The organism is Pedobacter sandarakinus (assembly GCF_026240095.1).
GTDB lineage: Bacteria > Bacteroidota > Bacteroidia > Sphingobacteriales > Sphingobacteriaceae > Pedobacter > Pedobacter sandarakinus.
Genome location: NZ_JAPIVG010000001.1, coordinates 1268771 through 1326441 on the forward strand (window position 1 = coordinate 1268771; position 57671 = coordinate 1326441).

Consider the following 57671-nt stretch of genomic DNA (forward strand, 5'->3'; position numbering starts at 1 on the left):
TCCAATTCCATAATCAAATATAAAAAAGTATTATTAAAACTTTCAAAAATTATTGAAACTTTATTTACTTAATTTGGGTTGGATGAATAGATGTAGTGACTTGGTTTTTTATAGCTATGCCATCAGATGGTAATTCCATTGCAAAAACAAAAGCATCGGTTTGCACGACATTTACCTAAATCTAATTTTTATTCTCCTCACATTTAATTAATTCCTTTTTTATACCGCCCAATTTTTTATTTTTGACGTTCGTTTAAACTTAAACAAACCTTAATGAATAACTGGTTTAACAGAAATGGCATTCATTTAGCCATTATAGCAATTTTTGTAGTCATTACTTTTGCCTACTTCAGTCCTGTTTTACAGGGTAAAGCGCCTGCGCAAAGCGACGTAATCCAATCGCAGGCCATGCAAAAGGAGATTATGGATTTTAAAGAGAAAGATGGCAAAGCTCCACTTTGGACAAACCAAATGTTTGGTGGTATGCCAGCTTATCAGATTTGGGTACCGTATGCATATAGTGGAGCAACCTATGGTATTGCGTTAATCACCAAAGCTTTCCCTAATCCAACAGGTACTGTACTGTTGTTGTTATTCGGTGCTTACTTTCTATTTATTGTACTTAAGGTTAATCCCTGGCTTGCCGCTGCAGGTGCAATAGCCTTTACTTTTACCACCTATAATTTTGTGTTAATAGCAAGCGGCCACAGCAGTAAGGCTTTGGCAATAGGCTTTTTTGCGCCTATAATCGCCAGTATCTTGCTTACCATGCGTGGGAAATATTGGTACGGAGCCAGTTTAACGGCCTTATTTCTAGCCTTAGAAATTAGAACCAACCACGTACAAATGACTTACTATTTGATGTTAGCCATTTTAATTTTCGTTGTTGTAGAACTTTATCAAGCCGTTAAATTGAAAACGGTTTCTCATCTGGCAAAATCATTTGGCTTTTTAGCCTTATCAGTTGTTTTGGCAGTTATGATTAATGCAAGTTTACTTTGGTCTACCGCAGAATATGCAAAGGAAACTAACCGCGGCAAGTCTAACTTGACTGTAGCATCTACAGACAAAGATGCCGGTATGTCTAAAGAATACGCTTATCAATGGAGCCAGGGGGTTGGCGAAAGCTTTACATTTTTTATTCCGGATTTATATGGTGGCGCTTCTGGTGTTGAAGAATTGGTAAAGCCAGATGGAAATATGTACAAAGCCGTCTCAGAACTTACTGGTGGCGATCAGGCACAAACCACCCAAGCCATTCAACAATTGGGCGGCCAATTAAACATGCAGCAATACTGGGGTGAAAAGCCTTTTACTCAGGGTGGTTACTATTTTGGGGCAATCATCTGTTTCTTGTTTGTGTTTGGCTTGTTCATCGTTCGCAACCCAATAAAATGGTGGATATTGTCTACCACGATTTTATTCATTCTGCTTTCATTCGGTCGCCATTTTCCTTTTGTAAGTAACCTGTTCTTTGATTATTTCCCGCTTTACAATAAATTCAGGGCAGTTGAATCGATCTTAGCTGTGGTAGGTTTAATGGTTCCGATACTGGCATTGTTAGCTGTTAAAGAAGTACAGGATGGTCAAATAGATGAAAAAGTTTTGGTTAAAAAATTGACTTGGTCTGCGGGTATTATTGGAGGTCTTTCCTTAATTATTGCCATCGCACCAACTTTATTCTTCAGCTTCAAAGCTTCAAATCATCAGCAGATTGTGCAAGCATTAACGCAGAGTTTGCAAAACAACGCAAGCATTGCGCAAAAAATTGCCAATGGTTTAGTAGAAGACAGGATTGCCATCGGCCGTGCTGACGCTTTTAGGTCATTTTTCTTTGTACTGGTTGGTTTCGGAATCATTTGGGCGCTTATCAAGAAAAAGTTAAATGCTCAAGTCGCATTTGGATTGCTTGCATTAGCTGTTTTGGTAGATATGTGGCAGGTAGATCGCCGGTATTTGAATAATAAAAACTTCGAACCTAAAACTACTGTTGCCAATTATTTCCAACCTAGAGATGTTGATAATTTTATCAGTGCGGATAAAGATCCAAATTTTAGGGTTTTCGATCTTTCCATTAACACTTTTAGCGATGCAAGTACTTCAGCCTTCCATAAAACTGTTGGTGGATATCATGCTGCGAAATTGAAGAGATTCGATGAGTTAATTCAGAATCAATTTAGCAAGAGCATCAATCACGATGTATTGGATATGTTAAATACCAAATACATCATTACACAAGACCAACAAAACGGTGCGTTCAAGATGGAGCGTAATGCTACAGCGGCTGGTAATGCGTGGTTTGTACAAAGTGTCCAATTCGTTAAAAATGCTGATGAGGAAATGAAAGCCATCAGTAGTTTTGATGCAAAAAAGGAGGCTATCGTAGATCAAAGCTTTAAAAGCTTAATGGATGATAAGCGTTTAGGTACGGGTCAGGAAGGTTTCATCAAATTAACAGATTACCACCCAGATCATTTAACTTATGAGTATTCGTCGGCCAAAGATGTGATCGCTGTTTTCTCAGAAATCTATTACAACAAAGGTTGGAAGATGTATATAGATGGGGTAGAGAAACCATATTTTAGGGCAGATTATGTTTTACGTGCTGCACAGCTAGAAGGAGGGAACCATAAATTGGAATTTATCTTCCATCCAACATCTTACTATGCTGGCGAAAACATTTCCCTCGCCGGATCTATTTTACTAGTTGTAGGCCTCGCATTCGGCATCTATGTTGAGCAAAAGAAAAAAAAGAAAGCCTTAACAACATAATCATTTAGCAAATTGATATTAAACCCACAAGGAAGTTTTCTTGTGGGTTTTTTATTTTCGGCGTTTTAACACACTTTAGCTTTTGCGATGATAATTTAACAAAGACGTAACATTTGTTTGACCGACAGCATCTTAACTTTGTTTTGTAAAACAACATTTATGTTAGAATCGTTTTTCGCTGTATGCCTATTAATTATTGTAGTCTACTTTTTCAGTCCGTTCGAGGTGAAAACTGATGAGGAAGAAGAGTGGTAAGTTCTCTTTGAAACAACTTTTTTTAAGTTGGTTAAAAATCCTTTCGCATTAGCTGCCAAAATATATGGAAAAGAGAAATGTAGAAGTCGTTGTAATTTCTGATGTGCACTTGGGCACCTACGGCTGCCACGCCAAAGAGCTTTTAAAATACCTGAAAAGCATCAAGCCTAAAACCTTAATCCTAAACGGCGATGTCATCGATATCTGGCAATTTAGTAAACGCTATTGGCCCGAATCGCACATGAAAGTCATCCGCAAACTCATGAAATTTGTTTCAGAAGGTGTAGACGTGTACTATCTAACAGGCAACCATGATGAGATGCTTAGGAAGTTTGATGGAATGAGCATGGGTTCTTTTCATCTACAGAATAAATTAATTATGGAATTAGATGGTAAGAAAGCTTGGTTCTTCCACGGCGATATATTTGATGTGACCATGCAACATTCCAAGTGGCTTGCAAAAATGGGTGCTATTGGTTACGATACCTTAATCCTCATTAATAGTTTTGTGAACTGGGTGTTGGTTTCTTTTGGTAAGGAAAAGATGAGTTTCTCCAAAAAAATTAAAGCAAAATTTAAAGATGCGGTGAAATTTATCAACAGTTTTGAGCAAACCGCGGCAGAACTTGCAATAGAGCAGGGTTATCATTATGTGGTGTGTGGGCATATCCATCAGGCAGAAAATAGAAATATTATAATCGATGGGAAAAGTGTATGTTACCTAAATAGTGGCGATTGGGTCGAAAGTTTAACCGCTTTGGAGTATCAAAACCAAAACTGGACAATCTTTAAATACGATCAAATCAACTTTGAAAAGGATGTTGTGGATGAAGGAATTCTATCAGACGGCGAAGATTTAAACCTTAAATTAGATGTAAATATGCTTTTAAAGCATATAAAATATGAAATTGCTCAATAATTTTGAGATATTCGAGCATAAATGAAGATACTTTACGCAATACAAGGTACTGGAAACGGACACATTAGCCGGGCAAGAGAGATTATTCCATTGCTTGAAAAATATGGTGAACTTGATATTTTGGTAAGTGGAACCCAAGCAGATGTAAAACTTAGTCAGCCTATTAAGTACCAGTTGCACGGTTTTAGTTTTATTTTCGGGAAGAAAGGAGGAGTCGATCACTTCAAAACATGGTTGAGCATGAATCTCTTCCGTTTTCGCAAGGATATGAAACAACTCCAATTGAAAGACTATAACCTAATTGTAAACGACTTTGAACCTGTTAGCGCCTGGGCTTGCAAACTTCAGGGCATTGAATGTGTATCGTTAAGTCACCAGGCAGCCTTCAAATCCAAAAAAGTACCGCGACCTAAAACGCTAGATTGGGGCAAGCTCATCTTGAGCAGGTATGCACCGACGAACCACCACATCGGCTTTCACTTTGATCGATACGATAGTTTTATCCATACCCCGGTAATCCGAAGTGAAATCAGGCAAATGAAGCCTGAAAACCTTGGGCATTATACTGTGTATCTCCCAGCGGTTGATGATAAGCGCCTGCTAAAGTTGTTTATGCAGATTCCAGATGTGCAATGGCAGGTATTTTCAAAACATAGTAATTCAGCTTACCGGGAGGCAAATGTATCTGTGGAGCCGGTTAACAATGAACGGTTTAATAAAAGTTTAGCCACTTGCACAGGTTTATTTACTGGCGGGGGCTTCGAGGGGCCGGCTGAGGCACTTTTCTTAAAGAAAAAATTATTGGTTGCCCCTATGCGCTTTCAATTTGAACAGCAATGTAATGCTTATGCTTTAAAACAGTTTGGTTTGCCTGTGGTATGGGGCAGCGATCGTAATTGGTTACCCATTGTCAAAAAATGGGTAGATCAGCCGCAAGCGAATGATTTTCACTTTCCAGATGAAACTGCCCAGATTATCGATGATATGGTTAAAAAGTATGCCCGCATGTAGGTTCCTAAAGTATGGGCTAGCTGCTGTTGCATAGAGGTGTTAGCGTCATAATCAAAATGCGCATCTCACAATTAAAAAGGCAAACCTTTTAGCTTCCCGCAGAATATCGAAAAGGTAAGCGAAAGCATCGCTATCGGTTCGTGCACAATAGTCTGAAATTATTTTCTTTACTTTGTTGCACTCAAAAATGGCATGATTAATCAATTTAGAAACCTAAATCCAATTAACCTGATATATCTTTTAGCTTACACATTTATTATGCGTATTGCTATCTATACTCAGATGCCCAATCAACTCCAGTTTGATTTTCTTGAGCCTTTTGCCAAAACACTTTTCGATACTGATTTACTCGATGTACAATCGCCATCAGCCAATATTTTTCTTGCCGCGATAATTGTTTTTGTTCAGGCGCTGGTTTTTAATCGTGTGGTTAATAATCATAATCTCTTGGCTAAACCAAGCTTTTTACCAGGGCTTATGTATATTTCAGGTGCTAGTTTGTTCATGCCTTTTATGGTTTTAAGTCAGGCACTATTGGCCAACTTTCTATTAATCTGGATTATTGATAAATTCTTAAAACTGGGTAAAACATCCAATTCCATCACCACCGTGTTCGATATTGGGATGATAATTGGCCTGGGAACATTAATTTACTTTCCGTTTATGGCCATGCTGCTTATGATTTTCCTGGCGCTATTGCTCTTTAGGTCGTTTAACTGGCGAGAATGGGTAGCCGGTTTGGTTGGGTTTATAACCGTTTTCTTTTTCTTAGCCGTCTGTTACTATTGGAACGATAATATCAGCTCGTTTTATCAAATCTGGAAGCCACTTGGCAGTAAGTTTCCATCTTCTTTCAAAATCAATTACAATGATTACCTGGTGCTAATTCCGGTGTTTATCATTATCGTATTGGCTTCATTACAGCTCAGAGAGAACTTTTTCAGAAGTTTCATCAGCACCAGAAAAGGTTTCCAATTGTTGTTTTTTATGTTCATCATCGCGGCAGCAAGCTTTTATTTAAAACCTGGTTTTCGTACCTGGCATTTCCTGCTTTGTGTACCTCCGGGAGCGGTTCTGTTGGCCTATTATTTTAGCAATGCGAAGAAGCGTTGGTTCTATGAAACCCTGTTCGTAATGTTTATCTTATCTGTACAATACTTTCTTTTTGTTTAACCTTTTTTAACAAAAAACTAGAACAAAACTTAACAAAGATTAATAGCTTTGTGGCATGAAGTTTCAGTTTACGGCTTGTTTAGATTCCAAACTTTTTGGCAAAGGCCTATTTTCTAGGCGAAGCCCGAATTCATAAGGTTAATGGAATGAATAGGTTAGCGATTGATATTGGAAATTCATCAGCAAAGATTGCTGTTTTCGCTGGTCGGGAGATTATTCATCACCATCGGTTATTGAAGGTTGGAATTATTGATTTAGCGCACATCATTGATAAGTTCTCGCCTAAGCAAGCAATTATCAGTAGTGTAAATCAAGAGATCGGTCAGCTAGAAGAATTTCTGAAGAGGCGTACCGAATATACCCGTTTTACTACCTCACTTACTAATGGGGTGATAAATTACTATAAAACACCTACCTCATTAGGTTTAGACCGATGGGCAGCAATGCTTGGAGCATTTGGAACTTACAAAAAGTCGCCATGCCTTGTAGTTGATGCCGGCACTTGCATCACCTATGATTTGCTTAATGGAAAAAGTGAGTATTTCGGTGGAAGTATAAGCCCGGGGATAAAGATGCGGTTTAAGGCTGTACACGAATTTACAGGGAGATTGCCGCTTGTTGAATGGGATGTGAAGGAAGAAATTCCCGAAGGTTTAGATACTATTTCTGCTATAAAAAATGGCGTTTTGCGGGGAATACTAAACGAAATTGAAGGGTATATTGCCCTAAATAAGATAAATGAAAGCACTTTAAAGGTGATTATTACAGGTGGTGATGCTAATTTTTTGTTTAAGCAATTACAAAACAGCATCTTTGCCCCTCAAATTATTAGTGATCCCTATTTGGTATTAAAAGGATTAAATGAAGCTATTGCAGATTAAAATGTATAAAAAGATAAATTATATTGCGGCCATACTCGTTCTTGTTTGTGGTGTTGGTGTTAAAGCACAGGTCACCACCTCATCACCATATTCCAGGTATGGATTAGGTAATATAAAAGGATCGCTGCTTCCCCAGTTGCGGGCAATGGGCGGAATTTCTACCGCTGTTGGTAAGGTTACAGGGTTTAATTACATCAACATGCAAAATCCATCATCATATGCTGGTGTTACCCTAACAACTATTGATATTGGCATGACTGCAGACTTAACTAGCTTAAGTCGGAACAATTTAACTGAAACCAGTTTTAATGGTACCTTCAGTCATTTAGCCTTTGCCGTTCCTGTAAGTAGGAAATCGGCTATTAGTTTTGGAATTCTACCCTATTCAGATTTGGGTTATGCTTATCGGAATACCGTAAAAATAGATACTCTTTCTGTAGATCAGCTCTATTCTGGTGAAGGCGGATTATCAAAGGCTTATTTTGGTTATGGACACCGTTTTGGAGACCATTTAAGAATTGGTGGAAACGTAGAATACATATTCGGAAATCTATTAACCACCCGTGCTACAGAATATGCAGTAACTGGCGCTATTAACGCTAAACTGCAAAACAAAAATAGTGTTGGCGGATTGAACTATTCATACGGTATCCAATACGATTTTAATATAGGGAAGAATACTTTGTTTACATTAGGATACTCGGGTAGTACTGCAGGTAAAATCAATTCTACACAGAGTTTCTTTGCCACGCAATATACGAGGGCACAGGATGGTACTGAAAGCACTGCAATTGATACCCTAAGCGCAATAAATGGAAGCAAATCTAACCTTACGTTGCCACTTACGCATAACTTCGGTATCGCTATTCAGCAGAACGATAAGTGGATGATTGGCGCTGATTTTAGAATGAGCAAGTGGGCCAACACCAGTATTAATAATGTTAATTCTGGGCTTCAGGATAGTTGGGGAGTATCTTTAGGTGGGCAATGGACACCAGATTATACCTCATACAATAATTATCTGAAACGGATGGATTACCGCTTAGGGGTGAATTATGATAAGACCTATATTAAAATTGGCAATGAGGATATTAAAGAAATGGGCGCCTCTTTAGGTTTTGGTTTTCCGCTTCCTACAGCTAACGGCGGATCTGCTTTTTATAAAATTAACTTCACTACCGAGTTTGGACAAAGGGGAACTTTGAATAATAACCTGGTAAAAGAACAGTTTATAAACTTTCATTTAGGTTTTACGCTCAACGATACTTGGTTCCGCAGATATAGGGTAGATTAATGAGGTTGCAAACATTCTTATATGGCCTATTCGGTTCGATGTTGCTCGTTGTTGCGGCATGTGGTACGGACGACCTTAAGAAAGCTAATGCAATCTCTGCAAAAAAGATTACTTTCACCCGCGACAGAACCATCGGTTTCGAAGCCATCTACAGCGACTCTGCAAGGGTGAAGGCCCGTGGATGGGCACCAATTATGGATAAGGTAACACCATCCAATGGCAGCGTTTATGAAGAAATGCCTAAAGGTGTTAACATCGATTTCTATAACCCAAATGGCACCATAGATGGAAACCTGGTTTGTGATTATGCCATTCGCAAGGAACAATTACAAGAAACGGAGTTTAGAAAGAATGTCGTTGTAAAAAATAGTAAGGGCGATACGTTTTCTTCGGAAGAATTGATTTGGGATGAAGCAAAAAAAATCTTCTACTCCAATCAAAGGGTCTATGTAAAAGGTGCAGATGGGAGTCTGGGAGATGGCATTAACTTTAAAGCACCACAGGATTTTAGCTCTTACGAAATGGAAACAGGGAGCGGACAGCTTAATATGAAAGAAGGCGTTGCACCGTAAACTTAAGGGCAAAGCTTTGGCGGGGCGGTTTAGGCGTTTAACTTAAGCGTGAAACTATATCTACAATAACTGCCAGGCGTATTGTTATCAATTGAATCTCAATACATAGGCCGCTTTTTCATTCAACCAATCAATCTCCAAAAGTTGTTTCGTTATTTGAGGCTCAAATTGGATTAATGACTTCACTTATTGTCATTTTCCTCAAGCTATTTGCTTAAAAATTAAACACTTGATAAATAAAATTTTGTGTTTTCTTTTTTAAGGCAAATTTGTATCTTGCGCCCTCTTAAAAAAAACTAAATAAATTTATAAAGTACAATATGGGATTAATGACATTTTTGCGTAACCGTGCGGGCTATATCTTAGTCTTTGCCATTGGTTTTGCAATTGTTGCATTTTTAGTAGGCGATGCAATTAACGTGGGTAAGCCTTTTTGGTCAGCCAATCAAAAGGTAGTGGGTTCTGTAGATGGTAATGAAATCAATATCGATGATTTTCAACCTAAGGTGGATCAAAGCCTTAATCAATTTAAACAACAATATGGCGGTAGCTTAAATCCGCAGATGACTTCAATGGCTGTAGATCAGGCTTGGAATGCAGAGTTGGCTAAGGTGTTGTTATCAAAAGAATACGATCGTTTAGGATTAACCGTTTCTGAAGACGAATTGTTGGATTTATTGCAAGGTCAAAATCCGAGCCCTTTAATTAAGCAATATTTTTCAAACCCGCAGACCGGTCAGCTAGATCGTGCTACGCTAATGAACTTTTTAAAGTCTAAAGAGCCACAAGCTTTGCAACAATCTACCTTGTTGCAGCAAGAGATTACCAACCAGGCTTTACAAACTAAGTATTCGAACCTTATTCGCAACTCGGTATATGTAACTTCCTTAGAGGCTGCAGACGAATATAACAACCGTAACAAGTTGGCAAACTTTAAATATGTTAGTTTAGATTACACCAGCATTCCAGATGCTTCCGTTAAACTTACAGATGGCGATTATTCTGACTATTACGATCAAAATAAGACCCGTTTCAATAATCCACAAGAAAGCCGTTCGTTTGATTATGTAACGTTTAGCATTAGCCCAACCGCGGCAGATTCTGCAGCAGTGAAAGCGCAGATTACAAAGATAGCTGCAGATTTTAAGGTAGCTAAAAACGATTCGCTTTTTGCAGCAATTAATTCTGATGTAAAGGTTCCATTCACTTACATGACTAAAGGCAAATTAGATCCAGCAGTAGATTCAGCAGTATTTGCTTTACCTGCAGGAAGTTTCTATGGCCCAGTTTTATCTGGTAACTCTTATAAACTCGTTAAAGTAGTAGCTACCCGTTTCTCTCCAGATTCGGTAAAAGCAAGCCATATTCTTATCGATCCAGCAAAATTGGGTGGAGAAGATAAAGCCATTAAGTTGGCAGACTCTTTAAAAGGTTTGATTCAAAAAGGTGCAAACTTTGCTGAACTGGCAAAAACTTACAGCGTAGATGGATCAAAAGATAAGGGTGGCGATTTAGGTACTTTCGCACGTGGAGCTATGGTTCCAGAGTTTGAGAACGCAGCGTTCGATGGTCAGGCGGGAGATATCAAAGTTGTAAAATCTCAATTCGGTGTTCATGTTATTAAAATTGAAAAACAAATTGGTTCATCGAAAGTAGCAAAACTGGCTTATGTAGAGAAAGCTTTAGGTGCAAGCAGTAAAACACAAGCTTCGGCCTACAAAGCGGCAAGTAATTTCCTAAATGATGTAAAAGGAAAAGACTTTGCTAAATATGCAGCAGAAAAAGGGTTGAAAGTTGCTGTTGCCGATCGCATCGCGGCTACTCAAGGTTTCGCACCAGGTTTGGATAATCCACGTAAGTTAATTCAGGATGCCTATAAAGCAGATAAAGGCGACGTACTTCCTGAAATCTATACTATGGCAGATGCCTATGTTGTAGCACGTTTAACTGACATTAAGCCTAAAGGAACATTGTCTTTAGCTGATGTTAAAAAAGAAATTGAGCCTATGGTTCGCAACGCTGTTAAGGCAAAGATGTTGGTAACGAAGTTTAACGGTGCCGGAAAAAGCTCATTAGATCAGATTGCATCTAAGGTGGGCCGTCCTGTTAATCCAGTTCAAAACATTGTTTTCGCTAACCCGATTATTCCAGGTGTGGCGCAAGAAAACAAATTGGTAGGTAGCGTATTTGGTGCTCAACCTGGTAAGGTTTCTGCACCAGTGGAGGGCGATAGAGGAGTTTATGTATTCTCTGTTGATGGATTTACAAACCCAGCTCCAATTGCAAATATGTTCAAGCAAAAAGAAAGCATGTTATTGGCCATCGGTCAGCGCTCTTTACAGTCAGCGTTCCAGGCTTTACAAGACAATGCAGACATAAAAGACAATCGTGTGAAATTCTATTAAGTAGAAAATACGTAATTTTGTAACCGTCCTGGCATTTTGTTAGGACGGTTTTTTTATTTATGGCCATGGAAATTCAAGAAAACATTGTTAATAAAGTTGCCAGCAGTGGTTTAGTTACGTTAAACCTGGAAGATTTTTATCAAAAGGGCGAACGGATACTTTATGATATTAAAGAGAACCTGTTTCATGGCTTGATCCTGAAAGAAAAAGATTTCAGGGAGTTTATCAAAACGCATGACTGGTCGCAATATCAGGATAAAAATGTTGCTATAATTTGTTCGGCAGATGCCATCGTGCCTACCTGGGCTTACATGCTACTGGCTAATCGCATGAGCAGTTATGCCAAAGAGGTTGTTTTTGGCGATCTTAGTACCTTAGAAGCGGTTATGTTTGCAAAGGCACTGGCTAAAATTAATCCTCAAGATTTTGCAGACGAACGTGTGGTGGTAAAAGGGTGTGGGGATATTGATATCCCGGTGTCGGCCTATGTTGAAATTACAAATAAACTTAGTCCCGTGGTCAAAAGCATGATGTTTGGAGAGCCATGTTCTACCGTTCCGGTATTCAAAAGGAAAGACTAATGAACCCCTAGTGAGCCGAACGTCGTAACCTAGATCCGTTCCGACTTACTTGATTCCCTTTGGGGTTTACCGGAGGCCGGTTTTGGGCGCTTACAAATATTTGGTTTGCTTTTTGCATATCTTTCGATAAGATTTGCAATTTAATGGTTATCATTATTGCAGCTTCACCAAACAGAAAGCAAATGAGAAAATTATTATTATTCGTAATTCTTACCGCTGCAATGTTTCATGCAGTTGCGCAAGAGCTTCCGCTAAAAAAAGAACCTGTTTTTCAGGAAGGAGAGGTATTACAGTATAAGTTGAGGTATGGTTTCATCACAGCTGCAGAAGGTACGTTGAGGGTGAGTAATTCTGACCTTAAGTTCGACAATAGACCTACCTACAAATTAACCGTTGATGCAGAAACCTCAGGTACTTTTGATGTTTTTTACAAAATCAGGGATCACTATGATTCTTACATTGATAAAACAGATCTCACACCTTATTTCTACCAGGAGAATATTAGAGAGTCTAGCTATAAGCGCCAGGATAAAGCCCGGTTTCATCAAGACGCTAAGAGAGTTGTGTCTAACAGGGGAAATTTCACTACCCCTACAACGCAAACTTTTGATCTGGTATCTGCCTATTATTTTGCACGGAGTTTAGACATGACAAAGTTAAAGGTAGGCGATAAATTCAAACTTAATTATTTTTTACAAGATGAGATTTCTGCGCTTGAGGTAGAGTATGTAGGAAAAGAAACGATTAAAAGCAAACTTGGCAATATTCGTTGCTTGAAATTTAGCCCCTCAATTAAACCCGGACGAATTTTTAAAAAAGACAGCAGGTTGTATCTTTGGGTTACGGACGATGGCAACCGCGTTCCGGTGAAGGCCCAAGTAGAGATCTTGGTTGGCGCAGTTACGATGGAGTTGAAGTCGGCTGCAGGCCTTAAATATGCTTTAGCGAAAGAATAATGATGATAGAAGTAGAACAGGTATTGGTACACGAGGATGTACTTAAAGAAAATTTCGTTTGTAATTTAAGCAAATGCAAGGGGATTTGTTGCGTAGAAGGGGATTCTGGCGCACCTTTAGATCACGACGAAAAAGCAATCCTGGAAGAGATTTACCCAAAAATTAAGCACCTTCTTAACGACAAGGGCATCCAAGCTATCGAAGAGCAAGGCGTTTATGTGGTGGATGAAGACGGGGACCTAACCACGCCATGTGTAGACCGCAATAAGGAATGCGCTTATGTGCTGTTCGAAGCAGGCATCACCAAATGTGCCATCGAAAAAGCATATGAGCAAGGTTTGATCGATTGGCAGAAACCGATCTCCTGCCACCTTTACCCCATTCGCATTACCAAATATCCCGAGTTTGAGGTATTGAACTACGACAGGTGGCATATCTGCCATGATGCCTGTACTTTCGGGCGGGAATTAAAGGTTCCGGTGTACAGCTTTTTAAAAGGACCGCTTATCCGAAAATATGGGGAAGATTGGTACAAAGAGCTGGAAAGTTCAGTAGCGGCGATGTAGGTGTATTATCCATTAGTTCATCAAGCGTTGAGTTATGGGTCGCTCATAAATTGATCATTATATGGAAATTGCTCTTGACAAGTGGACCATCGGGTATAGACTACATGATTCTTAAATGGCTCGATGGTCTATTTTATTGAAGTTGCTGGCGAAATAGCCGACTACATGTTTAGGTTTAGGTTTGATGCTACGGTGGATAGATTTGAAATCGGTGGCTGATGATCAGCATTTTTGTATTTTATGGGGCTCAGTATCGATACCCCACCAATAATTGGTGAAGGCTTGTTCTTCTTAGATTGCCATTGATATACTTAGATTTTGCGTTTTGAATTTGAAATATCTTCAATACCAGTACTATAAAGTTTCACAACTTCTGGTGAAATAGTACTATTCGTTGTGTATTGGTTGGTATTTTCAAATAACTATCTTAATTTAGCCGACTGAAATCATTTAATAAGCTGTGAAAAAAATTCTCATCACTGGTGGAGCAGGTTTTATTGGCTCTCACGTTGTTCGTCGATTTGTAAATAACTACCCAAACTACGAAATTGTTAATCTGGATAAGCTTACCTATGCCGGTAACCTTGCAAATCTAACCGATATTGAAAACCAACCTAATTATCGCTTTGTTAAGGCCGATATTACGGATGCGGCTACCATCAGCGAGCTTTTCAAGCACGAAAATTTCGATGCGGTTATTCATCTTGCAGCAGAAAGCCATGTAGATCGGTCTATAACTGACCCCACTGCTTTTGTGATGACCAACGTTATTGGTACTGTCAATCTTTTGAATGCCGCCCGCGAATCGTGGAAGGGTGATTATGATAAGAAACGTTTTTATCACGTGAGTACTGATGAAGTATATGGTGCATTAGGCGAAGAAGGGATGTTTACTGAAACTACTTCTTACGACCCCCATAGCCCATATTCGGCATCTAAAGCTAGTTCTGATCACTTTGTTCGTGCTTATCACGACACTTATGGGATGGACTGTGTGATTTCCAATTGCTCTAATAATTATGGTTCTCATCATTTTCCAGAGAAACTAATTCCTCTGGCGATTAATAACATTAAAAACAATAAGCCTGTACCTGTTTACGGCAAGGGTGAAAATGTTCGGGACTGGTTATGGGTTGAAGATCATGCCAGGGCTATCGATGTCATTTTTCATCAATCTAAAACGGGTGACACTTACAATATCGGTGGCCACAATGAATGGAAAAATATCGATTTGATCCATTTGTTATGTAATATTATGGATGAGAAGTTAGGTCGTGAAGCTGGAGAATCGGCTAAGCTGATTACTTATGTTACCGATCGAGCTGGTCATGATTTGCGTTATGCCATCGATTCTTCCAAGTTGCAAAAACAACTGGACTGGGTTCCTAGTTTACAATTTGAAGAAGGGTTAGCGAAAACTGTTGACTGGTATCTTCAAAATGAAGAATGGTTAAATAATGTAACCTCGGGAAATTATCAATCTTATTACGAACAACAATACGATAATAAGTAGTTGATGGAAATCGAGCAAACGGGTTTACAGGATTGTATTATCATCAAACCAAGGGTTTTTGAAGATCCGAGGGGCTATTTTTTCGAAAGCTTCAACAAACAAACTTTTGAAGAAAAGACGGGTTTACCTGGAGATTTCGTTCAGGACAACCAGTCGTATTCTTCTTACGGGGTTATCCGGGGTTTACATGCACAGACTGGTGCTTTCGCACAGGCCAAATTGGTTCGCGTAACCAAGGGTGAGGTGTTGGATGTAGCTGTAGATGCACGTCCGGGATCACCTACTTATGGCCAACACGTTGCCGTACGGTTGAGTGCAGAAAACAAGTTGCAATTATATATTCCCCGCGGTTTCGTACATGGCTTTTCGGTACTGAGCGAAACGGCTGAGTTTTTATATAAATGCGATAATTTTTTCAACAAGGCATCGGAAACCGGGGTGATTTACAATGATACTGATTTAAATATCGATTGGTTGATCCCGGAAGGGAATCAAGCGATATCTGAAAAAGACCTTGAGTTAAAACCGTTTTCACAATTGACGCATATATGAGCAAGATCCTGGTAATTGGCGCAGGCGGACAGCTAGGCCAATGTTTAAAAGTTGTAGCCGCTCGAAAGGGAATCAATGAAATTGTTTTTCCAACAGAGCAGGATGCCAATATTCTTAATGAGGCAGGACTACTTAATCTTCTGGCTCAGGAGAAACCATCCTTTGTTATTAACTGTGCCGCTTATACTGCTGTAGATAAGGCAGAAGATGAAGTTGATCTATCTAAGGCCATCAATGCAACTGGTGCCGCTTATCTTGCCTCAGCCTGTTTGGCGCACAATGCCACTTTGGTTCATGTTTCCACTGATTTTGTTTTTGAAGGCAATGAAGTGAAGTTGCTTAAAGAAGACGATGAGGCCAGACCCATTAATGTTTACGGGATAACGAAATTAGCCGGTGAGGAATCGGTTATTTCCATTTTACCAGCTCATTTCATCATCCGTACCAGCTGGTTATATTCAGAGTTTGCCAATAATTTCGTAAAAACGATGTTGAAACTTGGCGCAGAGCGGGATGAATTAAATATTATCGCCGACCAAGTGGGCACGCCTACCTATGCCATTGACCTGGCGGATGCTATTTTCGACATCATTCAATCTGGTTCCGAAGCTTATGGTATCTACCATTATAGTAATGAAGGCGTTACGTCATGGTTTGATTTTGCTAAAGCCATTTTTGATATCAGTGCTACTGATGTGAAGACAAATCCTATCCCGACTTCTGCTTTTCCAACTAAAGCTGTAAGGCCTGCTTTTTCTGTAATGGATAAAAGCAAGATCAAAGCTATATTTCAGCTTCACATTCCTTACTGGCGAGACAGTCTAGTGCAATGCATTGGTCAATTAAATAAGTTAATGTAAGCGGTGGATCCGTTTAAAATATAATTCTATATGAAAGGTATAATCTTAGCAGGAGGGAGCGGAACGCGTTTACATCCTTTAACCCTTGCTTGTAGCAAACAAATGATGCCGGTTTATGATAAGCCGATGATTTATTATCCATTATCAACTTTGATGCTCGCCGGCATCCGGGAGGTGCTCATTATTTCGACACCACATGATCTTCCTAACTTTGAGAAGTTGCTGGGTGATGGATCGACATTGGGTTGTAAATTCACTTATGCCGTACAAGCCGAGCCAAATGGTTTAGCCCAGGCTTTCGTTATTGGTGAGGAATTTATCGGGCAGGATAAGGTTGCTTTGGTGCTCGGTGATAATATTTTCCACGGTGATGGTATGGCGAAGTTACTGCAGGCCAGTGCAGACCCTGAAGGCGGGGTGGTATTTGCCTATCAAGTAAGTGATCCCGAGCGCTATGGCGTTGTGGAATTTGATTCGAATAATAAGGCTATTTCTATCGAAGAGAAACCTGAGCATCCTAAATCTGATTACGCTGTTCCTGGTTTATATTTTTACGATAATGAAGTGGTAGAAATTGCTAAGAATATCAAGCCTTCTCCTCGTGGCGAATATGAGATTACTGATATCAACCGCATTTATTTAGAGCAGGGTAAACTTAAGGTTGGTGTATTAAGTCGTGGTACGGCTTGGTTAGATACTGGTACTTTTGCCTCACTAATGCAGGCGGGGCAGTTCGTTCAAATTATAGAAGAGCGTCAAGGATTGAAGATTGGCTGTATAGAAGAAATTGCCTATCGGATGGGCTTTATTGATGCCGACCAGCTAAAAGCCATTGCAACGCCACTGGTTAAAAGTGGGTATGGTAGTTATCTACTAAAACTAATTAAGTAAAATAGAAGTCTCGATGAAAATCGGGACTTTTTTTTGTACCAGCTGGATTATGTTTTGGCAAGGACCAGTGCTAAATCGCTAACAACATTGTGAATATAAGGGCGGTTTTTCGATATCTATGGCAGTATTTGTCGTTTGACTTGATGTTTCTTATGCCTCATCGGCGGCGGCCTATTTCCTTTGGCTTGATCCAAAAGAAACAAACCTGAGGCATAGCGAAAGCATGACAACCAATAAAACAACAAAAACGCTGGCATAACTCGAGGCTTGGATCTGTTGTCGGATAAATTCGTCAAAGCTTTAGTTTCGGTATCACAAGCTGCGATGAAAAATCGCAGGGGACGCGATGCCTGGTTTGGTGTTTTATGAGATGTCTGCAAATGCTTTAACGCTTTCTCCTTCCAACATCTCCTAGGCCGGTTAGCACGGTGACTATAGCAGGGAGTCTACTATTGGAGCAGATAGCGGAGGTTGATTTTTCTTATGCCTCATCGGCGGCCGCCTTTTTCTTTTGACTTGATCCATAAAGAAGCCTAAGCATCGCTACCCCTAGAATGATGTAGAAAAAAAACACGAGTGTTGCTTTCTTTCTGGAAAAGTGCAATTAAATTTTAACCATGGTAGTCTATTCGATTTTATTACTAATGAACAGGATTTAAAACAGAAACCCGGGGATGAAAGCGGGTTCTGCTATTTTTCGGGAGCGGCAATATTAAGCACATGTTCTTTCCACCATTGCTTTGTCAATGCCTGAATATTCAGCAAATTCATCAATAGTGATGTATTGAAATTTGTTCTTGCCTAATAATAGCTTTAAATTTTTCAACATCATTTGTGCATGTCTTAAACTTTTCCCTGTTAATAAACTTACATCCTTTGGATAAATACATACTCTTTTCATTTGTTTAGGTGTTGATGCCGAAACAGATGGAGGTGCCACTAGTGTTTGGTTTATGAAGCTATGCAAAAATCAAGTTTAGTACTATTACAGTACTCTATCTATGCTTTATCCCTACTTAAGGTATGCTTGTGCTATGCTTTTGCATCGATTTTTTAACCAAGTTACTATCCCTGCCCGAGCGTTTATAAAAGAACGATTATTAATTAATACTAATTTAATGGGTAAAAATTTAGATTACAAGCGAATAAAATCAACAAATACGTATATAACGAAAATAATGAAAAGACTGATTTTTTACGACTTATAACGCAGCAATAGCGTTTGTGCGATCGGAGATTTTTATCGGATTGTAACTTTGTAGCAGATGATAAAACCATATTATGGCACGTCAAGAAGGAATCATTAAATTAAAAGGACAAATCGGGGATTTGGCTTTTTACAAAACTAAGGATGGCTATCAAGCTCGCACCCGAGGAGGTGTATCGGCTGATCGGATTGCTAATGATCCAAGGTTTCAACGCACCAGAGAGAATGGTGCAGAGTTTGGCAGGGCTGCTAAAGCTGGTAAGCTTTTCAGGACCGCATTTAAGACCCTAACGAGTCAGTTAGCTGATAAAAAGATCAGCAATAGGCTCTCAAAGCAAATGTTAAGGGTTGTCCAAGCGGATAGTATCAATGAACGGGGCATGCGCATGATTTTAGATGCTGAAACGGAGCTGTTAACAGGGTTTGAATTCAACGTGGATGGGATAGTTAGTACAAATGTGAACATGCCTTACAATGCCACAATCGACAGGGCTAGCGGCAATGCGACCATTGAGTTCGAAGCATTTAATGCAAGGGATTTGTTAGTGTCTCCACGTGGAGCAAGCCACTTCAAGTTGAGCGCGGCGACGGCAGTGATCGATTTTGAAGAAGGTGTATTTGAGCTAAATGTAGCGGAAAGTGCAGTTCTTAGCGTAAACGATGTAGCTATAGCCGCTACTACACTCAGTTGTAATGTAACACCTGCTTCTGTCAAGCCAATTTTTTCGTTGTTAGGGGTAAGCTTTTTCCAGCGTGTTAATGGAACAGATTACCTATTAAGCAATGGCGCTTACAATGGTTTGGCTGTAGTAAAGGTTAGCGGAATTTAATGGAAATATTATTGAGCCGCACCTATTTTAAAGTAGGCACAAATGGAAAAATAAGCCATAACGGACAATTTGTTTGCTATTCTATTGAATTACCCTGGAGGAACAATAAGCGTAGTATCAGCTGTATACCAGAGGGTAAGTACTTATTGGTCAGGAGGTATCATCCTAAACATGGCCATCAGCTAGCTTTAAGTATTGTCCCCAATAGAGAAGCAATTCTAATCCATCCTGCAAATTTTGCTTTGCGTGAATTGCAAGGTTGTATTGCACCAGTAACATCGTGTACTGGTGAGGGGGAGGGTAATTACAGTCGCGTTGCGCTTGAACGACTGCAAGATTTAATATACCCAGCCTTGGAAGCAAATGAAAAAGTGTTTTTGGTGATCACATCGGTGAAATGAGTTTATCTAGCGCAAAGCGGCATCATTTACTTATTCGGTATAGCAGAATTATTAATGCGTAAAAATTTGACTGATAAAAATGTAGCACAATCTTCGGGGAAGGGTTGGCTATCGATCTTGAAAAAGAGTCTTGGGATGGCGGAACGAATAGCGGGTATATTGCTTGTTGCGCCTGTAAAATTACCAAGTAAAGTTCTGAGTACGGTACGCTATCTGGCGTTGATTTCAGGCGTTTTAAAAGCTACGTCAAGCGATGAATAGTACTGAAACTAAAATGGGGATGCTAGGCGGAATTTCATTTAGCGTTCTTGGGTTAAGTGCCAGTGATTTTGCACAAGCAACGTTGCTTGCCGGTATAGGAGCATGTGTAAGTTTCTTTGTGAGTAAGTTACTACAATGGTTTCATAACCGAGAGTGAAAATAAATTTTTTTAATTATTTTGAACGGGTGCCCTTAACTGTGCACCCGTATTTTCTTATCACTTAATAATAACGTGTTGCCTAATCAAATTGATATGAATCCTGTAGCAGATACAGGTGCTACCTTGGGCTAACCTGATTCTTTTACTTTAGGGCAAATGCTGATGATTAGGATATTTCTGCGTCTATTGAAAAATTAACTAACTCTGCAAGCGTAATGCCTAAGCCTTCTGCTATTGCAATCATAGTTAATAAGGAGGGAGCAGTCTCGCCTTTTTCTATGCGGTGTATTTGGCTATAATCCACATCAGCGATTTGTTCAAGTACCCTGAGACTAATATTCCTTTTGTTTCTCAGATCTTTGAGGTGCAATCCAAATAGCTTTAATATTTTTTCCTTTCTGACTTGATCCACTTGACAAATAGAAAAAAACAGAGCAGTTTAATTGTAGGACTATTTGCATACAATTCTAGATTTTATTATATTCGTTTAGCTATAAGAATTCTAATAGTGTTTGTTGGTTAAGCCTTTACCAGTTAAAGGAAGAAAGTTAAAGCACGCTGATATATATTCAGTCTACTTTGTATCTTGCTATTTTATCAAACATGAAGATCTAGTTGCAAAGCGTATATGGAGGCTGTCTTCGAATTAATTGTAGGCTTTAAAGCCTCAAAGTCATATTGCCTCTTCGCCCTGTTCCGTTTCCTATTTTCATCAAGTTAAGGTTAATGTTTAAAAAGGGAATGGACAGGGTATTATTACAACCAGTATCCTTATCGTTATTCTATTCGGTTATTAAGGACCTTAACAAGTCAATAAGTATGAAGATTGAAACAGATTATGATATCTTCTATATTTCTGCCATCCTTTCGAAACACAGAATGTAAAGGTATTCATTATAAGTCAATCATTACCGCTTCTCTGTGAAATAAAAAACAAGTGTAATTAATAATGTATTCTCTATGTTTATAGGATAATTCCTATCTATATTATTCGAATAGGAATGTTTTGTATAGTGAAAGCAATAGAGGCAGCAAAATGCTGGATGTTACTGCCTCTTTTTATGTAAGCACTTGGGTTTGATGGCACCTTCAAACCTATTGCAGTATCATTTATAGGGTTGGTGGGAAATAGATAATTTAGTAAGTGATCGTGATCTCCAAGCTACCTTCTGCTTCAAATGAACCATCCAGTGTGGCCAAAGCTCGAACCATACCTGTTGGTACAATTAACTTGCTATCATATCCTACTATAGGCTTCAAGTTTGGTTTGATTAATGTAACCGGGAGCCTGCCTTCTACTGCAATTGCCGTTTGAGACGATAATGATTTAATTCTCGGGTAAGGCAGTGAATAGAGATGTTTCAGTTGCTCAGCATTAAGGTTAAATCTTTCGGCGATCCATCGAATAAAATCTAACTTAATGGCTTCTGCTTGTTGTGCCAAATAGGCATCTGGGTGCTTGTACAGCTCCATTTGCAGGGCTTTGATGCCTTGCGTGTTGAAATCAAACTTTTTCATAAAATTTAGTTAAGGTTAGTCGCCATACCGGCGTTGCACCAAAGTTATACGACCAATACTTCGCCTCTAAATTCTTGGAATTGTATTATGATGAACGATATATTATTAATGCCAAATGATATTTTCCACTTATAAACTCTTATTTCCGTCTTTTTAACCAAGAGAAATATCATTATCTTAGTTTATCTAATCTAGTATTAATGCTTTTCTAATTTATATTATGGACAGCGCTCGTTATCCAAATATTTATGTTAGGGTTTTGGTTAGCCTTTTTATTGGGCATTTTTTGGTTTCGTATGGGGAAGACCAAAGCCTATTCCAGTTGTTGTTCATTTCATATTATTACCCAGCGTTGGGCGGAAGCTTTATAATTACGATGATCTTGGGCGAATTTATTTACAAGTTGCATCATTATTTTGAAGACCACCATACCTGGCGAGCAAATGCTAAAGTGAGGTTGTTACTACAGTTAGTTTGTGGTATTGTTATGTCAACTGTTTTGGCAGTGTCTTTAGCTTATACTTATTTTAGATTGAGGAATGTTTCGATTATCGACGCAGGGTATTTTCGCTATGATTTCACCCTTGTTCTGTCATTTATTGCCTTGGGCAATTGTTACTACGCTATCATTAGTTTATTAAGGCTTAAATTATTGCCTACGAGGAGGAATCATTCTAATACTACACGTTCCAGCGAGGCGAGTGCCAAGCTGAATCATCCTGCAATTATTTTTAGTAAGGATCGAAATGTATATGTTTACCAATTTGATGGTCGAAAATTAATTTGGGACAAAACGTTAAAGGAGACGCGTGAAGTTCTTACTTCTGGTAAGTATTTCCAAATCAATCGTGCCGCTATCATTCACTATCAAGTAGTATCCCATTATCGACCTGGCGAATCAAATACACTTAAACTTTTTTTCAGAAAGCCTTTTGAGGATTTAAGGTATCATGTTAGTCAGCGAAATACTGTCGCCTTCAAAAGATGGTTTGCGAGCGAGGGTTTGGAATAGCGCAGGCACTCAGATTTTTATCATCTCTACAAAAGTTGTTCATGCTTATCATTTATAGTAAAGGATTATTATATCTAAACTCATGGCTTCGATCTCTTCGTTTAGAATTGTTTTGTGATTCAGATTTTCTGATGCCTTATAGGCGGCGACCTATCCACTTTTTTTTGATAAAAAGGCGAAACCTGGGCATAGCGAAGCCTGACAAGCAATAAAAATATACCAACACTGTCATAACTCAAGCCTTGGACTTGTTGTTGGGTAAATTGGGCAAAGCTTAATTTCGGAATTACGGGCTGTGATGAAAAATGGTAGATTACGCGATTCCTTTAACCATTTCTCCTTCCAACATCTCCTAGGCCGGTTAGCAGGGTGACCATAGGAGGAAGTCTACTATTGGAGCAGATAACGGAGGTTGTTTTTCTTACGTCTCATCGGCGGCGGCCTATTTCTTTTGGCTTGATCCAAAAGAAACCAAGCTGAGCATACCGAAAGCATGACAACCAACAAAACAACAAAAACGCTGGCATATTTCAAGGCTTGGATCTGTTGTCGGATAAACTCGTCAAAGCTTTAATTTCGGCATCACAAGCTGCGATGAAAAATCGCAGAGGACGCGATGCCTGGTTTAGTGGGTTATGACAATGTGTGCAGAAAGTTTTAACATTTTCTCCTTCCAACATCTCCTAGGCCGGTAGCATTGCGCCCACAGCGGGAGCCTATTCCTTGGAGCAGATGGCTCAGGTAGTTTGTTCTTATCCCTCATCGGAGGCGCCTATTTCTTTTGGCTTGAACCAAAAGAAACATACCTGAGCATAGCGAAGCATGATAACTTATAAAAACAACAGAAACGCTGGCATAAATCAAGGCTTGGATCTGTTGTCGGATCAATTCGTCAAAGCTTTAACTTCGGCATCACAAGCTGCGATGAAATATCGTTGAGTACGCGATGCATTTAACGTTTTTCCTTCCAACATCTCCCAGGCCATTTAGCAGGGAGCGTATCGCATTGAGTTTATTGTTTTGAGCGGATAGGTAAGGTGTGGAGTGATAGGGATCTCTGTATTTTATGCAAATAACCAATCGGCAGCCAATGGGGCATATTCGCTATTCATAGTAAAAGCCCAAGCGTTGGGATCAACCAATCTTGGGCCTTAACTAGATCTATATTTTACTAGTACCTGCTCTGGAAATCCTGGTAAGCCAAGGCGATACCCTCTCGCAATTCAATTTTATGTTTCCAGCCCAAAGCATGTAATTTGCTCACATCCATTAGTTTTCTAGGTGTTCCATCTGGTTTGCTCGAATCGAATACCAAATCTCCCTCAAAGCCTATCACTTCTTTAATCAATAAGGCAAGGTCTTTAATGGTTAAATCTACTCCTGTACCGATGTTAATCAGGTTTGGTTCGTTATAGCTTTCCATTAAAAAGAAGCAAGCCTCAGCTAAGTCATCCGCAAAAAGGAATTCACGCATTGGTGATCCTGATCCCCAAACCACCACTTCCTTTTCGTTGTTTATTTTGGCCTCATGAACCTTGCGAATCAAGGCGGGCAATACATGAGAATTTTGTGGATGGTAGTTATCATTATAGCCATACAAGTTGGTAGGCATTACTGAAATGAAATTACAGCCGTATTGGTCACGATAAGCATCACACATTTTAATGCCCGCAATTTTTGCGATGGCATAGGGCTCGTTTGTTGGCTCCAATATGCCTGTTAACAGATAATCCTCTTTTAGCGGCTGAGGTGCCATTTTTGGGTAAATGCAACTTGAGCCTAAAAACATCAGCTTTTTTACGCCATTCACATAGGCACTATGAATTACATTGTTCTGTATGGCCAGGTTCTCATATAAAAAATCTGCCCGATAAGTATTGTTGGCCACAATGCCGCCTACTTTAGCAGCGGCTAAAAAAACATAATCTGGCTTTTCCATTGCAAAGAAATCTGCAACAACCTGTTGGTTACGCAGATCAAGCTCGGCAGAGGTTTTTGTGATCAAATTCGTAAAACCTTCTCTTTCCAGTTTTCGGTAGATTGCAGATCCTACCATCCCTCTATGACCTCCAATATAAATTTTAGCGCTCTTTTCCAATGTGATTTTTTTTTAAGTGCATGCGAAAATACGAGAGATTTCGTGGAAATGAGTGGAGACTTGGTAAAATTTCATTTGCGCCTACGTTTTGGACTCTTTTTATTTTAAAAGGAAGGCTCGAGGAAAAACTTTTTCTACTTTGAATCGATTATTTCGCCTAGTAGCAAGCTGAATGCTAATGCCAATTTTACCTATCTTTGAACCCATCGCGTAAAAATATGATTGATAAAAAGCAGATTGCCATTATTGGATTGGGCTATGTAGGGTTGCCGCTTGCAATTGAATTTGCAAAGAAATACCACGTAATCGGCTTTGATATAGATGTTGATCGGGTGATATCATTAAATGGACTTGAAGATTATACTCATGAGGCTAATCTATCAGATTTGCAATCAGTATTACAATCAACTGGAGATCAGGGATTGCGGTTGGTTTCTTCGTTGGAAGAAATTGCAGCTTGCACTATTTATATCGTCACTGTTCCGACACCTATTGATTCGCAAAAGAACCCCGACCTTCGACCACTGCTGCAAGCATCAAGTATGGTCGGTAGCATGTTAAAAGCCGGTGATGTCGTAATTTATGAGTCAACTGTTTATCCTGGTTGTACGGAAGAAGACTGTGTGCCTGTGCTGGAGAAGTCTTCAGGATTGGTGTTTAATCACGAATTCTTTTGTGGATATTCTCCAGAGCGCATCAATCCAGGCGATAAAATCAACACCCTTACAAAAATTAAAAAGGTTACCTCAGGGTCTAACCCAGCTGTGGCCGATTTGGTAGATGGGCTATATGATTCGATTATTGAAGCGGGAACGCACCTGGCTCCAAGTATACGTGTGGCAGAGGCTTCGAAAGCAATTGAAAATGCACAAAGAGATGTGAACATCTCTTTCGTAAATGAGCTGGCACTAATTTTTGATCGGATGGGGATTGATACCGCAGATGTGTTGGCTGCAGCAGCAACTAAATGGAATTTTTTACCTTATCAGCCTGGTTTAGTGGGTGGACACTGCATTGGCGTGGACCCTTATTACCTGGCGCATAAATCTGAAGCCTTAGGTTACAAACCAGAGGTGATTCTATCTGGCAGGCGGGTAAATGATAATATGGGCATGTTTGTTGCCAACAAAGTTATTAAACTCATGGTAGCCAGGAACAAGGCGATCAAGGGCGCTAAGGTGCTTATCCTGGGCTTCGCTTTTAAAGAGAACTGTCCTGATATCCGAAATACCCGGGTTATCGATATTTATACGGAGTTAATTTCGTTCGGGATTAACGTTGATGTTTTTGATCCATGGGCACATCCGCAAAGTGTACAAGCTGAACATGGTATCACATTGATAAGCCAGATCGATTCGCCCAATTATGATGCCGTTATTGTTGCTGTTGCGCACCGGCAATTTCTAACTTTAGACTATGGACAATTTAAAACAGCCGGTGCAGTCGTTTTTGACACCAAATCATTTATCGACAGAGAATGGGCCGATGCGAGATTGTAATGTTTCATCTTATTCAGTTATATGAAAATTAGTAAAGCCACAATAGCCGATGTTCCGGCATTAAATCAATTAATTAATTCTGCCTATCGTGGCGAAAGCTCCAAACAGGGTTGGACTACAGAAGAGGCAATTTTAGGCGGCATCAGGATTGATGAAGTCGCTTTACGCAAATATTTTGGACAGGATCATATTCATATTCTTAAATATACCGACGCACAAGGCCGACTTTTAGGCACGGTGAATTTAGAAGTGCGACCTGATGAACTATATTTAGGTTTATTTGCCGTCTCGCCGCTTGCCCAAAATCTTGGAATTGGGAAAGCATTATTGCAAGCGGCGGAAGGCATTGCCCGGGAAAATGATCGCAAAAAAATTGCCATTACCGTGATTAGTAGCAGGACTGAATTAATCGCCTGGTATGAGCGAAATGGTTATCGTGCCACAGGCAAATCGATTGCTTTCGAAGACATTCAGGACCGTTTTGGTGAGCCCAAGCAAGACCATATCTTATTGATTGGCATGGAGAAATTGCTATTTTAATTTTTTTCAAAGCGCCTTAAAACAATCATTAAGTAAAATTGTTATGGGTACGATTAATTAATTCTGACTAATGATTTCGATTGAAAGTATAGGGGTTGCCGCAATGGTGCTCTCCAACTTTGTTGCCTATATCGCACTAAAACGACTAAGGAAAAAAGAAAAACGTGAAGACCAAGAAAGAGTGAACCAACAAAAGTGGGTGGTATAGCTTTTTCGATATCCTCGTTTGTATGCATCAAAAATGGCCTGTCAAATACTTAATCGTATAAATTATCTGTATGTTTGTTGCCAGATAATTTATGTATTAATTGTATATGAAAGTTGCTTTGATTACCGGTGTGACCGGACAGGATGGAGCGTATTTAGCGGAGTTCTTGCTCAAGAAAAATTATATCGTACACGGATTAAAGCGGCGTTCGTCGTCTTTTAATACAGATCGAATAGATCATCTATATCAAGATCAGCATGAGAAGGATGTTAGGTTTAAACTCCATTATGGAGATTTAACAGATTCTACCAATCTCATTCGCATTATACAGGAGGTACAACCCGACGAAATATACAATTTGGCTGCTATGAGTCACGTTCATGTGAGTTTCGAAATGCCAGAATATACGGCTAATGCTGATGGCATTGGCACGTTGAGACTCTTAGAAGCTATACGTATTTTAGGGTTAAGTAACAAAACCAAGCTATACCAAGCCAGTACCTCAGAGCTATATGGCCTTGTGCAAGCAGTACCACAGAGTGAAACTACTCCATTTTACCCACGATCGCCCTATGCTGTTGCAAAGATGTATGCTTATTGGATTGCTGTAAATTATCGTGAAGCATATGGAATATTTGCAAGCAATGGTATATTATTTAACCATGAAAGTCCTTTAAGAGGTGAAACATTTGTCACACGGAAAATTACACGGGCTGCAGCTAAAATCGCACTTGGATTACAAAAGTGTTTATACCTAGGCAATCTCTCTGCGCAAAGGGATTGGGGACATGCCAAAGATTATGTAGAAGCCATGTGGTTGATTCTTCAACAAGAAAAGTCAGAAGATTTCGTTATTGCTACAGGTAAAACTACGACTGTAAGAGAATTTGTTCGAATGAGCTTCGCAGAATTAGGTATGGAAATTGAATTTTCTGGTAAAGATGAATATGAAAAGGGGGTAATTATTGGTATCGATCTTGAGGTAGTTAATTCATTGGGCTTGAACTCCGAAAAGATATTTCTAGGTACAACGGTCGTGCAGGTTGACCAAAAATATTACAGGCCAACGGAAGTGGATTTACTATTAGGAGAACCTAGTAAAGCCAAAAAACAACTCGGCTGGGAACCTAAATATGATTTAGCAGCACTTGTTAAAGATATGGTTAGTTCTGATCTCAATTTGATGAAAAAAGACGAGTATCTTAAGAATGGTGGGTTTAAGACTTTAAACTATTTTGAGTAGTTAGTTTTGCGTGGGTAAATTGGTTTCCGCATACTTGTTCATTATTCTACTTTTTATTATGATTCGTCTACTTAACTCTTATTAGATGATAGTATATAAGTGAGAAAAATTTATTTTTACGAATATCAAATTTAAGGGTACTTTTAATAATAAACAACCTTATACCAGTCAATAATGTATGTTCAGTTTTTTTAGTAGAAAAAGGAAAGTCTCCGATATATCCTGGTTAGGAATAGATATGCATTCGCATATTTTACCAGGCATTGATGACGGATCGCCTGATGTGGCAGTCTCATTACGATTTGTTAAGGCTCTTGAAGAGTTGGGTTATTCGTCTTTGATTGCCACGCCCCACATTTACCAAGAGCTGTATCCTAATACCCCTGAAACCATCCAAGCCTCAAAAAGTTTATTGCAAGCAGAAATGGATCGTGCGGGATTATCTATCAAGTTATCCGCGGGAGCCGAATATATGGTTGATCAGAATTTCACTTTAGATCAGCCACTCTGTAAGCTGAACCAAAAGCATTTGTTAGTTGAAATGTCTTATCTAAATGAAAGTCCAAATATCAGCCAAACTATTTTTGATATACAAATTAAAGGTATGGTCCCCATATTGGCGCATCCAGAACGTTATACATTTTATTTTAAGGATAAAAAGAAATTGAAAACCTATAGGGAAAAAGGCTGCTTACTTCAACTTAATCTACTATCCGCATTGGGTTATTATGGTAAAGATGTGAAACTGTTGGCTGAATACCTCTTAAAGGAAGAAATGTATGACTTTGCGGGAACTGATTTACATCATGATAAACATTTGAATGTGCTAACCGAGACGATACAAACTGGAAGATTGTACGATTTGTTAGGTTCTTATGATTTTAAGAATAGATCGGTATTTGGCCATTTTCAATAGTGATTTCTAATCATCTAGTATGCATTTATTAATTTGACGTTCAACTTAGTAAACAAACTGTTTTATGGTTCTTCGATTTTACAATTAAATGATTAAGTTTGCAAGCTGTTTAAAGTGGCTTATAATGCTTTGAATAGATTTTATACCTATGATTAAACTAAACAATGTGAAGAAGGCTTTTGGCTTGATAGCCATCTTCTTCGGAGTGTCCCTTGCAAGTTCATGTGTAAGCAATAAAAAGATTGCTTATTTCCAAGACATCCAGGCGGTCAATCAAGCCAAGCTGGAAAATGCGGCATCATTTACTGAACCAACCATACAGCCTGATGATATATTGAGCATCAATATTTTCACGTTGAATCCTCAAAGTGGTGCAATTATTAATCAGGCCGCAGCGACGCCTACACTGGGTGGTAATACCAATACAAGTTTGGCCACGCAAAGCACAGGATTTTTAGTTGACAAGAATGGAGATGTTGAATTGTCTTTAATTGGAAAATTAAAGGTTTCAGGATTAACTACTTATCAAGCCAGGGAACTCATCAGAGATAAAGCTGCTGAGGTATATAAACAACCAAACGTACAATTGCGTTTTGCAAACTTTAAGGTGAGTGTATTAGGTGAAGTGAATGCTCCTTCAGCCTATACTTTGCCTAATGAGAAGGTTAGTATATTAGATGCACTTAGTCTCGCAGGAGATTTGACTATTTTTGGTAAACGTGATAATGTTTTAATTGTTCGTGATAATGATGGTAAAAAAGAATTTGCTCGCCTTGATTTGAATTCAAGTGAAATCTTCAATAGCCCTTTTTACTATTTGAAGCAAAATGATGTGATTTATGTAGAGCCCAACAAGCGTAAAGTTTCGGCTTCCAATTCGGCTCAAATCCAAACTATCGGCGTTATCGCCTCGGTAGTTTCTGTAATTGTTCTGGCCATTTCTAGCTTGAAATAACTTCCCCTATCATGAATAACTTATCTGAAAGAAATATCGAACTTAATTCTGATGAAGAGAGCATAAATCTCAAAGAGATAATTAATAAGCTAGTGGATAAATGGCCTTGGTTCGTATCAAGTGTCCTGCTTTGCCTGCTAACTGCATTTTTATACGGTAGGTATACTCCGCCTACTTACCAGATTAATGCAAAAATTCTCGTCAACGATGATGAGAAAGGGAGTGCTCTTGGGGGAAAATCTGCTTTAATGGATCTAGGAGGGTTGTTAGGATCAAAAAATTCGGTCGATAATGAAGCTGAAATTTTGAAAACCCGATTTCTGATGGAGCAGGTGGTTAGAGAAATGCAACTTAATATCGTTTATTCAAGAGAAGTCGGTTTCGTTAAGCGAGAGCTTTATACTCCGCCTTTTAAACTCAACGTAATTAAGGGTATTGATACAATTTTAACTACAACTTTCAAAATCAGAAAGATTTCTGGGAATAGACTAAAAATTACGTCAGAAAAATTTGAAAAAACTGTATTAATTGGCCAAGCATTTAATGCAAATGGCGTCGGCATGGTTCAGATAGAGGCCACTAAAATTGGTCTTATTGATGATAAAGAATATTTAGTGTCTATCACTTCAATCGATTCTCGCGTAGCGGCTTTGATGAAACAACTTTCAGTTGCGGTAAGCAATAAGCAAGTTAGTGTTATTGACCTAGGACTATCTTATCCACTTCCGAACAAAGGTGAGGATATTTTGAATACTTTAATCGCCAAATATACTGCAGCCAATTTAGGAGATAAAAATGCCATTGCTGATAGTACCTACAAGTTTATTAAAGAGCGCCTGAATGTTATTGCTTCAGAATTAGGAGATGTTGAAAATAGAGTTGAAAGTTTCAAACAGCAAAACAAATTAGCTGATATGTCTGAACAGGGAAAGCTACTCGTTCAAAACAGTGGTGAATACACCTCAGAACTGGCTAAAGCAGAGATACAGGTAAAGGTTTTAAACGATCTTGAGAAGTATTTGAAAGACAATAACGCAAACAACAGGGTATTTCCATCCTCTTTAGTTCCACAAGACTTGGTGTTTTCGAATTTGATGAGTCAATATAATGCACTTTTGATTGAAAGGGAGAAACAGCTTCTTAGTGTTACCGAAGAAAGCCCATTTATTCAAAATATAGACAAACAGATTGTCGGATTAAAAAGCGATATACTCTCAAACGTAGAAAGCGCAAAAAACACCTATATAACTACGCGAAATAAATTGCGCAGTCAGCTAAGTTTAATTGAGAATGAGGTTTCTGACGTGCCCCAAATTGAAAAAAATTATTTGAAGCTAGCCAGAAATCAACAGATCAAGCAAGAGCTGTATATTTTTTTAATGCAAAAAGCTGAAGAAACCAATATTTCCAAAACGTCGAACATTTCAGTTGCTAAAACCATCGATCCACCAAAGGCACAAGTTATTCCTATTAGTCCAAGGAAAAACCTTGTGTATGGATTTGGTTTAATTGCAGGCCTTATGATACCGCTTGTGTTAATTTTTGGAAATGATCTTTTAAGTACCAGTATATCGACTAAGGAAGAGATTACATCATTAACTCGTGTTCCTGTTATAGGCGAGATTAGTCATAATACTAGCTCGGATAACTTAATCGTAGCAAATAATGGCCGTTCAGCTATATCCGAACAATTCAGAGCGTTGAGAACTAACCTCTCGTTTTATTTGAAGTCCAAGGAGGATAAAGTTATCCTTCTGACATCAAGTATGAGTGGAGAAGGGAAGTCTTTTACAGCCATCAATTTGGGAAATATTTTGGCTCTAGCTGGCAAAAAGGTGCTTTTAATGGAGTTAGATTTGAGAAAGCCTGGGCTCTCCGCAAAATTAGGGGTTAATAATGATATAGGATTCAGTAATTATACCATAAGTTCTGATATGAGAGTGTCTGATATTATAAAACCTCTAAGCATTAATAAGAACATGTTTATCATTTCTTCTGGTCCTTTGCCACCAAATCCTGCAGAAACTTTGATGAGTGAGAAGACGCCGTCATTAATTCAAGATTTAAAAGCTAAGTTTGACTACATCATTATGGATGCACCTCCTGTAGGAATAATCACAGATGCACAATTACTATCCGCTTATGCTGATGTGACAATTTATCTAGTACGCCAAAAAGTGACTCAAAAAAATCAACTTGCCATTGTCGAGGATCTGTATAAGAATAATAAAATGAAGAACATTGGTATTGTGGTCAACGATATTGTAAGCAAGTATTACGGATATGGATATGGTTATGGAAGCTATGGGGAAGATAGAAAAGATAGCATTTTCGATAAATTTAGGGCTAAATTTAAAAACTAAAAAATTATGAAAGTTGTAATATTGGCTGGTGGTCTTGGTACCCGACTAATGGAAGAGACAGAAGCTCGTCCAAAGCCTATGGTAGAAATTGGTGGTAAACCGATTTTATGGCATATTATGAAGATTTATGAAGCATATGGCTATAATGATTTCGTTTTGTGCTTAGGCTATAAAGCACAATCTGTTAAAGAATATTTTTTGAATTATTACTTATATAATTCTGACGTATCGATAGATGTTAGCCAGAACAAAGTTGACGTCCATTTTTCCAATTCCGAATCATTCAAAGTGACGCTAGTAGATACTGGATTAAAAACCAATACTGCAGGCAGGATCAAGAAAATAAAAAAATATGTTGAGGGGGAGACTTTTATGCTGACCTATGGCGATGGGGTTTCTGATGTTAATATCAACGAATTGGTTAAGTTCCACCAATCCCATGGAAGATTGGCTACCCTTACAAGCATTCAAACTCCAGGCAGGTTTGGCAATATTGAAATGGATGCCAATGGTACCGTAAGTCATTTTGTAGAGAAGCCACAGGGAGATGGTATGTGGATTAATGGAGGATTCTTTGTGTTAGAAGCCGGAATCTTTGATTATTTGGAAGGTGACGTCGAGGATGTACAATGGGAAAACGTTCCGTTGAAAGAAATTGCCAATGATGGTCAGCTGGCCGCCTTTAAACATGCGGGCTTTTGGAAGCCTATGGATGCGCTCAGAGATCGCATTGAATTAGAGGCCTTATGGAACAGTGGTGAAGCTAAATGGAAAATCTGGTAATATGAATTTTCAAAATATATATCAAGGTAAAAAGGTGCTTATCACAGGACATACTGGATTCAAAGGTTCCTGGATGGCCATTTGGTTAAAAGAATTGGGTGCTGAAGTTTATGGCTATGCACTTGCACCACAGTCTGAAATGGATAATTTTGTGATCTGCAAGTTAGAAAAAGAAATTAATCATTGTGAAGGCGATGTGCGGGATGCTGGCAAGTTGATAGCTTATTTCCAAGAAGTACAACCCGATTTTGCATTTCATTTGGCTGCGCAACCTTTAGTTCTTCTATCCTATCAGGACCCTGTAGGAACTTTCGATACCAACTTAATGGGTACCGTGAATTTTTGGGAGGCGGTAAGGGCAACTCCTTCGGTAAAAGCTGCAGTAAACGTTACCACGGATAAATGCTATGATAACAAGGAATGGGTATGGGGGTATCGTGAAAATGACCCTATGGGTGGTAAAGATCCTTACAGTGCATCTAAAGGGTGCTCAGAATTAATCACGAATTCGTACTTAGAGTCTTTCTTTAAGGCTGATGGAACTGCCAATATCGCGTCAGCAAGAGCAGGAAATGTTATTGGGGGCGGAGACTGGGCCTTAGATCGAATTGTTCCCGACTATTTTAGGGCGTATCAAAAGGGCGAAAAGTTGGAAATTAGAAATCCACATGCAACCCGTCCATGGCAACATGTATTGGAGCCATTAAGTGGATATTTAAATCTCGGCGCTGAGCTTTACATCAAGGGCAAATCGTTTAGCGGGGGTTGGAATTTTGGACCAGAGGACACACAAAATTATTCAGTAAAGCAACTTATTGATGAAATATTGCTGCTTAAAGATTTAACTGGCTATCATATTCCTGAAAATGCGGAGAAATTACATGAAGCTGTATTACTAAAACTAGACATTTCAAAGGCTGTTAATATGTTGAAGTGGCGTCCTGTTCTATCTTTTAAAGAAACAGCATTATTTACGCTCAATGGTTATGACAGTGACTTGAATCCTAAATCTGTATATAGAGATCGCGTAGAGCAGATTAGTGCTTATGAATCTTTAGCAGCACAAAAAAGCATACAATGGGCGATGTAAAATCAATTTTAATAACTGGAGGTAACGGTTTCTTAGGGAGTCATTTGATTGGGTATTTGCTTGAACTTAAATATACCCTGATTTTACTTACAAGACCGAAGTCTGATTTAAGCAAGATCTCTCGATATCTCGATCGGATACAGATAGTTGATGGTACCAATGAGGAAATGTTGAAATTAAAATTTGAGGAAAATAGAATTGATGCAGTTATCCATTTGGCTACTGACTATGGTAGGACTTCAACGTTATCGCAAGTTATTCAGACCAACGTCTTACTTCCGTTGAAGTTAGTAGAGTTAGCGGTAGCAAATGGAACCAAAGTTTTTATTAATACGGATACTTTCATAGCCAAGCAAAATAGTGGATATGACTATTTAAATAGTTATGCCAAAACCAAATTTATCATAAAGGATTTGTTAGCTGACTTTTCGAAGTATATTAAAATTGTTAATATGAAACTCGAACACATCTACGGAGAAAATGATGGAGATAATAAGTTTGTAACTCAAATTGTAAAAAGTCTTATACGGAATCAATCAGAGTTAGATCTTACAGAGGGTATGCAGAAAAGAGATTTTATCTATGTGCTAGATGTTGCGGCTGCGTATGGAACCGTATTGAAAAATGTCGAGGTTTTAAATTCTTATGTCGAATTTGAGATTGGATCGGGAATTTCAACCAGCATTAAATCCTTTGTTCAAGAGTTAAAAGATTTAACTGATTCCACAACAATTTTAAATTTTGGAGCTTTACCGACAAGATCAGGTGAATTTATCGAGTCAAAAGCCAATAATAAAAGTTTATTAGATCTTGGGTGGTGCATTAATTTTGATTTGAAAGCAGGACTGATGCGCACCCTTTCTGGAGAGAATGTTAATTATTTAAAGAAAATATAGTGGAGAATATTCAAAAAGTCGAAAATCTGATTTTAGGTGCAGGTCTTGCAGGCCTATCAGTATCTTACCATTTAGGGCATGACAAATGCGTTATATTTGAGAAGAAAAATCATTCCGGTGGCCATATTCACTCTGAAATTCTCAATGGCTTCACTTGGGACGAGGGGCCACATTTATCCTTTACAAAGCACCAATATGTTAAAGATTTGTTTTTTAAATCGATCGCAGGCGAAGTAGAAGAGTTTACCGGTGTACCTACAAATTATTATAAAGGAAGTTGGATTCCTCATCCAGCTCAGTCAAACTTATATGCTCTTCCGGAGGAAATTAAAAATGAATGCTTGGAGGATTTTTTAAATACTCGAGCTGCAATCGACAAAGAACACAAGCCAGAAAATTACCAAGAGTGGATTGAGATGGCATTTGGAAAAACGTTTGCAAACACTTTTCCGAAAATTTACACCGAAAAGTATTGGACAGTCTCCCCAGAACTGCTAAGTACTGAATGGGTAGGAGAGCGGGTTTATTATCCTGAAGTCGAAATTGTTAAACAAGGAGCAGTGGCTCCATTGGCAAAATCAACTCATTATATGACGACTGTGAGGTACCCTTCTAAAGGTGGTTACAATTCCTTTGCTAATCAATTGGTAGAAAATGCAAATATCCAATTTCAAAAAGAAGTTGTTGCAATAAACCTCGAAGATAAACTTGTAACATTTGGCGATAATACGATTTATAGATATGAAAAATTGTTTTCAACCATTCCACTTGATTTATTTATAAACTATTGTTCGGCGCCAAAAGAAATCCAGGACGCCGCTTATCAATTGATGTGCTCCGAGCTGTTGGTTCTAAATTTTGAAATTAATCATCCAGCTGTTATCAAGGAGCAGTGGCTATATGTCTATGATGAGGACAAAATCTCATCGAGGATCAACTTTACAGAATTACTTTCGCCTAATAATGCTCCTGGTGGGAAATGTGGTATTCAGGTAGAAGTTTATTTCTCTAAGTATAAGCCCATTACAGAAGATTTTAATCACTATATCAAAATTGTCACAGGAGAGCTTCTTGAAATGGGCTTGATCGCTGATAAGAAAGACATAATTGAAGTTCATCCAAGGTGGGTACAATATGCAAATGTAATCTTCGATTTAAATCATACAACAGCATTAAATAAGGTTTTGAATTGGTTAGAAACGTACGGTTTAGTTAGAGAAGATGACGATCTAAAGCCAATGACTGACTGGAGTTCAAAAAAAGCAAATGATATAAAGTTTGGTGATTTGATATTAGCGGGTAGATTTGGCCAATGGAAATATTATTGGACAGATGATTGCGTGATGAGAGGAAAGTATATCTCGGAAAATGTATAGTTACTTTCACTTTTATCTCGAAAGTAATGAGCAATAGGTTAACAAAAAATATTTTCTACCTGGGTATCGTGCAGGTTGCAAATTACATTCTTCCTATAGCTTTCGTACCGATAATATCAAGAATCATTGGCCCAGAAAAATACGGTTCGATTGATTTTGCAGCAGCTTTCGTTGCGTACTTTGGGTTGCTCGTTAACTATGGGTTTGACTTTTCCGCTACGCGTAAAATTAGACAGAGTATTGACGATTCAGAAAATAATAGTCGCGTCTTTAGCCACGTCTTTTCTACGCAACTATTGTTGCTAATTTTTGCATCTATAGTTTTTACGATTTTGATGTTATCAATGGAACAATTCAGAATGGATCCAAAAGTGGCGGTGTTTTCGTTCTTAATATGTATAGCATCCCTGTTTACGCAGAACTGGTTTTTTCAAGCCATGCAAGATTTGAAAATTGTTGCAATATTAAATTTTGTTGCAAAGTTATTATTTGTGGTAACAGTAATACTGGTAATTAAAAGTAAAGATGATTATTTCTGGCAACCTTTGATAGCATCAACGGTGCAAATTTTGATTGGTTTAGTCTCATTCTTCATTGTGCTTAAAAAATACAAAATAGACTTGCGACTTGTCCCTATAAAAGAATGCTTTAAACTTCTGAAAGAAGAAAGTACAGTTTTTTTTTCTATAATGATTGTTAACCTATATACTACTACTAATATCGTATTATTAGGTTTTTTTCAAAATACATCAGCTGTTGCATATTATTCTGCAGGGCAGAAACTCATAGTAATTGTTCAATCTATTTTGGTAATGCCGTTGATGCAAGCGTTATATCCTTATATAGGGAATTATCTTCGAGACGATTTTAAGTTAGCAGTGAAAACGGCACAGAAGATTTTTCCACTGATCTTTATTTTATTATCCACTTGTGGGCTAGGTATGTTAGTATTAAGCCCAATAATTATACAGATTTTCTTTGGCAAAGCCTTTACTGATTCAGTTATAGCATTCCAAATTATGGTCTTCGTTCCACTTTTGGTTGCTGTAAACTATTTTCAGGGAATAATAATAATGTTAAATATGAAGATGGATAAATTATATTTTAAAATAACTGTATATGCTGCCATATTAAGTTTGTTACTAAATATTTTGTTTGTTCCTAGGTACAGTTATATTGGTTCAGCATTGATTTGGGTTGTTGTAGAACTATTCATTGCGGTGGTGATGTACTTCAAGCTAAGAGGTAAAGGGATTGATGTGATAAACTTTAGTTACTGGAATTTTGGAGCTACTAAAGACTTTTTACAACCTTTCCTTATAACTAAACTTGATAAAAAAAAAGCAAGCGATTCATAAATTATAATCATTTAAAATGTCAGATATCCGAATATGCGTAGCTATTTCTACTTTCAACAGATTAGAACTATTGAAAGAATGCATAAATTGTTTAAGAAAGCAAACTAGAAAAATTGATCAAATTTTTGTCATAGACAATGGTTCTACTGATTTATCTTTACAATGGCTTAACGAGCAATCAGATATTAAAGTTTTACATGAGCCAATTAACATAGGTGCTTCCGCCGCCTTTTCCAAAGTTATTCAGGAAGGGTATAATAATGAATTTCACTGGGTTTGGATTATGGACGATGATGCCTTTCCGAGGGAGGATTGTTTAGCAAATTTAATTAAGAGCCCGCACTTTACCACCGCAATGGACACTGCATTGGCCCCTGTTGTTTTTGAGAATGGTGGGATAGCACATGGTCACCGAGGTATAAACAATCTTCGCGATAAGGAATTGCAATTACAAACGCCTATTCCATATAGCTTTTATACCTCTGAGAATGATGATATCGAAATATCTTTCATATCGTTTGTAGGGTTGTTGGTAGGGAAAGAAGTTATAAAAAAAATTGGTTTTCCTGATTCAAGGTATTTCATTTTTAACGACGATCTTGAGTATTCAATTCGAATTGGATCTAACGGGCATAGGCTATACTTGAATAAGAATGCGGTGATGTTTCATAGATTTCCGGTCTCTTATAGCAACGTTGATATCAATTCGATTTACGAGCAATTAACATCCTCAACTGTGCACAAAACACTATTTAAAAAGGCCAAAGATAAAATAGCCTTTAGCCAGCTTTTTGACAGCATGGCAGAAAGAACAATTTATTTCTACATCGGCCGTAGGAATTTAATTTATACAATTTTGAAATATAAAGGATGGTCAGCCCAAACAGCCCTATATATTTTAAAGAATTTTTTTGATGCATTTATTGGTGTTATTTTTTCAAAAACTAAAAAATTGAAATTGACCAAAGTATTATATCACTCTTTCAAGCAAGGAATAACGGGAAAATTTGATAATAAAAAATTGTTATCGTACAAAGAAAATACTTAAATATGTTGAAATACATTAAATCAAATAGATATTTTGAAACTTGGCCATCTTGGAATGTGGTTCACGAATGGGAAGATATTATTAGTGAAAAATTATCCCTTAAGATATTCAAAAAAAACACATTACTTACTTTTTTAAAGAATAGTTCGAAAGGAAGATTAAGGAATAAAATCTGCCGATCTTACCTCTTTTCTAAGAATTTAAAGGAAAGATGTCTAGTATTCCACATTATGCCACAAGACAATAGCGCATTGATTGGAAAATCCGATGTTCCAGTGGTAATAGATATATGGGGAGATATTGATGTTTCAAATTTTAATAACACTTATAGTAAATGTCCTTACATTTATGTTACTAGCAAGGAAGTTTTAGAGTTTTTACAACCTAAGACTAAAATCGAACTCAAATACTTTCCAATGACATTGCCTGATAAATACTTCAAGGGAGAATTTGATGATAGTTTAGCGAAATCAATATGTGAGAAAAAAGACATTGATATTATCCAAATTGGTCGAGGGAATGCCGTGCTAGATGAATGGACAAAACAGTATTTAATAGCGAATCCCAATACAAATTACGTTTACCAAAAGGTTATAGATGGAAGATTCTTTTTTTATTCTAATCTATATGGAGAAGTCTGCCAACGTAAAGATCGAAGCGATTACTTCAACTTATTGCAAAGGTCTAAAGTTGCATTATACTCTTCTGCCGGAATCGATGATGGGGTTGAAAGAACTGGAGGTTTCAATGCGCTTACCCCCCGCTTACTTGAGTCCTTATCTCAATACACTTTCATAGTTGGCAGGTATGCAGATAATGTTGAGTATAGAGAGGTTAGAGACCACATCAAGAATTGTCAATCTTATGATGAATTTGATAGTGAAATGACGCGATTTCTGAGTATTGGTGATATTGAATTCTTAAAATGGTCGCAGAATTTTATTTCTAAATACCTTACGTCAAAGTGGATTAAAGTACTGAAATAATTAGAATGCAATTTAGAATTAATAGATTAGGTATTATAGTGTTCTTGGTAGTAATAGCAAGTTACTTTGTGAAGAAAGAAATTTCTTTTCTATTTGCCTGTGCTTATCTATTATTTTTTTATAGGTCTAAAATCCTCACTGTAGTACGTAACTCAAAGATATTGTTGCCTCTATTATTAATTTTTGTAATAGGTGTAATGGCAGGTATTAGTAATCCAATCAATGATTTGCTCAGGGACACTTTTGGTTTGGTGAATGTTTTGCTATTTTTTATTTTCGGAGTTTCATTCCAAAAATATATTTCAAATTTTAAGGCCTTTTATAAATACATTAAGCTTGCCGCATTAATTTCGGGAACTGTCCATATTGTCCTATTTTTGAGTTATTATGCATCAGCATACTCTCTCGATAATTTACGATTACTTGCGGGCCGTGGAAGTATAGTTGAAGCAATTTTTATAGCGCTTTTCTTGTCAAGAATGCTAAATAAGAAGTTTAGGCATTATATGTCACGAGCCGGCATCTTCGACTATCTAGTTTTTTTCATAATGATTGTATCTTTTTTAATGTATATCTCGCGATCAATGATGATTTCAACCGCAATTTATACATTGTTTTTAAGCAATTATGTAAATCTTCGTGATTTCAGCAGAGCTTTGTTCAGAAAATCATTCGTAGTGGTCACCATATTGATTTGTTTTGCTGCCTTATTAGGCGTTTTTTCTTCAACCACTGGAAACAGTCCGCTTGATTGGGTTGTAGGTAAATTTGAGCGTATTCCACAAGAAGTATTCTGGGATTCGAAGAAAAATTCAACTGCAGATTTAGCGGATATAAACGATAACTGGCGGGGTTACGAAGCTTATCAGGGTGTCCTTAAGTTTTACAATGGTAGCACCTTCCAAAAAACTTTCGGTTACGGTTATGGAGCGCTTGTAGATTTGAACCTTATCATGAATCTCGGCGGGAAGGATTATTCAGAAATACCAGTATTGCATAATGGATATGTCATGCTTCTAGTTAAATCCGGTATTTTTGGCATATTAATGTATTTAATCTTCATCTATGCGCTCGGATTCATGAAGTTAAAAAAGAGTGAAGATAGTCCTGAGCAATTTTATTTTGGTCAAATGCTTTCGGCGCTTAGTATAATTGTTCTAATAAATACATTCACTATTACAGGCCTGTTAAATCCCGACGATGCGCTCACTCCAACGCTATTAGGTCTATTTTTTGGGCTAACTCGAAAAAATAATATTATTGTAAATCAAAAAAAGATAAATTAAGAGGGTATGCTAGATGAAAAGCCACTGGTTTCAATTATAATTTTAAATTGGAATGGTTATGATGTAACTAGAGATTGCCTCCATTCTCTCCAAAGCATCAATTATGTCAATTATAATGTCGTGTTAGTCGATAATGGTTCTGTAGACAATTCTGTTGCAAAACTAAAAGCCGAATTTACTTCAAATAAATTGTTTTTTTTATCGTTACCAAAAAACCTTGGGTTCACAGGTGGTAATAATGTAGGTATAAAATACGCTTGTGATCAATTCGATCCAAAATACGTGTTATTATTGAATAATGATACCATTGTAGAAAAAGATTTTCTAGATTTTATGCTGGATGGCTTTCACGATCCGAACTGTTATGCGGTTGTCCCTAAAATTTATTATTTTGATCACCCGAATAGGTTATGGTTCGCTGGAGGGAGAGTATCACGCCTAACAGGTACAATAGTTCATTATGGGGTTGATAAGATAGATAATGAAAGACAATATGAAGCCTCTTCACGTACAGGTTTTATGAACGGATGCTGTGCATTAATCTCAAGACAATCCCTCAATGAAATAGGTCTCCTAGACCCCCAATTTTTTGCTAACTCCGAAGACGCGGATTATTCGCTTAGAATTTTAGATTCGGGCCATAGTATTCGTTATCAAGCTGACGCTGTAATTTATCACAAATGTAGCTATTCTTTCAAGGCGAATAAGGGTCAGTGGCTTGGTTATTATCTAGGCACAAGAGCAATTGTTTTGATGCAGAGGAAGCACTTAGCAGGTTACAAATTAGCCCTATTTTATTTTTTATTTTCTTTTAGATGGCTACTCTATTTGACTTTAAAATTTTCTGTTCGCTTCGATTTTAAGTCTGTTAAAAGCATCTATGTCGGTGCGTACGATGGCATGATTGGTAGACTTCAATATGTAAATGCTTAAGATACAATTTTAACATATGAAAGATAAAGCAGTGTTAATCGTACTCGATTCCTTAAAATACCAAGTCAAGGAGGCCGAGCTCACAAAAAAAATTGAAAATCTTTGCTTTCCTGAATATTATTATACCTACTATGAGAATGCACTAGTACGATTTTTCCACGGATTGCCCGTTATTGGCAATTTCTTTTCGCATCTGGCTTATTGGTCAATTTCATTAAAATCGGCTTTTTTGATTTTCTTCAAAAAAAAGAAAGTCACCACAAAAATTTTTATTAATCCAATAGTTGCTATTTTTTATTGCTTGATTACTAGAATCTTTCCCCGGGAAGAACAGGTAACTATCGCCGGGTTTCTTTTCGAAGATAAATCGAACAAATTTTATCTCCGAGCAAGAAAAGCATTTGTAAACTTCAGTTATAAGAATACAGACCGCATTATTGTTTATTCTAATAATGAAGTAAAGTATTATAGTACAATCTTTCCATCTTTGACGAAGAAGTTCTATTTTGTAGAATATGGTAGAGATTTCGATATTTTTGAAGAAAACGTATACCAGTTTGAGTCAAACTATTATTCCAGTGGGGGCGTAAGCAATAGGGATTTCGTCACATTGTTAGAGGCCTCAAAATTATTATTGAGCAAATATCCCCAGCTAGTTTGCAATATTGCAACTAGGCCTCAAGGTATAGCCGCAGAATCTGCTCCAGAAAATGTAAATGTCTTATATAATATTCGTATTGATACATTTGGTAGTTTTCTCAAAAAATCCTTGTTTGTAGTCCTTCCACTCGCTAACACTAAATTATCAGCAGGACATATGGCATTATTAGAAGCGATGTCATTAGGCAAGGTTATATTAATTACGGATATACCGTCAGTTAGGGATTATGTAAATGAGTGCCAGGTTTTTTTCTATGCACCAGAGAATCCGATGGATTTAGCTGAGAAGATTGAGCATATTTATTTGAACCTTGGAAGCGAAGATGTCGGCAATAAAGCGCAAGCTGCATTTAAATCTTATAGTAAGTCTTATACGTTTGGCTCACTATTAAAACGTCTTGTCGAGCTATCCATGAATAATTTTTAATCATGAAAATAAAAATTTTTGTTGATGCCCACGTATTTGACGGTGTTCACCAGGGTACAACCACATATATCAAAGGGATTTATACAGCATTAGTAGCCAATGAAGCCTTTGAGATCACATTAGCTGCAAATAATATTGATCATTTAAGAAGCCAATTCAATGATGACAGGTTTAAATATATTAAACTGCCAACAAGTTCAAAATTCAAACGTCTTATTTACGATATTCCCCGAATTATTACCGACAATCGATATGATTATGCTCACTTTCAGTATATTGTACCATTAATAAAGAGTTGCAAGTATATCAATACTATACACGATTTATTATTTTTGGATTTTCCTAAGCTTTTCCCATTCAGTTATAGATTTACTAAAAAGTACCTTTTCAATTTTTCTGCCAAACGCTCAGACATTATCTGTACTGTTTCGGATTATTCGAAAAATGCCTTGATTAAATATTTCAAGATACATGAGGGAAAAATAGTTATAACCCCTAACGCAGTTCAGTTAGCTAGAGTACCGCCGATTGATATAAGGTCAAAGTATAATATTAATAACTATATCTTGTTCGTAAGCAGGTTCGAGCCAAGAAAAAATCATTATGCGATTATTAAGGCTTTTGTCGAGCTGGAACTATACAAGATTAAAGAGCTAGTTTTTATTGGAAGGCGTCAAGATGTTAACACTCAAAAATTCAATGACTTTTACGATACTTTAGTAGAGGACGTAAAATCAAAGATTATATTTCTTGAAGGTATTAGTAATGATGAACTTAATAATTTTTACCGACAAGCAGACTTGTTTATTTTTCCTGCATTTGCTGAGGGGTTTGGAATACCCCCATTAGAGGCAGCGGTAAACTCATGTAAAGTGTTGTGTAGTAATACGACTGCTATGAAGGATTTTGATTTTTTTGGGAAATATCAGTTTAATCCAGAAGATATTGAGGAACTTAAAAGCAAAATGTTAAAGGTTTTAAATGACGGAAGTTATCCATTTGGTGCAGTTAAGGAAGCAATCTTAAAAAAATATAATTGGAATATTATTGCTGAAAGGTTCGGGGAAGAAATCATCCAAGATTTTTCACGATAATTGCATATCTTTCATTTGTGCTGCAAGATATAATTAACATGAAAATAGGAATAATAGGGACGAGAGGGATTCCTAATCACTACGGCGGTTTCGAACAATTTGCCGAATACCTTTCTTTAGGACTTGTGGAAAAAGGGCATGAGGTCACGGTCTACAACTCACATAAACACCCTTGCCAAGAAGATAACTGGAAGGGTGTAAAAATCGTCCATTGTTATGATCCGGAGGACAAAATTGGAACTGCAGGACAGTTTGTGTATGACTTTAATTGCATCTTAGATAGTAGGAAAAGAACTTTTGACATTATCCTGCAATTGGGCTATACGAGTAGTTCTGTCTGGGGATGGTTACTTCCACGAAAGAAATCGGTTGTAACTACCAATGTTGATGGTTTGGAATGGAAGCGTACCAAGTTTTCGCCAAAGGTTAAGCAATTTTTAAAATATGCTGAACAGCTAGGTATTAAGTATAGCGACCATTTAATTTCGGATTCTATCGGTATACAAGATTACCTGAAAACTACCTACCAAAAAGATTCTCTTTATATACCTTATGGCGCCGACATTTTTTCAAAAGCTGATAAAACTTGTTTACATGAATATGGGGTGGAAGCTTACCACTTTAGTATGCTTGTTGCCAGGTTGGAACCAGAGAATAGTATTGAAATGATTTTAGATGGCGTTGCAGAAGCGGGGGAAAACGAAAAGTTTTTAGTTATCGGGAAACATGAAACTAAATTTGGGACTTATCTGAAAGACAAATATCGGAACGATAGCAACATCATTTTTGTTGGAGGAGTCTATGATATTAATATCCTAAATAATCTAAGACATTTCTCAAGGTTGTATTTTCACGGCCATACAGTTGGTGGTACCAACCCTTCATTATTGGAGGCAATGGCGTCTCAAGCTTTAATCGCTGCCCACAAAAATATTTTTAACCAGTCCATTCTTGGTCAAGACGCATTTTATTTCGATAACGCTACCGAGGTATGCCAATTGTTACGAACTATTGATAAAACAAACTATTTCAGCTGTCTGGAGGCGAATAATCACAAAATTGTTCAGACTTTTTCGTGGGATCTAATTGTCGAACAATATGAACAACACTTCATTGACATCCTTAGAAAATAACAATATGCCTTCATCTATAAATACTTTCGTTTTAATCATGGCAGGCGGTGTGGGTTCCCGCTTTTGGCCAAAAAGTAGGAATCACTTCCCGAAACAATTTATCGATATCTTAGGTACAGGCGAGTCGCTTTTACAACTCACTTACCAACGTTTTTTAAAAATCTGCCCAAAGGAAAATATTTTGGTGTTGACCAACAAGGACTACGCTTCACTGGTACAACAACAACTACCGGAGGTGTTAAATGATAATATTTTACTAGAACCTAGCCGTAACAATACTGCACCTTGTATTGCTTATGCCACGTACAAGATTCTGCAACAAAATCCAGCGGCCAACATTGTGGTTGCACCTTCCGACCATTTGATTCTTAAAGAAGCTATTTTCCTCGAAAAGATCGAGCAAGCCCTATCTTTCACTGCTGACAATGATGCCTTACTGACTTTAGGAATTACGCCTACCCGACCAGATACAGGCTATGGGTATATCAAGTACCAGGTTGAGGATTCCGTGTCCAGTATCGAGTATCAAGAAGGGGTGGAGAATCAAGAAGTGCGTAGCAAGTACCACGGGGTGAAAAAAGTTGATGCTTTTATGGAGAAACCTGTATTGGAAAAAGCAGAAGCGTATCTGGCTAGTGGTGATTATGTTTGGAATGCAGGGATCTTCATTTGGAAGGCTGCCTCATTAAAAAGGGCCTTTGAAAAATATGCGCCTGAAATTGCGGCTTTGTTTGAAAGTGGTTTGTCTTGCTACAATACCGACGAGGAAAGGGAATTTATTGAAACAAAATACCCGACAAGTCCGAACATTTCTATTGATTATGCCATATTAGAGCGGGCTGATAATATTTATACTATACCAGCAGACATTGGCTGGTCAGACTTGGGCACATGGGCATCTTTGCATGCCATTGCAGAACAGGATCCGAATGCAAATGTGTGTAATGCGGCAGCTGTCCACTTGCAAGATACTACCAATTGCATGATCAATTTGCCGGCAGGTAAAGCCGCTGTGATTCGGGGCTTGGACAATTTTATTGTTGTAGATGATGGTCATGTATTGATGATTTACCCAAAGTCGGAAGAACAGGAGATTAAAGCCGTGTGTAAGGATATGGTTGAAAAGTTTGGGAATCAGTATTCCTAAACAAAAAAAGGTGGCTAGGCTGTCATTGAGCGCAGGTTAGCAGCACGTCTTGTTTTTAGCATTGTACATCAATAGATGCAACTTTATCTACTATGTGACTGATTATATCTACTTTTAACTAAAGCACGAGAAATTTTTAATGATGATCTCATAAATAAGTTAATTTTGCAGCAATGATTTGCGATTGATTTAAAAGTTTGCCCTGAATTTAATATAGATTTAATAAGCAGGCATTATTTTTGCTGATAAAGCTACGCGTTTCATTACTTTTGTTATAAATCGCTCTAAAAAATTGCTTATGCAAACACGTTACTTATTTATTCTAAAATACATTTTGCCCGTCACCGATCTCTTAATGGTGATTGCTGTCTATTTTTTCGCTTATGAATTTACAGGTTACTTAGGGAAGATTGTTAGCTCTGAACTGCAGTGGCATTATATTGTGGTTTGCATATTGATCTGGATTGTATCCACTACCTCTTTTGGTTTGTATACGGAATATGGATCGAGAAGGGTTGAGCGCATTTATCGGGCTACCTGGAAGAGTGTTGTGCTCCATGCGGTGCTTTTTTCTATTTACTTATTTTTTTCAAGACAAAATGAATTTTCCAGGTCATTCCTAATCGTATTTTATGGTACACTGGGGATTTTGTTTCTTGTGAATAGGTTCATTGGTACATCCTTTCAGTTCTTATTATTTAATCACCTTCGAGGCGTAAAGTCTGTTGCCATAATGGGCAATAATACCACGGGTGTGCAGCTGGCTTCTTATTTTGAAAAGCAAAAGTATATTGAATTCCATGGTTTTATTCCTGATGTGCCGCAGGAGTATATCGATCGCAACGGGCATTTATCGGAGACCGTAGGCCGGCAATTTAAGTTAGCGGTTGATAAAGGCATTAAAGATATTTATGTTACTATTGCTCCTGAGCGTATGGGTGATATGACTTTATTGACTGAAGAAGCTGAAAGGCAGTGCGTAAGGCTTAAGTTTATTCCGGATATTAGCGGGGCGCTGTTATCGCCTTATACCGTGAGTTATCTGGGTAATGAATTCCCGGTAATTTCACTCCGTTCGGAGCCGCTGGAGAAAATACACAACCGGTTTAAGAAACGGCTGATTGACGTGGTATTCAGCGGCATGGTGATTCTTTTTGTGTTAAGCTGGTTGTATCCTATTATTGCGTTGTTAATTAAAATCCAGAGCCCAGGGCCAGTACTCTTCAAGCAGCTCAGAAGTGGAAGGGATGATGAACCTTTCTGGTGTTTCAAGTTCAGGAGTATGCGAATGAATAACGACAGCGATAAGAGGCAGGCAAGTAAGAATGATGATCGCATTACTCAAATCGGTAGATTTCTAAGAAAATCAAGTCTGGATGAACTTCCCCAATTTTTCAATGTATTTATGGGGCATATGAGTGTTGTGGGGCCACGTCCGCATATGTTAAGCCATACTGAACAGTATAAAGGTATAGTAGACCAATTTATGGTTCGCCATTTCCTTAAACCTGGTATTACCGGCTGGGCCCAGGTTAATGGATATCGTGGTGAAACAAAGGAGGATTACAAAATGGTAAAACGCGTTGAGCATGATATCTGGTATTTAGAAAACTGGAGTGCTATGCTTGATGTCAAAATCATTTTTATGACAGTGATCAATATGGCTAAGGGTGAAGAGAACGCCTACTAAGTCTAATTGTTCAATTTCCAGTAGATTTATAGATAATTTTCCGTTCTTTGCGCTTTATCATTCAGATCATGAATAAATATATACTTACCCTCCTATTAGCTATCTCCTTTACAGGTGCTTTTGCGCAATCGCAATATCAACCTTACTCATATCAATACTATCAGAAACTTGGTGCTGAAGTGTACAATCCTGAAACTCGTTTTCACAGTTCACTAAAACCTTTCTTTATTGATGATAGTCTATTGAAGGACAGGCACCAGCTGTTGATGAATGTGGGGGTAGATACGAATCGGAAATCCTGGTTATTAGGAAAACTCTTCAACGAACATTTGTTAGATATTAAAAAGGAAGACTTTACGGTCTATGCTGATTTTTTGCCTGACTTCCAGATTGGGAGGGACTTCTCGGGTAAACAAAATGTATGGTTAAACACCAGGGCTTACCAAATAGGGGGTACGGTTGGTAAAAAGTTTTCGTTTTATACGAGCGGGTTTGAGAATCTGGGCCAGTTTTCTCAGTACTATAATCAATATGTTAATCAAACCGGTGTTGTACCTGGTCAGTCGTACAACCGGGCCTATGGCTTCAATGCGGGCAAAACTTCATTAGATTGGTCGTACGTTACCGCAGTGATTTCTTATACGCCAATAAAATACTTGAACATCAGTGCAGGATACGATAAGACTTTTATCGGAGATGGGTATCGCTCCATGCTGTTGTCTGATTTTTCTTCTCCTACTCCTTTCTTAAAACTTACTGGTAATTTAGGTAATGTGCAATATCTGGCGATGTGGACTGCCATGCAGGATCCTGGTGCGACAAAACTTTCTTACGATGCTGGCAATCGTAAAAAAGGTGGTGTTTTCCATTACCTGGACTGGAATGTCAATAATCGTTTGTCGATCGGGTTCTTTGATTCCATCATCTGGGCACAAACCGATGATCTAGGTAATAGAAGAGGCTTTGACTGGGGATACGCCAATCCAATTATCTTCCTTCGCCCTGTGGAAGCATCAAGTGGATCACCAGATAACGCCATGATTGGATTTACCGGAAAATATAAGTTCTCTAAAGAATTGGTTGGTTACGGGCAATTTTCCCTCGATGAATTTGAGTCGAAAAACTTTTTCTCTTCATCAGGGAGTTCAAGAAATAAATATGGTTGGCAGCTGGGTATCCGAGGGGCTGATGTTTTCAAAGTGGCCGGATTAAATTATTTATTGGAGTATAATACTGCTAAGCCATATACCTATTCATCCCGCACCCGAATTGGTAACTATGCCAATTACAACGAACCATTGGCGCACCCTATGGGAGCCAACTTCCGCGAGGTGGTTGGTTTATTAAACTATAGTTATAAGCGGTTCGATTTCAGCGGACAGTTGCTATATGCTAAATATGGTTTGGATGTTGCCGGAGCCAATTTTGGTAAGAATATTTTCACACCATATACCGATGCTGTTCAGGCGGATGGTAATTTCACTACACAAGGTTTACGCACAGATTTAGGTTATGCGGAAGGGAGAGTTGCTTATGTAGTGAATCCAAAATATAATTTGAGATTGGAGTTGGGTGGGATTTACAGGAGAGAAAGTAATAGTTTAGGTGCCAATAATACCGCTTTGATCACTTTTGGCATAAGAAGTTCGTTTAGAAACTTGTATAGTGATTTTTAGGCGCTAGATAGTATCAAGTTGTGAAAGCGTCTGCGATTAATTATCCAGACGCTTTTAATTTTTGTTATGCCTCATCGGCGGCGGCCTATCCAATTTTCTTGATAAAAAGTGGAGTAAACCTAAACAAAGCGAAAGCATGACAACCAATAAAACAACAAAAACGCTGGCATAACTCAAGGCTTGGATCTGTCGTCGGATAAACTCGTCAAAGCTTTAATTTCGGCATCACAAGCTGCGATGAAAAATCGCAGAGGACGCGATGCTTGGTTTGGTGGGTTATGAGAATGTCTGCAAAAGCTTTAACGCTTTCTCCCTCCAACATCTCCTAGGCCGGTTAGCAGGGTGACTATAGCAGGGAGTCTACTATTGGAGCAGATAACGGAGGTTGATTTTTCTTATACCTCATCGGCGGCGGCCTATTTCTTTTGGCTTGATCCAAAAGAAACAAACCTGAGCATAGCGAAAGCATGACAACCAATAAAACAACAAAAACGCTGGCATAACTCAAGGCTTGGATCTGTTGTCCTATAAACTCGTCAAAGCTTTAATTTCGGCATCACAAGCTGCGATGAAAAATCGCAGCGGACGCGATGCCTGGTTTGGTGGGTTATGAGAATGTCTGCAAAAGCTTTAACGCTTTCTCCCTCCAACATCTCCTAGGCCGGTTAGCAGGGTGATTATAGCAGGGAGTCTACTATTGGAGCAGATAACGGAGGTTGATTTTCTTATGCCTCATCGGCGGCGGCCTATCCAATTTTCTTGATAAAAAGTGGAGTAAACCTAAACAAAGCGAAAGCATGACAACCAATAAAAACGCTGGCATAACTCAAGGCTTGGATCTGTCGTCGGATAAATTCGTCAAAGCTTCAATTTCGGCATCACAAGCTGCGATGAAAAATCGCAGAGGACGCGATGCCTGATTTGGTGGGTTATGAGAATGTCTGCAAAAGCTTTAACGCTTTCTCCCTCCAACATCTCCTAGGCTGGTTAGCAGGGTGACTATAGCAGGGAGTCTACTATTGGAGCAGATAGCGGAGGTGGATTTTTCTTATGCCTCATTGGCGGCGGCCTATTTCTTTTGGCTTGATCCAAAAGAAACAAAACATCAAGGCTTGGATCTGTCGTCGGATAAATTCGTCAAAGCTTTAATTTCGGCATCACAAGCTGCGATGAAAAATCGCAGCGGACGCGATGCCTGGTTTGGTGGTTTATGAGAATGTTTGCAAAAGCTTTAACGCTTTCTCCTTCCAACATCTCCTAGGCCGGTTAGCAGGGTGACTATAGCAGGGAGTCTACTATTGGAGCAGATAACGGAGGTTTTTCTTATGCCTCATCGGCGGCGGCCTATTTCTTTTGGCTTGATCCAAAAGAAACAAACCTGAGCATAGCGAAAGCATGACAACCAATAAAACAATAAAAACGCTGGCATAACTCGAGGCTTGGATCTGTTGTCGGATAAATTCGTTAACGCTTTAATTGCATTGCCGTTAACAACAGTAATCTTTGGTTGGTTACTCTAGGGGGGATTTATTTTAATCACGCATTCACTTGTGATTTTCGTTTACAAATCCATTAAATCAGTTCCAGGCTTAAGATATTTTTTGGCTTGTTTCAGTAAAGCATATACACCATAAAAGTATTTACGCAAAAAAGCCTTTATCTTTTGATTTAGCTTAAAATCTACGCCATGTAAATTTTGGATAGGAGTTCTCCAATTTTCACCGTAGCAATGCTTCAGATAAGCATCAAAATCTTTAGGAATTGAAAATGTTTCTCCTAAGAAAGTGAGTGTAGTTGTTTTTGTCAAAAACCTGTTGTAAGTATAATAAATATCAGTATTGTCGTCGTAATATGCCGACTTACGATAGAAGAAAAGGTGTTTTCTGAAAAAGTATATGTCAATATACTCCTCCTTTCTAATGAGGGATATCAAATCATTCTCATACCGCCCGACAACAAATCCTGCATTGCTTAACTCAAACAACAAATCTAAGAATGAGGCCCTATCTTCTTCTAAAATTATAAAATCCGTATCAAAATCATGTTCAATGAAATTGCCTTCACGAATAGCGCCAAGGAGTGTTCCGTATGCCAGCAGGAATTTAACCTTACTCTTATCCAGTATTTCTTTGAATAAAAATAAATTTTCTTTGGCACGCTCACGGTTAATTGTTTTTGAACCATAAGAAAAGGCTGGTCTTTCAAAAAAGAACTCTCCTTTGGTGGTGTTTATTGTTGTCATAAAATCAAACAATCAAATCTATATTCATTTTGTGAAAACTTTGGCATCTTATGCGGCAAGAAATACACTTTTCTGTTCGGAGCAAGTTTCTGCACTTCATTCAAAATCCATGGTTTTGAAAAGTATAATATATCTAAGCCATCATATTTTTTTTCATACTCCTGCGCCGTGAGCATACCTCTTCTGAATGCTTCTGACTCTGTTTTAAAGGTGATATCTGCCATGGCTGTAATTAAGACTCTGCCACCAGATTTTAGGATCGTGCCCAAGACGGCACTTACATATTCCAGGTTGGGGAAATAGTGAAACACATGATTTGCAATAATAACATCAGCATTTATTTCTTTCAAATCAATAGCTTCGCACCATTGAAGTTTGGCAGCGCATGCAGGCATCTTTTGCTTGGCTATCTCAATCAGTGGCAGAGCGAAATCAATCCCACTAACATCAAATCCATTTTCATAAAGTATGTAAATGAAAGCTCCGCTTCCGCAACCAATTTCAAAAACCGTTTCATTGGGGGTTAAATCTAAAGTTTTAATAACATGGCTAGCATAGTTTCGGAAATCTTGTTCACTCAATTTTCCCAAAGGTGTATCAAAACCGTCCATCCTGATTAAACTTTCAAGAGTGGTTTCACCCTCTTCCTGGAGGAACTGTCTTTTGGACCATATTTCATTCCAAGTTTGTTTCATGATATTGGAGGAATTAGCGTTTTCATTGCGTTTACCAATAATTCATTCTCGTGCGGTAACCTTACTGCCACTCTGAAATAGTAGTTGTCATTTTTGAACTTAGCGCTTACATTTTTGATATAAATGTTGTACTTCTTTAACAATAAGTCATCCAGTTTTTCAATCCCTTTGTTATCCTTAGCAATTTCGAAAAGGATAAAGTTTGCATGCGAATCATAGACTTTGCTTAGATACGGTATGGTTTTTAAATCTTCGATGAAAGTGTGTCGATCAATTTTTGTTTGCTCAAAAGATTGATTCAGACTTATCTTATCTTTTAGAATTATCTCCAAGAAAAACTCGGCCATTGAATTCATATTCCATATAGGGATCTCATCCGCTATAGTTTTTAACAATTCCCTATTATTTGCATAGGCAAAGCCAACACGCATTCCTGGTAACCCGTAACTTTTACTCATGCTTCTGATCACTAGTATGTTATCTTTCGGGTCAGTTTCAAGCATGTCTGCAATTGATTTTTCATTCGAGAATTCAATAAAAGATTCGTCAATGATGAAGGTTTTATCTGGATATTGATTGGCTATTTCCCAAATAACATTGGTTTCGATAATAGATCCTGTCGGATTATTTGGATTTACAAACACCACGACATCAGCGATCTGAATTTTCGGCTTTATTTCCTCTGCTGTAAACCCAACTGGATCATAGGTGTCTACCTTATCAAAGAGTTTGTCATATTCACTAAACGTTGGCTCGGGTATCAATCCTTTTTTATTTTTCCAAATATTCTTTAAGATTGGATAAATCTGGCTGGCACCATTCAATGCAATGAGGTTTTCCCTACTGTATTGAAGCACGTAAGAAAGTTTTTGATTAAGCGTTTCTTGTTTTGAGCCGTAGTTCTTTAATAGATTAAGCATATGATTTTTAAGCTCTGCCATAACAGAGGTGCTGGGGAAATACATATTCCTGATAAAACAAAAATCAATGATATCGAAATGCCAGTATCCACCAAAGTTTTTGTTTAAAATCTTAATTCTCTCGTTAGTATTAAATTGATAAAATGCATTTTCCAAGTCATTGGGATCATCTACTTCAAACCAGTCATTATTGTCTATTACTTCCGCAAAAATATCTTGCCTTTGCATATAGATAATGATTCCTAAAATCAGTTCATAGTAACAATTGTCGTCTACTGATCTGGCGTAATGGATTAGTAACTTTTTAAACTCTTTTTGACAAAAATCTTTTGAGAATTTATAAATATTCAGGGTTTTGAATTTGTCAAATAGGTTGAAATTCTCATCGTGTAAATGCGGCGGAAAAATATTTATGATTTTTTGGTTCGAAATCTGGACAACGGTTCCATCCATTCCTATTTTATAGGGAGATACCAACGCAACGTTCTCATGTTTGGAATTGATTGCCTGATTTAGCACATTTTCATTATAAATTAAATCGGATTCAATTAGTAAAATATCGTCATCTATTAATATATTTTCAAATGCAAGCGCCAGCGAAAATATGTTATTGGTTTCCTGGTATCTATCATTATGGATATATTCTATAACTAAGTTTTTATGGTTTTCATCGATATGCGCTCTTAGCTGCCCGTCTAAATAACCAGTAACAATTACTACTTTAGAAATATTGTGATTTTTAAGGGAGTTTAACAATCTATCTACAATCGTTTCATGCCCTATCTTTAAAAGTGTTTTGTGTGTGTTTTTAGTCAACGGGCTCATTCTATTTCCATATCCCGCACATAGTATAATTGCTTTCATAGTATCAGTTTGTTTTTAAGAGACGAAATTTAGAGATATAATAGACCCGAATTAAGAAAGCGACCAGTTCGTAAGCACATAAGGATATGCCCAATACCAATATGTTTTGTGTAAATATTGAAGCTAACACGATATAGAGAAAATAAAAAACAGAACCATAAACCAGACTAAAATTAGCTTCATTTTGATAGCCAGATACGCCTAGGAGCGGAAAGCCAATTAAGGAACTCACATTTGCAATAACAATACACCAAATGACATTATCATAAATGTTTAAAAGAATTGGCGACGACGAATGGAAAAAAAACAATAGTATGTGTTCCTTAAGCCCATATAGACAAGATATAAATACCAAGGATGCCACAATAGTAAACTTCAAAACTTTTATAAAAAGACTTAAATCTTTCTTTCTTGACATTAAAGGATACATCAATTGTGCTGGAATGCCGCCAATGGAGATGGATGTGGCAAAAATTTTATCGACTAACGAATAGTATCCAACCAATGTGCTTGAAAAGTTAATGCCAATTAAGATCGTCGCAAAATATCTGCTCCCATCGTTGGCTATTCTTGAAAAGAAAAAATTCTTGCTTTTAGAGAAAACAGACCAAAGCATTTCTCGTGAAGGAATGATAAGAGGAATGTTAAACAATTTTACGCTCCAAATAAAGCCAAAAAGGCCGGTTAATATCCCTGCAAGATTACTAAATAGGAAGAAGGAGATATAACTGGATTTTTCTTTCACGAAAAGGAACATTAAAACCGTGAAAAATATTTTAGTTGAAACATTGAAGATTGTAACGAATTTCATTTGTTCCATTCCCATTAAAAACCAAGTTGGGAAAAGAATTCCACCGACCAAACCACCAATAGAATAGAACAAAAGTGTTCTGATATGGAAAAACTGGGGTAAGCAAATTGTTAATATAGCTATGACTGCAACACTACAAATAAGCAGCAAGAATTTCAATATTAAAACTGCGTAGAAATGATTTGAGATAAGCACTACATCATTTTTGTTTTTTGCAATTTGAGGTGTAACAGATAAATCAAACCCGAAATTAATGATAACAACTGCAAAAGAGGTAATTGCGGTTGCAAAACTTAAATCGCCAAAAAAGCTACTTCCAACTATTTTAACAATGTAAGGAAATGTTAAAATCGGCAATATCAAATTAACGATTTGTAAAAATGACAGATAGCCAAAATTGTAAATAAGTCTCCTAATCTCCATTTAACTTGATGATAATAATTATGATTAAGGATTATTTAACTGTTAAGGATCCGGGTATATAAATTCCAGTAATCCGTATTGAAGTTTTGCCAAGAGAATTTTTGAGCTTGGAGTAACGATTTATTGGCTAACTCAGTTCTTAAGTCTGCATTGTGATACAGTTTTAGCATGTGTTCAGCTATTGCATCCTCGTCTTCGGCATTTACAAGCAATCCTGCCTGGCCTACCACTTCTGGCAATGAGCTATTGTTGGAGGTAATTACGGGAATACCGCATTGCATTGCCTCGAGCGGTGGCAATCCAAAACCTTCATAAATAGACGGATAAATAAATGCTAAAGCACCTGAATAAATTGCAGATAAGTCTTCATCTTCTACGAAGCCCGTCGCGATGATTCGCTTCCTCAATGACTTACTTACATTTAACGACTTAAATAATTCACCTATTTTTCGACCTTCGGAGCCGACCAAAACCAGCTGCAGTTCTTTCAAATTTTCCTGTTCGATGAGCTTGGCAAAAGCCCCTATTGAACTTTTGAGATTTTTACGAAGTTCTAAAGTTGAAAGCAACAAAAAATACGGCTTCTCATCATCAATCTGATATTTTTTGAGGATGGTTTTGATTCGATCTTGATCTGTTTCACGGTAGAAGATGTTTGCGTCTGCTGCTAATGGGATAACTGAAACCCTTGCCGGATCTACCTTTGAATGATGATTCAATAAATCTTGTTTCGCACTTTCTGAAACACAACTTACAAAAGTTTCTTCATCAATGCTATCTAAGATTTTGTTTATTTCCAATTCAATGCTTAAGCCTTTATATTCTGGCAAAATCTTTGGGATAAGATCATGAACAGTAATCAGTTGCTTAATAGAATGTCGCTTTAGAACGCTATTAGGAATTGCATGAAATGGTGAATGGTATAAATCATATTGTTTTAATTCCTTAGTATTAAATAAACCGTGCTTTATAGACAATAATCCAGATTTACGAAGCGCATACAGAATATTTTTTTCAGTAAGACTCCGTCTTGGTATAAGGGAAAATACATAGCTCATAAATTTCGATATGACCAGACTTTCTTTAGAATTGACACACTTAAAGTCGTTTTCCTTAAGGAAACTTGCTAATCTTGGTAAACTTATAAATAACGAAGTAAGTCCAATATCACATTTGTTCCCTTCTAAGTTTGCTAAAATTTGTTGGGCTACTCTAAATACACCTGTCTTAGGGTTCAAACTGTCTTTATAAATTGTGTTGGCAATTGCTGTTGCGTCAAAAATTATTTTCATTGTTTATAAAAAATGATAAATCATTTAGATGGTTAGATGCCTATTCCTATCTATTAATATAAATGGGGCATAAAGTGAGCGGGAAGGTTAAGCGTATAAGGTAGTTTGATGCTTATTTGTCCAAATAGTTGTTGTTGAAGGCGAATACTTTCAAAGCGTAAATATGTCTAATAAATAATTGTTGTTGTTTGGTATTGCTGCTAATTGTCGGACACTTCATCTAGCATCATTCGTGCATTAACTGCTGGCTAATGTACAAAAATTGTATTAAGTTTGTGCAAGGGGTGAACGCCAGGTCTTCGAGGCCGTTAGTTTCCTACTTAAATAAGATTTTTGCTTCCCCCCTTAGGGAAACAAATATGAGGTGAAACATTGCTATGCTGAGATTAATTCCACATGTAATTTCAATCAGTCTAAATATAAGATATC

51 protein-coding genes (1 of these 51 cut by a window edge) are annotated in these 57671 nt (G+C 37.8%); 41 read left to right on the forward strand and 10 right to left on the reverse strand.

Annotated elements, in window-relative coordinates; all coding sequences use genetic code 11:
* A protein-coding gene (locus OQ268_RS05480) for a GbsR/MarR family transcriptional regulator (RefSeq protein ID WP_265855094.1) crosses the window boundary here: on the reverse strand, positions 1-11 show its start. It extends 496 nt beyond the left edge of the window; only the first 11 of its 507 coding nucleotides appear in the window; the start codon lies at positions 9-11; its stop codon lies beyond the left edge, outside the window.
* Positions 12-273: 262 nt separating this feature from the next.
* On the opposite strand from OQ268_RS05480, the gene OQ268_RS05485 reads away from it, so the two are divergent.
* From OQ268_RS05485 to rfbA, 15 genes are all read left to right on the forward strand, one after another.
* Complete coding sequence (locus OQ268_RS05485) at positions 274-2772, forward strand: YfhO family protein (protein WP_265855095.1); 2499 nt, start codon at positions 274-276, stop codon at positions 2770-2772.
* Between the two features lie 319 nt (positions 2773-3091).
* A complete protein-coding gene (locus tag OQ268_RS05490; protein ID WP_265855096.1) occupies positions 3092-3946 on the forward strand; it encodes a UDP-2,3-diacylglucosamine diphosphatase in 855 nt (284 codons plus the stop codon).
* A gap of 21 nt (positions 3947-3967) precedes the next feature.
* A complete protein-coding gene (locus tag OQ268_RS05495) occupies positions 3968-4957 on the forward strand; it encodes a glycosyltransferase family protein (RefSeq protein WP_265855097.1) in 990 nt (329 codons plus the stop codon).
* Between the two features lie 192 nt (positions 4958-5149).
* A complete protein-coding gene (locus OQ268_RS05500) occupies positions 5150-6130 on the forward strand; it encodes a DUF6427 family protein (protein WP_265855098.1) in 981 nt (326 codons plus the stop codon).
* A gap of 95 nt (positions 6131-6225) precedes the next feature.
* Positions 6226-7011 (forward strand): type III pantothenate kinase, encoded by a 786-nt coding sequence (locus OQ268_RS05505; protein ID WP_265855099.1) that lies wholly within the window; start codon positions 6226-6228, stop codon positions 7009-7011.
* A complete protein-coding gene (locus OQ268_RS05510) occupies positions 6992-8305 on the forward strand; it encodes a porin family protein (RefSeq protein WP_265855100.1) in 1314 nt (437 codons plus the stop codon). Before OQ268_RS05505 ends, OQ268_RS05510 begins: the two co-directional genes overlap by 20 nt.
* Positions 8305-8877: an LptA/OstA family protein gene (locus OQ268_RS05515; protein ID WP_265855101.1), complete on the forward strand. Its 573-nt coding sequence runs from the start codon at positions 8305-8307 to the stop codon at positions 8875-8877. Before OQ268_RS05510 ends, OQ268_RS05515 begins: the two co-directional genes overlap by 1 nt.
* 320 nt (positions 8878-9197) lie before the next feature.
* Positions 9198-11282 (forward strand): SurA N-terminal domain-containing protein, encoded by a 2085-nt coding sequence (locus OQ268_RS05520; protein WP_265855102.1) that lies wholly within the window; start codon positions 9198-9200, stop codon positions 11280-11282.
* 65 nt (positions 11283-11347) lie between these two features.
* On the forward strand, positions 11348-11863 hold the full coding sequence (locus tag OQ268_RS05525) for a DUF2480 family protein (RefSeq protein WP_265855103.1): 516 nt from the start codon (positions 11348-11350) through the stop codon (positions 11861-11863).
* Positions 11864-12045: 182 nt separating this feature from the next.
* Positions 12046-12819, forward strand: a complete 774-nt coding sequence (locus OQ268_RS05530; protein WP_265855104.1) for a DUF3108 domain-containing protein — start codon at positions 12046-12048, stop codon at positions 12817-12819.
* 2 nt (positions 12820-12821) lie between these two features.
* On the forward strand, positions 12822-13385 hold the full coding sequence (locus OQ268_RS05535; protein WP_265855163.1) for a DUF3109 family protein: 564 nt from the start codon (positions 12822-12824) through the stop codon (positions 13383-13385).
* Positions 13386-13845: 460 nt separating this feature from the next.
* Positions 13846-14898 carry a dTDP-glucose 4,6-dehydratase gene (rfbB, locus tag OQ268_RS05540; protein WP_265855105.1) on the forward strand — a complete coding sequence of 351 codons (1053 nt, stop codon included), beginning with the start codon at positions 13846-13848 and terminating at the stop codon, positions 14896-14898.
* Positions 14899-14901: 3 nt separating this feature from the next.
* Complete coding sequence (gene rfbC / locus OQ268_RS05545; RefSeq protein ID WP_265855106.1) at positions 14902-15450, forward strand: dTDP-4-dehydrorhamnose 3,5-epimerase; 549 nt, start codon at positions 14902-14904, stop codon at positions 15448-15450.
* Positions 15447-16310 (forward strand): dTDP-4-dehydrorhamnose reductase, encoded by an 864-nt coding sequence (gene rfbD / locus OQ268_RS05550; RefSeq protein ID WP_265855107.1) that lies wholly within the window; start codon positions 15447-15449, stop codon positions 16308-16310. The genes rfbC and rfbD overlap by 4 nt, the downstream gene beginning before the upstream one ends.
* A 30-nt stretch (positions 16311-16340) precedes the next feature.
* Positions 16341-17201 (forward strand): glucose-1-phosphate thymidylyltransferase RfbA, encoded by an 861-nt coding sequence (gene rfbA / locus OQ268_RS05555; RefSeq protein WP_265855108.1) that lies wholly within the window; start codon positions 16341-16343, stop codon positions 17199-17201.
* 712 nt (positions 17202-17913) lie between these two features.
* On the opposite strand, the gene OQ268_RS05560 is transcribed toward rfbA, so the two are convergent.
* On the reverse strand, positions 17914-18141 hold the full coding sequence (locus OQ268_RS05560; protein WP_265855109.1) for a hypothetical protein: 228 nt from the start codon (positions 18139-18141) through the stop codon (positions 17914-17916).
* 341 nt (positions 18142-18482) lie between these two features.
* Here OQ268_RS05560 and OQ268_RS05565 point away from each other — a divergent pair, with 341 nt between their 5' ends.
* From OQ268_RS05565 to OQ268_RS05575, 3 genes are all read left to right on the forward strand, one after another.
* Complete coding sequence (locus tag OQ268_RS05565; RefSeq protein ID WP_265855110.1) at positions 18483-19238, forward strand: hypothetical protein; 756 nt, start codon at positions 18483-18485, stop codon at positions 19236-19238.
* Positions 19238-19639: a DUF5675 family protein gene (locus OQ268_RS05570; protein ID WP_265855111.1), complete on the forward strand. Its 402-nt coding sequence runs from the start codon at positions 19238-19240 to the stop codon at positions 19637-19639. The genes OQ268_RS05565 and OQ268_RS05570 overlap by 1 nt, the downstream gene beginning before the upstream one ends.
* A gap of 253 nt (positions 19640-19892) precedes the next feature.
* Positions 19893-20057: a hypothetical protein gene (locus OQ268_RS05575; RefSeq protein WP_265855112.1), complete on the forward strand. Its 165-nt coding sequence runs from the start codon at positions 19893-19895 to the stop codon at positions 20055-20057.
* A gap of 169 nt (positions 20058-20226) precedes the next feature.
* On the opposite strand, the gene OQ268_RS17950 is transcribed toward OQ268_RS05575, so the two are convergent.
* Together OQ268_RS17950 and OQ268_RS05580 are read right to left on the reverse strand one after the other, a co-directional pair.
* Positions 20227-20472, reverse strand: coding sequence for a helix-turn-helix domain-containing protein (locus OQ268_RS17950; protein WP_407673993.1), 246 nt, complete (start codon positions 20470-20472; stop codon positions 20227-20229).
* 725 nt (positions 20473-21197) lie between these two features.
* Positions 21198-21578: a hypothetical protein gene (locus tag OQ268_RS05580; protein ID WP_265855113.1), complete on the reverse strand. Its 381-nt coding sequence runs from the start codon at positions 21576-21578 to the stop codon at positions 21198-21200.
* A gap of 220 nt (positions 21579-21798) precedes the next feature.
* Between OQ268_RS05580 and OQ268_RS05585 the strand changes: the two genes are divergently transcribed.
* Positions 21799-22590, forward strand: a complete 792-nt coding sequence (locus tag OQ268_RS05585) for a LytTR family transcriptional regulator DNA-binding domain-containing protein (RefSeq protein ID WP_265855114.1) — start codon at positions 21799-21801, stop codon at positions 22588-22590.
* 1171 nt (positions 22591-23761) lie between these two features.
* On the opposite strand, the gene fcl is transcribed toward OQ268_RS05585, so the two are convergent.
* Positions 23762-24688, reverse strand: a complete 927-nt coding sequence (fcl, locus tag OQ268_RS05590) for a GDP-L-fucose synthase (protein ID WP_265855115.1) — start codon at positions 24686-24688, stop codon at positions 23762-23764.
* Positions 24689-24906: 218 nt separating this feature from the next.
* Here fcl and OQ268_RS05595 point away from each other — a divergent pair, with 218 nt between their 5' ends.
* The 22 genes from OQ268_RS05595 (at position 24907) to OQ268_RS05700 (ending at position 51209) form a co-directional block, all read left to right on the forward strand.
* Positions 24907-26187 carry a nucleotide sugar dehydrogenase gene (locus tag OQ268_RS05595; RefSeq protein ID WP_265855116.1) on the forward strand — a complete coding sequence of 427 codons (1281 nt, stop codon included), beginning with the start codon at positions 24907-24909 and terminating at the stop codon, positions 26185-26187.
* A gap of 21 nt (positions 26188-26208) precedes the next feature.
* A complete protein-coding gene (locus tag OQ268_RS05600) occupies positions 26209-26727 on the forward strand; it encodes a GNAT family N-acetyltransferase (protein WP_265855117.1) in 519 nt (172 codons plus the stop codon).
* Between the two features lie 314 nt (positions 26728-27041).
* Positions 27042-28178, forward strand: coding sequence for a GDP-mannose 4,6-dehydratase (gene gmd, locus OQ268_RS05605; protein WP_265855118.1), 1137 nt, complete (start codon positions 27042-27044; stop codon positions 28176-28178).
* Between the two features lie 178 nt (positions 28179-28356).
* Complete coding sequence (locus OQ268_RS05610) at positions 28357-29094, forward strand: tyrosine-protein phosphatase (protein ID WP_265855119.1); 738 nt, start codon at positions 28357-28359, stop codon at positions 29092-29094.
* 148 nt (positions 29095-29242) lie between these two features.
* Complete coding sequence (locus OQ268_RS05615; RefSeq protein ID WP_265855120.1) at positions 29243-30049, forward strand: polysaccharide biosynthesis/export family protein; 807 nt, start codon at positions 29243-29245, stop codon at positions 30047-30049.
* Between the two features lie 11 nt (positions 30050-30060).
* Complete coding sequence (locus OQ268_RS05620; RefSeq protein ID WP_265855121.1) at positions 30061-32412, forward strand: GumC family protein; 2352 nt, start codon at positions 30061-30063, stop codon at positions 32410-32412.
* A gap of 6 nt (positions 32413-32418) precedes the next feature.
* Positions 32419-33195, forward strand: coding sequence for a glucose-1-phosphate cytidylyltransferase (rfbF, locus tag OQ268_RS05625; protein ID WP_265855122.1), 777 nt, complete (start codon positions 32419-32421; stop codon positions 33193-33195).
* Between the two features lies 1 nt (position 33196).
* Positions 33197-34285: a CDP-glucose 4,6-dehydratase gene (gene rfbG / locus OQ268_RS05630; protein WP_265855123.1), complete on the forward strand. Its 1089-nt coding sequence runs from the start codon at positions 33197-33199 to the stop codon at positions 34283-34285.
* Entirely contained in the window at positions 34273-35181 is a 909-nt protein-coding gene (locus OQ268_RS05635; RefSeq protein WP_265855124.1) for an NAD-dependent epimerase/dehydratase family protein, read from the forward strand. The genes rfbG and OQ268_RS05635 overlap by 13 nt, the downstream gene beginning before the upstream one ends.
* Positions 35181-36557 carry a protoporphyrinogen/coproporphyrinogen oxidase gene (locus tag OQ268_RS05640; RefSeq protein ID WP_265855125.1) on the forward strand — a complete coding sequence of 459 codons (1377 nt, stop codon included), beginning with the start codon at positions 35181-35183 and terminating at the stop codon, positions 36555-36557. Before OQ268_RS05635 ends, OQ268_RS05640 begins: the two co-directional genes overlap by 1 nt.
* A gap of 26 nt (positions 36558-36583) precedes the next feature.
* Positions 36584-37915 carry a flippase gene (locus tag OQ268_RS05645; RefSeq protein ID WP_265855126.1) on the forward strand — a complete coding sequence of 444 codons (1332 nt, stop codon included), beginning with the start codon at positions 36584-36586 and terminating at the stop codon, positions 37913-37915.
* Positions 37916-37931: 16 nt separating this feature from the next.
* On the forward strand, positions 37932-38963 hold the full coding sequence (locus OQ268_RS05650; RefSeq protein WP_265855127.1) for a glycosyltransferase: 1032 nt from the start codon (positions 37932-37934) through the stop codon (positions 38961-38963).
* Between the two features lie 251 nt (positions 38964-39214).
* Positions 39215-39949, forward strand: a complete 735-nt coding sequence (locus tag OQ268_RS05655; RefSeq protein ID WP_265855128.1) for a hypothetical protein — start codon at positions 39215-39217, stop codon at positions 39947-39949.
* A gap of 5 nt (positions 39950-39954) precedes the next feature.
* On the forward strand, positions 39955-41235 hold the full coding sequence (locus tag OQ268_RS05660; protein WP_265855129.1) for an O-antigen ligase family protein: 1281 nt from the start codon (positions 39955-39957) through the stop codon (positions 41233-41235).
* A 6-nt stretch (positions 41236-41241) separates the two neighbouring features.
* Positions 41242-42168, forward strand: a complete 927-nt coding sequence (locus OQ268_RS05665) for a glycosyltransferase family 2 protein (protein ID WP_265855130.1) — start codon at positions 41242-41244, stop codon at positions 42166-42168.
* 16 nt (positions 42169-42184) lie between these two features.
* Positions 42185-43255, forward strand: a complete 1071-nt coding sequence (locus tag OQ268_RS05670; protein ID WP_265855131.1) for a glycosyltransferase — start codon at positions 42185-42187, stop codon at positions 43253-43255.
* A gap of 2 nt (positions 43256-43257) precedes the next feature.
* Positions 43258-44349: a glycosyltransferase family 4 protein gene (locus OQ268_RS05675; protein WP_265855132.1), complete on the forward strand. Its 1092-nt coding sequence runs from the start codon at positions 43258-43260 to the stop codon at positions 44347-44349.
* Between the two features lie 38 nt (positions 44350-44387).
* Positions 44388-45482: a DUF1972 domain-containing protein gene (locus OQ268_RS05680; protein WP_265855133.1), complete on the forward strand. Its 1095-nt coding sequence runs from the start codon at positions 44388-44390 to the stop codon at positions 45480-45482.
* A complete protein-coding gene (locus OQ268_RS05685) occupies positions 45448-46629 on the forward strand; it encodes a mannose-1-phosphate guanylyltransferase (RefSeq protein WP_265855134.1) in 1182 nt (393 codons plus the stop codon). Before OQ268_RS05680 ends, OQ268_RS05685 begins: the two co-directional genes overlap by 35 nt.
* 298 nt (positions 46630-46927) lie before the next feature.
* Positions 46928-48319 carry an undecaprenyl-phosphate glucose phosphotransferase gene (locus OQ268_RS05690; protein ID WP_265855135.1) on the forward strand — a complete coding sequence of 464 codons (1392 nt, stop codon included), beginning with the start codon at positions 46928-46930 and terminating at the stop codon, positions 48317-48319.
* A gap of 68 nt (positions 48320-48387) precedes the next feature.
* Positions 48388-49995, forward strand: coding sequence for a gliding motility protein RemB (locus tag OQ268_RS05695; protein ID WP_265855136.1), 1608 nt, complete (start codon positions 48388-48390; stop codon positions 49993-49995).
* A gap of 1019 nt (positions 49996-51014) precedes the next feature.
* Positions 51015-51209 (forward strand): hypothetical protein, encoded by a 195-nt coding sequence (locus OQ268_RS05700; RefSeq protein ID WP_265855137.1) that lies wholly within the window; start codon positions 51015-51017, stop codon positions 51207-51209.
* A 347-nt stretch (positions 51210-51556) separates the two neighbouring features.
* Here OQ268_RS05700 and OQ268_RS05705 read toward each other — a convergent pair whose 3' ends face one another.
* From OQ268_RS05705 to OQ268_RS05725, 5 genes are read right to left on the reverse strand one after another with little or no spacing between them, the layout of a single operon-like run.
* On the reverse strand, positions 51557-52237 hold the full coding sequence (locus OQ268_RS05705) for a LicD family protein (protein ID WP_265855138.1): 681 nt from the start codon (positions 52235-52237) through the stop codon (positions 51557-51559).
* A complete protein-coding gene (locus OQ268_RS05710; protein WP_265855139.1) occupies positions 52234-52932 on the reverse strand; it encodes a class I SAM-dependent methyltransferase in 699 nt (232 codons plus the stop codon). Before OQ268_RS05710 ends, OQ268_RS05705 begins: the two co-directional genes overlap by 4 nt.
* Positions 52929-54716: an aminotransferase class I/II-fold pyridoxal phosphate-dependent enzyme gene (locus tag OQ268_RS05715; RefSeq protein ID WP_265855140.1), complete on the reverse strand. Its 1788-nt coding sequence runs from the start codon at positions 54714-54716 to the stop codon at positions 52929-52931. The genes OQ268_RS05710 and OQ268_RS05715 overlap by 4 nt, the downstream gene beginning before the upstream one ends.
* Positions 54717-54720: 4 nt before the next feature.
* Entirely contained in the window at positions 54721-55950 is a 1230-nt protein-coding gene (locus tag OQ268_RS05720) for an oligosaccharide flippase family protein (RefSeq protein ID WP_265855141.1), read from the reverse strand.
* 35 nt (positions 55951-55985) lie between these two features.
* Positions 55986-57242, reverse strand: coding sequence for a glycosyltransferase family 4 protein (locus tag OQ268_RS05725; RefSeq protein WP_265855142.1), 1257 nt, complete (start codon positions 57240-57242; stop codon positions 55986-55988).
* Positions 57243-57671: the final 429 nt, after the last annotated feature.

What these genes read in the sequence shown, in the direction of transcription:
- OQ268_RS05635 (WP_265855124.1), top strand. Translation starts at nt 34,273, where the DNA reads ATGGGCGATGTAAAATCAATTTTAATAACTGGAGGTAACGGTTTCTTA.
- OQ268_RS05690 (WP_265855135.1), top strand. Translation starts at nt 46,928, where the DNA reads ATGCAAACACGTTACTTATTTATTCTAAAATACATTTTGCCCGTCACC.
- OQ268_RS05685 (WP_265855134.1), top strand. Translation starts at nt 45,448, where the DNA reads ATGAACAACACTTCATTGACATCCTTAGAAAATAACAATATGCCTTCA.
- OQ268_RS05520 (WP_265855102.1), top strand. Translation starts at nt 9,198, where the DNA reads ATGGGATTAATGACATTTTTGCGTAACCGTGCGGGCTATATCTTAGTC.
- rfbD (WP_265855107.1), top strand. Translation starts at nt 15,447, where the DNA reads ATGAGCAAGATCCTGGTAATTGGCGCAGGCGGACAGCTAGGCCAATGT.
- OQ268_RS05510 (WP_265855100.1), top strand. Translation starts at nt 6,992, where the DNA reads ATGAAGCTATTGCAGATTAAAATGTATAAAAAGATAAATTATATTGCG.
- OQ268_RS05490 (WP_265855096.1), top strand. Translation starts at nt 3,092, where the DNA reads ATGGAAAAGAGAAATGTAGAAGTCGTTGTAATTTCTGATGTGCACTTG.
- OQ268_RS05645 (WP_265855126.1), top strand. Translation starts at nt 36,584, where the DNA reads ATGAGCAATAGGTTAACAAAAAATATTTTCTACCTGGGTATCGTGCAG.
- OQ268_RS05565 (WP_265855110.1), top strand. Translation starts at nt 18,483, where the DNA reads ATGGCACGTCAAGAAGGAATCATTAAATTAAAAGGACAAATCGGGGAT.
- rfbA (WP_265855108.1), top strand. Translation starts at nt 16,341, where the DNA reads ATGAAAGGTATAATCTTAGCAGGAGGGAGCGGAACGCGTTTACATCCT.
- OQ268_RS05620 (WP_265855121.1), top strand. Translation starts at nt 30,061, where the DNA reads ATGAATAACTTATCTGAAAGAAATATCGAACTTAATTCTGATGAAGAG.
- OQ268_RS05585 (WP_265855114.1), top strand. Translation starts at nt 21,799, where the DNA reads ATGGACAGCGCTCGTTATCCAAATATTTATGTTAGGGTTTTGGTTAGC.
- OQ268_RS05515 (WP_265855101.1), top strand. Translation starts at nt 8,305, where the DNA reads ATGAGGTTGCAAACATTCTTATATGGCCTATTCGGTTCGATGTTGCTC.
- OQ268_RS05570 (WP_265855111.1), top strand. Translation starts at nt 19,238, where the DNA reads ATGGAAATATTATTGAGCCGCACCTATTTTAAAGTAGGCACAAATGGA.
- OQ268_RS05615 (WP_265855120.1), top strand. Translation starts at nt 29,243, where the DNA reads ATGATTAAACTAAACAATGTGAAGAAGGCTTTTGGCTTGATAGCCATC.
- OQ268_RS05485 (WP_265855095.1), top strand. Translation starts at nt 274, where the DNA reads ATGAATAACTGGTTTAACAGAAATGGCATTCATTTAGCCATTATAGCA.
- OQ268_RS05595 (WP_265855116.1), top strand. Translation starts at nt 24,907, where the DNA reads ATGATTGATAAAAAGCAGATTGCCATTATTGGATTGGGCTATGTAGGG.
- rfbF (WP_265855122.1), top strand. Translation starts at nt 32,419, where the DNA reads ATGAAAGTTGTAATATTGGCTGGTGGTCTTGGTACCCGACTAATGGAA.
- OQ268_RS05525 (WP_265855103.1), top strand. Translation starts at nt 11,348, where the DNA reads ATGGAAATTCAAGAAAACATTGTTAATAAAGTTGCCAGCAGTGGTTTA.
- OQ268_RS05715 (WP_265855140.1), bottom strand. Translation starts at nt 54,716, where the DNA reads ATGAAAGCAATTATACTATGTGCGGGATATGGAAATAGAATGAGCCCG.
- OQ268_RS05660 (WP_265855129.1), top strand. Translation starts at nt 39,955, where the DNA reads ATGCAATTTAGAATTAATAGATTAGGTATTATAGTGTTCTTGGTAGTA.
- OQ268_RS05675 (WP_265855132.1), top strand. Translation starts at nt 43,258, where the DNA reads ATGAAAATAAAAATTTTTGTTGATGCCCACGTATTTGACGGTGTTCAC.
- OQ268_RS05610 (WP_265855119.1), top strand. Translation starts at nt 28,357, where the DNA reads ATGTTCAGTTTTTTTAGTAGAAAAAGGAAAGTCTCCGATATATCCTGG.
- OQ268_RS05705 (WP_265855138.1), bottom strand. Translation starts at nt 52,237, where the DNA reads ATGACAACAATAAACACCACCAAAGGAGAGTTCTTTTTTGAAAGACCA.
- OQ268_RS05535 (WP_265855163.1), top strand. Translation starts at nt 12,822, where the DNA reads ATGATAGAAGTAGAACAGGTATTGGTACACGAGGATGTACTTAAAGAA.
- OQ268_RS05680 (WP_265855133.1), top strand. Translation starts at nt 44,388, where the DNA reads ATGAAAATAGGAATAATAGGGACGAGAGGGATTCCTAATCACTACGGC.
- OQ268_RS05665 (WP_265855130.1), top strand. Translation starts at nt 41,242, where the DNA reads ATGCTAGATGAAAAGCCACTGGTTTCAATTATAATTTTAAATTGGAAT.
- OQ268_RS05670 (WP_265855131.1), top strand. Translation starts at nt 42,185, where the DNA reads ATGAAAGATAAAGCAGTGTTAATCGTACTCGATTCCTTAAAATACCAA.
- OQ268_RS05600 (WP_265855117.1), top strand. Translation starts at nt 26,209, where the DNA reads ATGAAAATTAGTAAAGCCACAATAGCCGATGTTCCGGCATTAAATCAA.
- OQ268_RS05650 (WP_265855127.1), top strand. Translation starts at nt 37,932, where the DNA reads ATGTCAGATATCCGAATATGCGTAGCTATTTCTACTTTCAACAGATTA.
- rfbC (WP_265855106.1), top strand. Translation starts at nt 14,902, where the DNA reads ATGGAAATCGAGCAAACGGGTTTACAGGATTGTATTATCATCAAACCA.
- OQ268_RS05580 (WP_265855113.1), bottom strand. Translation starts at nt 21,578, where the DNA reads ATGAAAAAGTTTGATTTCAACACGCAAGGCATCAAAGCCCTGCAAATG.
- OQ268_RS05720 (WP_265855141.1), bottom strand. Translation starts at nt 55,950, where the DNA reads ATGGAGATTAGGAGACTTATTTACAATTTTGGCTATCTGTCATTTTTA.
- OQ268_RS05495 (WP_265855097.1), top strand. Translation starts at nt 3,968, where the DNA reads ATGAAGATACTTTACGCAATACAAGGTACTGGAAACGGACACATTAGC.
- OQ268_RS05575 (WP_265855112.1), top strand. Translation starts at nt 19,893, where the DNA reads ATGAATAGTACTGAAACTAAAATGGGGATGCTAGGCGGAATTTCATTT.
- OQ268_RS05695 (WP_265855136.1), top strand. Translation starts at nt 48,388, where the DNA reads ATGAATAAATATATACTTACCCTCCTATTAGCTATCTCCTTTACAGGT.
- rfbG (WP_265855123.1), top strand. Translation starts at nt 33,197, where the DNA reads ATGAATTTTCAAAATATATATCAAGGTAAAAAGGTGCTTATCACAGGA.
- OQ268_RS05500 (WP_265855098.1), top strand. Translation starts at nt 5,150, where the DNA reads ATGATTAATCAATTTAGAAACCTAAATCCAATTAACCTGATATATCTT.
- OQ268_RS05725 (WP_265855142.1), bottom strand. Translation starts at nt 57,242, where the DNA reads ATGAAAATAATTTTTGACGCAACAGCAATTGCCAACACAATTTATAAA.
- gmd (WP_265855118.1), top strand. Translation starts at nt 27,042, where the DNA reads ATGAAAGTTGCTTTGATTACCGGTGTGACCGGACAGGATGGAGCGTAT.
- OQ268_RS05530 (WP_265855104.1), top strand. Translation starts at nt 12,046, where the DNA reads ATGAGAAAATTATTATTATTCGTAATTCTTACCGCTGCAATGTTTCAT.
- OQ268_RS05710 (WP_265855139.1), bottom strand. Translation starts at nt 52,932, where the DNA reads ATGAAACAAACTTGGAATGAAATATGGTCCAAAAGACAGTTCCTCCAG.